The following is a 57,671-nucleotide window of genomic DNA, read 5'->3' as shown; positions in this document are numbered from 1 at the left end:
GAAAATTTTAAAAAAGTGGGGGGATTAAAAGATGAAACGCTTGAAGAAATTATGGATTATTTCATTTATCGCAATGCTAATGATTTCATTGTTGTCAGGATGTATCGTTCCAAGCTCTTCTCCAGAAGAAACAGAGGAAACAGACGAAGAATTTAAAGGAACGATTAAAATGTATGCCGGTACCTATAGTCCGAACCGGGTATTAAATGCAAACCAAAAGCCAGCAACTGTATTAAAAAAATTAGCTGAAGAGTATGAGAAGGAAACTGGCGTTAAAATTGAATTCATTAAAGGTCTACCAGCTGATCAGGATTATATGACATGGGTGCGAACAAAAGCTTCCGGTGGACAGCTTCCAGACATCATTTGGTCACAATGGTATGATGCAAATACAGCATTAGCAAAAGGTACACTTACAGATTTGTCAAAGTATTTAGATCAACCAAATCCTTATGTTGACAATAAACCATGGAATGAACTTTTAAATAAACAAATTATTTCTGATACGAAATCTGCAGATGGAAGTACGTATGTCATTAATGGTGATTATGTTGGTACAGCTACTTACTACAATGTTGAAGCATTTGAAAAAGCTGGTATTAAGGAGCTTCCAAAAACATGGTCTGAATTTATTGATGCATCACAAAAATTAAAGGATGCAGGTTATATTCCATTTGCTTGGAATCTAGCTTCTACACCTACTGGTACTGATCGAATTACATGGTTGACTCGATTATTCTTTACAAACTTCTTTGCAGATGAATATGACGACTTAAGATATACAGGAAATGAAGGGATTACTAATGAAGATCAGGTTATTGCCATTAAAAAGGGTGTGTATGGATCAGAAAATGAAAAGTGGATGGAAATTTGGCCAATCTTAAAGGACTTTTCACAATATTGGCAGCCTGACTTTACAGGTGGAGATTCAAATGGACAAGGAACAATGCTTGCCTTTTTAACAGGAGAGGTTGGAATGTATTTCGATGGCTCTTGGGCATCTCAGCAAATAAAATCAGCGAATCCTGATTTTGAATGGTCGTCTTTTAAAAATCCATATCCTGATAAGGGTGTTTCAGAATTCGCAACTGATTTTGATTCATCTGCAGCGATTGGTGGTCCAAGTGCCTCGTTCCAATATGCGGTTCCGTCTAAGCAAGCAAATAACTCATTAACTACAGCGAAGGAAAAAGCAATTGTTGATTGGTTAATGTATATTACAACACCTGAGCGTAATGAAGAAATCGTAAATGAATTAGGAGAAAATGTTCCTACTGTCGTTGGTGCAAAGCCAATAGACGAACTTAGTGGTTTATCTGATCTTGCAAATCAGCCGTTACAAAGTGTATTTGGAGGAATAAACCTTGAGAAGAAAGAATTGGATGCTATTTATCGTGCCTTCCAAAGCTATATTCTAGGAGAAACAACTTTAGAGGAATTTGCTAAAGTAGCAGATACAGAAATGGAAAAAACAGCAGATTCCCTAATTCAGCAAAATAACTGGGATTTATCAGAATACTTGGATGAATAAATAAACGAGAGCGGGTTATTAAAGGGATTTCTATAATAACCCGCTTTCCTAAATGAAAGGAGAGTTGAAAATGCCTGAAACAGTCCAACAGATCGAAAACAAGGAAATAGTAAAGATAAATAAAAAATCAGGAAAATTACGTTTCAATTGGAAATCTGGCTATGGAATGCTGATTCCTTCCTTCATACTTTTAATAACATTTATGTATTACCCTGCATTAATTGCTATCGGTTTTTCATTTACGAACTGGGATGGGTTCAATCAACCACAATTTACTGGGATTCAAAATTATATAAGCTTATTCAAAGACAAGATATTTTTGATTTCGATGAAAAATGTCGGGATATGGACAGTTGTAAAAGTACTTGTCGAATTATTAGTTCCATTAATTGTTGCTGTTATGATTTTTCATTTAAAAAGTAAGAGGATGCAATATATCTATCGAGTATTATTTGTTATACCGGTTGTTGTACCGGGAATCGTTATGTTTATGATTTGGAGTTTTATCTATGATCCAAACGTAGGTGTACTTAATACGTTATTGAAAACACTGGGCCTTGAAGGAATTATCCAAAACTGGCTTGGAGATCCAAATATTGCTCTATATGCATTGATGTTTGTCGGCTTCCCATTTGTCGTTCCATTTAATCTATTAATCTTTTTCGCAGGACTACAGTCTATTTCAGAAAGTGTTTATGAATCAGCGAAACTTGATGGAATTACTAAAGTAAGAAGATTTTTTCAAATTGAGATTCCATTAGTTATGGGACAAGTAAAATTAATCTTAATCTTAACAGTCATTCAATTGCTTCAAAACGTAACATTACCACTCGTAATGACAAATGGAGGACCAGGTTATTCATCTTATGTTCCAGGACTTTATATGTATTTCCTTGCTTTCCAAAACGGTGAATTTGGTTTAGGAATGGCGGTTTCGATGATTATATTTGTAATTGTTCTTATATTAACTTGGATTCAAATGAAATATATCAATCCTAGTACTGAATACAAAGCATAAATACCAGAAAGGAGATTACAATGCTGAAAACAATAAAGCAGGATTTATGGAGTCATCTATTGCTTATTTTGTTAGCCTTTGTCGCACTGTACCCGTTTTTTTATATGATTATTACCTCGTTTAAAACAAATGGACAATTTTATAGTAACTTTTTTGGGATAACCTTTCCGTTACATTTTGAAAATTATGCTACTGCATGGGAAGCAATCGGTGGATACATTTTTAACTCCGTATTTATTGGGGTTGCTAGTGTAATAATCATCATTGCAACTTCAGCTTTGGCTGGATATTCATTTGCTCGGTTACGGTATAAAGGGAAAAACTTTCTGTACATGTCAGTTGTTGCCTTATTAATGATTCCAGGCTTGCTAACGTTAATTCCTCTTTTCCTTTTAATAAAAAGTTTTGGATTGCTAGACTCTTATTTGGGATTGATTATCGCATTTGCTGCCGGTGGTCAAGCTTTTACAATTTTTGTATTCCGACAATCATTCGCATCATTACCTGAGGAATTGTTTGAGGCAGCACGTATAGATGGGTGCGGTGAACTTCGTGTATTTTGGCAAATTGTCCTTCCTTTATCTAAGCCAATTATTGGTACCATGGCCATTTGGAATCTACTTGCGATCTGGAATGAATATATGATGCCACTTGTATTAATGAGCAACCCTGATAAATTTCCAATAACAGTTGGATTAATCCAATTCGAAAGTCAATTTGTATCACAAACATTATATGGGCCGATGTTTGCTGGATACACCATTGCTTCATTGCCATTACTTATTCTGTTTTTATTTACGATGAGATTATTTATGAAAGGGTTAACCTCGGGTGCAGTGAAAATTTAGCTCATTCCAATATGAATCACATTATTTACTAATCTAAAATTAGAGGCATCATTATGTGTATAAATGATGCCTCTAATTATATGCCAATAACCATTATCTAAAAGCTAATAGGGGAAATATTCCATGTTGAAGTTTTTCATCTTTAGCTAAATTTAGAGGATCTGTAATGACATGAGGCTTATTATTATAAGTTGTTCCATCAGGCATGTAAATTATAACAAGTGCTCTTCGGGGCTTATTAGTTTTATTCGCATGAGCATGATGAAACGTTAATCCAGAATGGACGGTACAGCTACCGGCTTTCATTCTTACAATTACTGGTGTTTTGTCAGGTATACTAGAGCTTTTCGTGTACTCAAAAATATCTTCAGGATCAACAAGGTTAATTGGTTTTAATTGCCCAACCTCATGAGATTTAGGCAAAAACATCATACAGCCATTATTTTCATCTACATCATCCAATGCAATCCAAATAGAAAGTGTCTTTTTGCTTGTTTCTTTATTAAGTGGCCAATAAGGAAAATCTTGGTGCCAAGGAGTTGGTTTCGAATCACCAGGCATTTTTAATAGTGCATGGTCATGAAAAAGTCTGACCCCACTGACTCCACTTAATTGAAGGGCGATACTCGCAAGACGAGGATGTGACACATACCTTGCCATACCTGCATGATCACGCCACGTATTGACTCTTTGGTTAAGCACCTTATAGTAGGCACCACCTTTTGTATCTGTTTGAATCGATAACCCATTATTTTCATCCATCACTTCATCAAGATACGTTCTTAATTCTGAAATTTCTTCTAGATTTAAAACGTTATCAATTTGAACAAATCCATTTTCTCTGTAAAACATAACTTTTTCTTCTGTGAGTAGATTTTTACTCAGTAAATGTTTCATACTTACCTCCCATTTCAATAAATAGATTCTATAAAATTAATTGTATTGTGGAAAGTCCTATTAATCTTGGTAAATTTACTTAGATTCTTGGTTAATCTTCCAGGGAGTGGGGATATTTTTGATTTATTTACAATCAGCGGAGTTTTTTGAAAGTGAAGAGTTCTTATTTTATATCGCTCCATTTACAATCAGCAGTAACGAAATAATTGAACAGCATTCTCATGAATTTTTCGAATTAGTGTACGTCATAGAAGGAAGCGGATCCCATATTTATCAAGAGAAAGTCTTTACCATCAAAGAGGGTGACATATTTATTATTGAACCAGAAAAGATTCATGGATTTGAGGTTGGAAACCATGAACATCTAAAGGTATATAATTTATTATTTCAACCCAAATTCTTAAAACAAGAAATAGAATCACTATCACATTTGGAGTCTTTTTTATCTTTTTTCTATGTTGAACCTTTTTTAAGAGAGACTGTTCATTTCAAAGATCATTTGATTTTAACATACAAGCAACAATCAGAAATGATGATACTTCTACAAAAAATCGCGCAAGAATATAAACATAAGGAAAATGGCTATCAAATTCTGATAAAAACAAGAATGTTGGAGCTTTTTATTTTATTAAGTCGTTACTATGAAAATACTTCAACTCAAAAGATCATCATGGATTGTGAATATAAAGAAATAATAGATCAAATCTGCAAATTTATCACAATTCATTATAATCGCCCTTTAACACTTGAACAGGTGAGTAAATTATCAGGAATGAGTAAATCAAATTTCACGTCTAAATTCAAGGGAATTGTTGGTCATACTTTTATCGAATATCGGAACGAAATCCGAATAAATCAAGCAAAAAAAATGTTAGCACATACTAACGAAAAAATTATCTTCATTGCATCAGAAGTTGGTTTTGAAGATATAAGTCATTTTAATCGAACATTTAAAGAATATTCAAAAATGTCTCCATCTAAGTACCGAAATTGGTTTAGGTCTAAAACGTAAAATACATCTCTATTAAAATTGCATTGTAGAATCAAAGACAAAGTTTTAAAGGTTAGCAATATAGGGAATTTAGAAAATTGGCCGAATCCACCATTAAGGTGGCAGAATGGGCAATGATGATTTTAAAGGTTTTAGCTATTATTTAATTATACCAACTAGGAATTGACTGTTAAAAAATCTAATTACGAAAGCGATTACATTTAAATGAGATGGGGTATGTGAATTGATTGGAAAAAAAACTTGGATTATCCCAGATGGGTTTCTTCAACCGAAAAGCAGGGGTGAACAAGTTAGTCATGAGGCTGTTTGTGTCTTGAATCTAACGGAAAGTAACGCAGAAATACAACTAACCTTCTATTTTGAAGATCGAGAACCAATGGAAACATTCATCTCAGAATGTGGTTCAAAAAGAACTCATCATATTCGTTTAGATAAGTTGGAAGATCGTGATGGAAATAAAGTTCCAAGAAATGTGCCTTATGCAATAAAAGTTGATAGTACTGTGCCGATTATTGTACAACATAGCCGATTAGATACATCTCAAGAGGCACTAGCGCTATTTACGACAATGGGCTATCCAATAGAAAGCTAGATACTTATATAAGAACTATTCAATAAAAAACGCTAAGAAAAATAATGAAAAATGCGAGGGATGAAAAAATGACTTTAAAAGTAGCTATAGTAGGGGTCGGTAATATTGGTAGTATTCACGCTTCTGTATATAAAGACCATCCAAACACTGAAATTGTAGCTGTATGTGACATCATAAAGATCAAAGCTGAACAAGCAGCAACTAAGTATGGTGGAAAAGCATTTTACAGTGTTAGTGAAATGCTTGCAAGTGGTATTGAACTCGACCTTGTAAGTGTTTGTACAAAAGGAGAAGAAAACGGTGGTGAGCACTTTGCACCAACTATGGAATTATTAAAAGCAGGGATCCCGGTTCTAGGCGAAAAGCCGATTTCAAATAATGTTGAAGAAGGAAGGCAAATGGTTGAACTTGCCAGACAAAATGAAATTCCCTATGCGGTCAACCTCAATCATCGCTTTACACCTGCTGCAGAGAAAGCAAAGGGTTGGGTAGAAAATGGTCGTCTTGGCAAGCTTCACATGATTAATATGAGAATGTGGATTAACAATCCAGTTGAAAGTTCACCATGGTTCCACTTAAGAGCATTGCATCCACATTCCTTTGATGTCATTAGATATTTCTGTGGAGATGTAAAAAGAGTTGGAGCGTTTATGATGAAGGGTGAAGGACGGGAAATTTGGTCTAATACACAAATTATTCTTGAGTTTGAAAATGGTGCAATTGGAAATTTAGTGGGCAGCTATGATGCCGGGGCAAGTTATGGTCTTGAGCTTTGTGAAGTGGTCGGTTCTAAAGGTCGCTTTGTCCTTGAAGATGCATGTGAACAATTAACCTATTACCCACGAACAAGCATTGAGACAGAAAGCTACAGTTATCTTGGCGGAATGAGATCATTCCCTGAAACCTTCAAAAGCCGAATACATGCTTTTGTAGATCAACTGATTTCTGGAGTCTCATATGATCAAGTGGATGGATCTGGTGATGATGCCCTTAAGGCCCAACAAATTATCGAAGCAGCCATCAAGTCATTTGAAACAGGAACGATTGTCGATGTAAAGGATATAGAACTTATTTCAGGAGGGGTAAAATGATTAAACTTGGTGTAAACTCTGTTTTATTTAAGGATTTTGATTTTGCAACTGCGGCAAGACAAATTGCATTATGTGGATATGATGGTGTCGAAATATCAGCTATTAAGGGTATGTGTGAGCATCTAGAGTTAGACCGTTGGAAGGAACAAGCACCTGAATTAAGGGCAATAGTTGAGGAGAATGGTCTTGAATTTCTTTCAATGGAAGTAGCATCACTTGATGAAGAGAGGTTGACAAAGGCTTTTGAAGCAGGAGCAGAAATTGGAATTCCAATCATAAACGTAGGTCCCGGTGGAAAATCAGGAGATGATGGTGACCTTCAACAATCTATTGAAACCCTTTATCGTTTATCGAAAAAAGCAGAGACATATGGGGTCACACTTTGTGTAAAAGCTCATGTAGGAAATGCGATCTATAATACACCAACAACATTGCGAGCAATGAATGAGATTTCCTCGAAGGCTTTTGGGATTGATATGGATCCGAGCCATATTTATCGAGGGAATGAAAATCCAGAAGAAGAGCTAGCTAGAGTGATCGAACGAGTACAACATATTCATATCCGAGATTGCAAAGGACGGACGAAGGGTCCAGGTGACATTCAAAATCAAGCATGTGGACGTGGTGATATTGATCTTTTCGCTTATTGCAAAGCAATGGTTGATGCTAATTATTCAGGTCCAGTTTGTTTGGAGGTAATCGGAGCAAACCAACACACGTTAGCGGACGTTTCCATTGTTGCAGCTGAAAGCTATGGATATTTAAATGCTTGCTTAAAGTCATTAGGTGCAAGAGAAGCAAATTTAGCTCAGAAAGGATAGGGGATAATGGCAAAGAAAACAAATGTAATTCTTTTTGGTATTGATAGTCTTAGACGAGACCGGATGAGTGCGTATGGGTATAATCGTTTAACTACCCCACATATTGATAAATTTGCTGAAGCGGGTGTATTATTTGAAAATCATTTCAGTCCAAGTATCCCGACTACTCCTGGTTATGCTTCGATGCTTACAGGTATGGATTGCTTTGGTACAGATGTAGTAGCACTTAGACATAATGGTCCGTTAGGTGAACATGTAAAGACACTACCAGAAATCCTTTTAGAAAATGGCTATAACACAACATGTGTAGGGTTTACCGGAAACCCATCTGCACGTGGATTTCAAAAATACCTAGATTATGAAGCATGGCAGCCAGATGATTCCGGACGTTGTCCAAAGGCTCAAAATTTAAATGATGTAACAATTCCAGAATTAAAAAGACTTGCAGAAGAAGATCAACCATTTTTCTTATTCTTAAGACATATGGATCCACATTCACCGTACTTACCGCCAAAACCTTACGAAAGAATGTTTTATGATGGAAATGAATTTGATCCTACAAATGAATCGTTAAATGAGATGAAGAAATTTAAACCGTTTGCTGATTTCCTTACCTCATGGCTTCCAGAGGGCTTGACTGACTCTAATTATGTGGATGCACAGTATGATGGTGCGATTGCATATATGGATGCATGTATTCAAAACATCTTAACAACCGTTGAATCTCTTGGTATTGAGGAAGAGACGATGATTATTATAACTTCTGATCATGGTGAAACCTTGAATGAGCATCAATGTTGGTATGATCACCATAGTCTTTATGAACATAATTTAGTAGTTCCATTAATTTTAAAATTTCCTGGTAAACTACCAGAAGGAAAAAGGTTTTCAGATATCACTTTAATAAAAGATATTATGCCGACATTATTAGATCTTATCGACATTGAAACAGATATTTCGTTTGATGGACGAAATCTAACATCCCTAATAACAGGGGAAGTAGAAGGTTTTTTACAAGAGTCAGATTTTTATATTACAGAATGCACTTGGATGCGTAAGCATGGCTGGCGTACTCCTGAATGGAAGCTAATACGTGCACTTGAGCCTGATTTTCATTTTAAACCTGAAATTGAATTGTACAATATTATTAAAGATCCTGAAGAACTAAATAATATTGCAGATCAAGAACCGCAAATCGTTAATTTATTATTAGGTAGAATGGACGCTTATATAGCGAAACGTGAGCGTGAAACAGGTCGGACAAATCCAATGTACACGAATTTAAATTGGCATGGAATGGAACGAGGGCCATTCGAAACATCACAGGAAGCATATGATTCAATGTATATTGGATCAATAAATACTGCACAGCAACTACAGGAGAAGGAAAAAGAAGAACACGTAGAGAATAAATGAAGAGAGAGCATCTTCAGCTAAATAAATGCTTCGGGGGATCTGTTTTCTCCGAAGCATTTATATATTGAAAGGGTGAGTGTTTTGCTAAAAGCTGCTGTCGTAGGTGTAAATCATATCGGGAAAATCCATTGTCGCTATTATCAAGAACATAGGGATGTACAATTAGTAGCAGTTTGTGATCTTAATGAGTCATTAGTAAAAACTGTAGCTAACGAATGTAAAGTCAACGCTTATACGGATTTGAAAACGATGCTTAAAGATGAAGAGATTGATGTAATAAGTGTAGCTACTGGTGGAAAAGAAAATGGATCACAACATTATGAACCTGCTATGTTAGCAATAGAAGCTGGCATCGATGTATTAGTTGAGAAACCATTATCAAACTGCATAAAGGAAGCGAGGGAAATGGTCGAGTATGCTCGTTTACAAAATGTAAGGCTAGGATGCAATCTTAATCACCGTTTTGTACCTGCTGCTCATTTGGCGAAGGAGTGGATTGATAAAGGAGATCTTGGTACACTGCTTTTCGTAAATATGAAATTAACAATTGGTAACCCAAATGAATCAAGCCCTTGGATCCATTTAAGAGCACTTCATCCGCATTCGATTGACGTTATGCGTTATTTTGCTGGTGATATTCGCCGTGTTCAAGCGTTTATGACGAAAGCTCCTGGAAGAACTGTTTGGTCTACTGCTTCTATTAATCTAGAATTTGAATCAGGTGCTGTAGGTCACTTAACTGGTAGTTATGATATGGATAACAATCATCCGATTGAAAATTGTGAAGTGGCAGGAAATAATGGAAGATTGATTATTGATAACGTCTATGAAAATCTCACCTTTTATCCACATAAAAGTTCCGAAATGAAGGTTGTACGGAATTCAGTATTAAATGGAATGAGTGGCTTTAACGAAACATTTAAAAATAGAATTAATTCATTTATTAGTGATATTAAAAGATCAGTCGATCCAGAATATGTTGCTGGTTCAGGTTTGGATGCATTATCAGCTCAGGAAGTCATAGAGGCAGCGATTCGTTCTCAGAACGAAAACGGTGCTGTCATAGAAATACCAAAGTTATTGGGCAGAAAAGTAATGTAAGCACTTACAATTAACATTTGAGTTTTATCTAATTTTAATAGTGTGTACTACCCCCACTTAAAATTCAAACGAAGTAATGAAAAGCGGTGGGGGAATTAAATTCCGCCAAAGTAATGATGTTGGGGTATTATGAAGCATTTGGATGTAGAGTTTTAAAAGAGATTTATTTTCGACTACCTAGAGAAGTTTTACTCATATCTTTTATCTAGGGGAGGAACATAAATGACGGCTACAAAATATCAATCTTGTGACTATATGAAAACAAAAGAATTTCCATTTTGGATCCAACGCTTCCATCACGATTCTTTAAACATTCCACCAGTTCACTCACATGAATTTATTGAATTAGTATATGTAGTAAAAGGTCATGCAAAACATTTATTTGAAGGACAATCATATACGATTAAAACGAATGACGTGTTTATTATAAATCCTGGCGAAGCCCACACCTTTCTGATTGAGAAAGAGCAGTCGTTAGAAATCATAAATTGTTTATTCCTGCCCAATTTAATTCAAGATTCATGGTTAAAAGAGCTTGGAGTATCACAGTCAATGGATTATTTTTATATACATCCTTTTTTAGATAAAAATGAACGGTTTCATCACCTTTTAAACTTGGATGGGAACTATTCGATTAGATTTTTACATTTATTAGAAGGAATGATGTACGAATACAACAAGGAGAATTCGTGCTACTCAACCTTAATACGACTACAATTAGTAGAATTGTTGATTCTATTATCGCGGATTTATAACGAAAGAAATTCGAAAAGCAATACTTCTCATAATATCGTAAATGACACTAATATACTGATTCAACGTATTTGTGGTTACTTATCAAGAAACTATGATCAAAAAATTTCCATTCAGACCCTTTGTAATCTTTTTAATATAAGCCCACGCCATTTAAATAGACTGTTCAAGCAAGAAACAGGACAGACAGTTGTGGAAATGGTTCACAATATAAGAATTGAAAAGGCCAAACAATTTCTTATCGAGTCTGACGAAAAAGTAATTAATGTTGCTATGAAGGTCGGTTATGACGATCCCGCTTTTTTTAGTAGGTTATTTCGAAGAGTTGTAGGCTGTTCTCCAGGTAAATATAAAGCAGCAATGGGGTATTCAACGATTAATAGCTAATGAGTTTGAAGAGGTTTCTGACTATAGTATTAATATGGTAGAGCTGGAGGTTTTACTTTTGATCGTTAATGATTCACAGTTCACTCAGTATGCAGATGTTAATGAATTATTAGAAAAGATCTTATTTGATGTAAAAGGCATTTTAAAAAATACCTTTGTGGGAATGTATTTACATGGTTCACTTGCTCTTGGCGACTTTGATCCAAACAGGAGTGATATTGATTATCTAGTTGTGACATCAGAATCCCTTTCAAAAGAAAAAATATCTGAACTAGAGTCCTTACATACCCGTATATTATTGAGTGAATTGCTGTGGAAAACAAATTTTGAAGGCTCATATATAGATAAAACCGCACTACGTCGGTATGACCCAACAAATTCAATACATCCAGTCATTCGTTCAGATGGCTCATTTGGTTTAGACAGACATGGGGATGAATGGGTAATACAAAGATATATTATTAGAGAAAAAGGCATAGCGTTGGCTGGACCTAAACCGAAGATGCTGATTGACCCCATTTCTTCCAATGACTTACGAATTGCGCAAAAGAATACATTAAAACATTGGTGGGCACCACAGCTTGAAGATTCACATCGATTAAATACAAGTGTTTATCAAGCCTATGCAATTCTTACGATGTGTAGGGCTTTATATACGATGCAGTATGGTATTGTTGCAACAAAAAAAGATGCGGCATGTTGGACACAGGAAATGTTTCAAGTATGGAGTGGCTTGATAGAGGAAGCTAAAGCTTGGCAATATGGTGTCAATCTTGATCGCATTAAAGAATCACAGGATTTCATCAAGTTTACTATACATAAAGCTCAGTCATGTTAAAAAGACATACTTAATACAATATAGAATTTTTGAAAAAACTAGGGCCTAATTTAATCCTAGTTATTTTTTTTTGTGTTTTTTAGAATGCATGTAAGGAAATCTAACGAACGTTTTCTTTAATTTTTAGTAATTACCCCAATAAAATGGTTAATTTCAAAATATTTGAAAAATTAATTTGATTATAGAGGAAGATTATGTATAATATGAAGAGTAAGTGGTGTTAGTATTTCTTACATTAAAAGTTACTAATTGTAACAATCTTTTGTGGATGTATGAGATTCTAATACTGAAAATACATAAAGGGGTGTTGGAGATTGAGAATGAGAAAAGGGTTTTTAGTATCACTGATGATGGTGTTTTTCCTTGGAGCGTGTTCGTCACAGACAAATAAACCAGCTCAAGAAACAACCTCAGATTCAAGTTCAGGCACCGTAGAAGGAGATACAGTTTCTGTTGGTATTCTCCATTCATTAAGTGGCACAATGGCAATAAGTGAGGTTTCCTTACGTGACGCAGAATTGATGGCTATTGATGAGATCAATGCTGCTGGTGGAGTACTTGGTAAGCAAATTGAACCTATTATTGAAGATGGTGCATCAGATTGGCCTACTTTTGCTGAAAAGGCTAGAAAACTTCTTCAACAGGATAAAGTAGCAACTATTTTTGGAGGGTGGACATCAGCTAGCCGTAAAGCAATGCTTCCCGTCGTTGAACAAAACAATGGTTTGCTCTGGTATCCTGTGCAGTATGAAGGGATGGAACAATCTCCAAACATCTTTTATACCGGAGCTACCACAAATCAACAAATAGTACCTGCAGTTGATTGGATGTTAGAAACCGTAGGTGAAAATATATTTTTGATTGGCTCTGATTATGTGTTTCCTCGTACAGCAAATAAAATTGTAAACGCACAGTTAGAAGCAAATGGCGGGAAGGTCGTTGCAGAGGAATACACACCTCTAGGACACACTGACTACAATACGATTATTAATAAAATCAAATCGGCTAAACCAGATGTAATCTTTAATACCTTAAATGGTGATAGTAATGTTGCGTTTTTTAAACAACTACAAGATGCAGGAATAACTGCTAAGGATATTCCAGTTGTATCTGTAAGTGTTGCAGAAGAAGAGATTAGGGGAATAGGGGCTAAGGTATTAGAAGGTCATTATGCTGCATGGAACTACTATCAAACAACTGACACACCAGAGAATAAGACTTTTGTAGAAAACTATAAAGTAAAATATGGTGAAGACCGTGTAACAGGCGACCCAATAGAAGCAGCTTATATTGCCGTTTATTTATGGGCGGAAGCTGTTGAAAAAGCAGGCTCTTTCGATGTTGGAAAAGTGAAGGAAGCAGCTGATGGTGTTGAGTTTAAGGCTCCAGAGGGAGTCGTTAAAATTGATGGTGAAACACAACATATTTATAAAACAGTTCGCATCGGTGAGGTGCAAGCTGATGGACAATTTAAAGAGGTATGGAACTCGGGTGAGCAGGTCAAACCAGATCCATATTTAAAAACATATGATTGGGCAGAAGGGTTAAGTCAACAAGCTAATTAATGGATTTATAAATATTTGTGATATAACCCCTTTTCGTTCAGCAAGAGATTACTAGAATGCTAGAACGAAAAGGGAAACAATAGTTCCTAGAAGGATTCGCATTGAAAAGGAGGAAACATCCTTGTCGATAATCGTTACGCAACTATTTAATGGAGTTAGCCTCGGTTCCATCCTCTTGTTAATTGCTTTAGGTCTTGCAATTACATTTGGGCTTATGAATATTATCAACATGGCTCACGGAGAATTTATTATGATGGGAGCTTATACTACATATGTTCTTCAACAAGTATTTATTCAATATCTTCCTAAAGCAGCCTTTGGTTATTATTTTATCCTAGCAATTCCACTATCTTTTCTTGTAGCAGCATTATTTGGGTTATTAATGGAGAAGACAGTTGTTCGATTTTTATATGAACGCCCACTTGATAGCTTACTAGCAACATGGGGCGTGAGTTTAATCTTACAACAGGTTGCACGTTCGATCTTCGGTGCACCGAATGTTGCAGTTGTTGCTCCAGAATGGTTAAACGGCGGACTTACATTGGCAGGTATGACATTCCCTTACAAACGTCTTTTTATTGTTGCATTAGTGTTAATGTGTATTTTCTTATTATTTCTATATCTTTATAAAACTCCTTCGGGAAGACGGATGAAGGCTGTTACATTAAATCGTGATATGGCTTCTTGCTTAGGTGTCTCGACAAGAAGGGTTGATAGCACTGCATTCGCTATTGGTAGTGGCTTTGCAGGAATTGCAGGTTGTTCCTTAACATTGATCGGCTCTATCGGTCCTACATTAGGGACATCGTATATCGTTGATGCATTTATGATCGTTATATTAGGTGGTATCGGAAAATTAAAAGGAACTATTATTGCAGCACTAATGCTAGGAGTTTTAAGTACATTTGTTGAGTTATCTACAAGTGCAACATTTGCAAAGGTAATCGTTTTTGCATTTATTATCATTTTCTTACAATGGAAACCAACTGGCCTCGTAGGTGCAAAGGTGAGAGCTTTAGATTAACGGAGGTGCTGTCATTGTTTAAAAAATATAGCCAAGGAGCATTTTATGGAGTGTTTTTTCTCTTCCTGTTAATTGCCCCTTTGATGCTTTCGGATTTTCGAATTGGTTTGCTAGCTAAGTTTTTATGCTTTGCAATTATCGCTGTTGGGATCAGTCTAATATGGGGTTTTACTGGAATTATGAGTTTGGGGCATGGGGTCTTTTTTGGATTGGGTGCCTATTGTATGGCGATGTACTTAAAACTTGAGGCTTCTACTAGTGGAGTGCCAGATTTCATGGAGTGGAATGGAATTACAGAACTTCCTATTATATGGACTATGTTTAAAAATCCAATTTTCGCAATTGGTTCTGCTATTTTACTCCCATTTTTGATTGCGTGGATTATTGGTTACTTTACGTTTAAAAATCGAATTAAAGGAGTCTTCTTCTCCTTAATTTCACAAGCTGTTGTTGTCGTTACAGTCACATTATTTATTGGTAGCCAGCAAATTACAGGGGGAACTAGTGGTTTAACAAACTTTTTTACGGTATTTCATGTACCGTTAGCAGATCCAGGGACAAAAAGCTTTCTTTATTTCTTAACGGTAAGTTTATTAGCAATTGTTATGGGAATAGCTCTCATTTTAACAAAAACACGCTTTGGAAGATTGCTCATCGCGATTAGAGATGGGGAAAATCGTCTTCGATTTTTAGGCTATAACCCAGCCGTATTTAAAGTGTTTATATATGCATTATCAGCAGCCTTTGCCGGTATAGCTGGTGCACTGTTTGTATTGCAAGTTGGGATTATTACACCAGAAATGATGGGAATTATTCCTTCTATTGAAATGGTTTTATGGGTAGCGATTGGAGGAAGGCATTCAATCTTAGGTGCAGCAATTGGGGCGATCTTAACAAATAGCGCTAAAAGCTTTTTAAGCGAAACCTATCCTGAATTCTGGACGATCTTCTTGGGCGGATTATTTCTCTTAGTCGTTTTATATTTACCAAATGGTTTAGTTGGTATTGTTGAGAAGTTTAAGGTTCGCTTCTTCAAAAAAGAGAAAAAGGAGGAGGAAAAGGGTGCAACCGATTCTCTCGTGTCGTAATGTGATGGTTGATTTTTCTGGTTTTAAGGCACTCCAAGGCGTTGATTTACAAGTTGAAAGTGGAGAGATTTTATTTTTAATTGGACCTAATGGTGCAGGGAAAACAACACTCCTTGACGTCATATGTGGAAAAACAAGATCCACCGATGGTGAAGTGATTTTTGAAGGAAACATTTCACTAACAAAACTTCCTGAACAGAAAATTGTTCACAAAGGAATTGTGCGTAAATTTCAAGCTCCGAGTATTTTTTTACAATTAACACCTTTTGAAAATCTAGAAATTGCCATGAAGCAAAAAAAGAAATTGTTTTCAATCATATTTGCGAAAATGTCAGTTTCTCAAAAAGCGAAAATTGATGAGTTATTAAATAAAATTGGTTTATATGAAGTTCGTGATGAACTCGCACAATCGTTGTCACACGGTCAAAAACAATGGCTTGAAATTGGGATGCAGCTGATTCAAGAACCAAAACTCTTGCTTTTAGATGAGCCTATAGCGGGAATGTCAGGTGAAGAACGTAATAAAACAGGTGAATTGATCGAAGAAATTGCAAAAAAATGCTCGGTACTGATTGTGGAACATGATATGGATTTTGTAAGGAAGTTTTCGACAAAGGTTGTGGTGATGCATGAGGGGAAGGTGCTCTGTGAAGGAGCTATGCAGGATATTCAAGAAAACGAAGAAGTGAAGAACGTTTATTTAGGAAGGAGTGGATAATATGCTTCTAGTATCAAATCTCCAAGCTGGATACGATGAAACCATGATTTTGCAAAATGTACATCTTGAACTACCTAAAGGAAAAATCGTTGGTCTTTTAGGACGAAATGGTGTTGGGAAAACAACACTTGTTAAAGCGCTAATGGGGCTTTTACCTGTTACTAACGGTACCATTCGATTTGAAGAAAACGAATGGAAGAAGGAAAGGCCAGAGGCTAGGGCAAGGGCAGGAATGGCCTATGTTCCTCAGGGAAGGGAGATTTTTTCAGATCTTTCGATAAGAGAAAACCTTTTACTAGGAATGGAAGCTCTTCCTAAATCACTGCGTTCAACGTCCATTCCTCAGGAGATTTTTCAATGGTTTCCTGTTTTAGAGGAAATGATTGACCGCAAAGGTGGGGATTTGAGTGGTGGTCAACAGCAGCAACTTGCGATTGCACGAGCGATAATCTCTAATCCGAAGGTTTTATTACTTGATGAACCGATGGAGGGCATTCAACCTTCAATCGTACAGCTTATCCAGGATGTTTTAGTGAAAATATCCAGTGAGAAAGAAATGTCGATTTTATTGGTTGAACATAATCTGGACGCAGTGATAGCTTGTGCAGATCAGTTTTATATTCTTGATAAAGGTCAAATGGTGATGAATGGTAACTGTAATGAAATTAATGAGGATGATCTTCAAAGGCATTTAGCAGTATAGGGGGAGATTTGATGAAGCTGACAGCACGTGAGCAAGATAAGCTCATGATTGTCGTAGCGGCAGACTTAGCAAGAAGAAGACAGCAACGAGGACTTAAGTTAAATTATCCAGAAGCAATTGCAATTATTACCTATGAGGTAATGGAAGGAGCGAGAGATGGTAAATCTGTTTCTGAGCTGATGCAATATGGTAGAAGGATTTTATCACGAGAGGATGTAATGGAAGGAATACCTGAAATGATACATGATATCCAAGTTGAGGCAACCTTTCCAGATGGCACGAAGCTTGTGACGGTCCACGAACCCATTCAATAATGGAAAGAATGAATGAGAAGAGGGTAAAGTATGATACCAGGAGAATACAAGCTTAATAAAGAACCTATTTTATGTAATGTAGGGAAGCACTCAACCAAGATAGAGGTCATAAATAATGGTGATCGACCAGTTCAAATTGGTTCACATTTCCACTTTTATGAGATTAATAGCTTGCTAGCATTTGAAAGAACTAAAGCCTATGGGAAAAGATTGAATATTCCAGCTGGTACAGCCGTACGTTTTGAACCAGGTGATAGTAAGGTGGTTGAGCTTATACCGTTTTCTGGTGAAAGGAAGGTATTTGGTCTAAACAACCTAACAAATGCTGCACTAGATAAAGGAGTGTAACAATGAGTTTTCAAATGTCTCGACATCAATATGCAGATATGTTTGGTCCAACTGTTGGCGATCAGGTAAGACTTGGGGACACTGGGCTGTTTATTGAAGTCGAAAAGGATTATACAATATATGGTGATGAAGTAAAATTCGGTGGTGGTAAGGTTATTCGTGACGGCATGGGGCAGCATCCATTAGCGACGAGAAGTGAGACTGTCGATCTTGTTGTGACAAATGCGTTAATTGTTGATTATACAGGTATATATAAAGCGGATATCGGTGTAAAGGACGGTGTCATTGCTGCGATTGGTAAGGCTGGAAATCCATTATTAATGGATCAAGTTGATATAGTAATTGGGGCATCAACTGAAGTTATTGCTGGAGAAGGTATGATTGTTACAGCAGGTGGTATTGATGCACATATCCATTTTATTTGTCCTCAGCAAATTCAAACAGCGATTGAATCTGGTATCACAACAATGATAGGTGGCGGAACAGGTCCAGCTACAGGGACGAATGCAACTACCTGTACACCTGGCGAGTGGAATATCCATAACATGTTAAAAGCAGCTGAGGAATTTCCTATGAATATTGGATTTTTAGGGAAAGGGAATGCCTCTAGTGAAGAGGCACTCATTGAGCAAATTGAGGCAGGAGCAATTGGGCTAAAGCTACATGAGGATTGGGGTACGACAGCATCCAATATAGATAAGGCGTTAACGGTGGCCGACAAGTATGATGTTCAGGTTGCTATACATACAGATACTCTAAATGAAGGTGGCTTTGTAGAGGATACACTTCGGGCGATTGATGGGCGTGTGATACATACCTATCATACTGAAGGAGCTGGTGGTGGTCATGCACCAGATATAATAAAGGCTGCTTCTTATCCAAATATCCTTCCATCGTCAACGAACCCGACAAGACCATTTACAATTAATACGATTGCAGAGCATTTAGATATGTTAATGGTATGTCACCATTTAGATCCATCTGTTCCAGAGGATTTAGCATTTGCTGATTCAAGAATCCGTAAAGAAACAATTGCTGCTGAAGACATTCTTCATGACCTTGGCGTGTTTAGTATTATCAGCTCCGATTCACAAGCAATGGGAAGAGTTGGTGAGGTCATTTCACGGACATGGCAAACAGCAGACAAAATGAAGCGTCAGCGTGGAGAGCTGGTTGCGGGTGAAGAAAATGATAATGAAAGAGTAAAAAGATATATCGCCAAGTACACAATAAACCCAGCGATTACCCATGGCATTTCTGATTATGTTGGATCCATTGAGGTTGGTAAAGTTGCTGATTTTGTTGTTTGGGATCCAGGATTTTTTGGTGCTAAACCAGAATTAATCGTAAAAGGAGGCATGATTGCCTGGAGTGTAATGGGCGATCCAAATGCTTCCATTCCGACACCACAGCCAGCGATTTATCGTCCAATGTTTGCAAGCTTTGGAAAAGCAAAATACTCCACTTCACTAACATTTGTATCAAAAGTGGCATTTGAACAAGGTGTCCAAGAAAAGCTAGGTCTACAGAAAAAGATTTGTGTTGTAAAAAACATTCGTAAATTAACGAAAAAGGATATGATCTTTAATGGTGAAACACCTGAAATCGAGGTTGATCCACAGACATATGAAGTAAAGGTGAACGGTGAATTAATCACATGTGAACCAGATGAAAAGGTTTCTTTAGCACAACGATACTTTTTATTTTGAGGTGAAGGAAATGATTATTGAAAAAATTATTGGGAATGTAAAACAATTAGAAAAAACACCAGCTCATATTGAGCGCGTTTATTTAAGAAGTGATGATTTAGTAAAGAAAATTCAACGAGTTAAAACCGATCATGGAAAAGAGTTAGGTATCCGACTTACGGCTAATAAAGATCTAAAGGACGGTGACATTCTCTTTCAAGATGAGAAAAATTCAATTGTGATTAGTGTGATTGAAGACGATGTCATTGTGATTCAGCCTACGAGTCTTTTGCAAATGGGAGAAATCGCGCATCAATTAGGAAATCGTCATTTACCTGCACAATTTGAAAACAACGAAATGATTGTACAGTATGATTACTTAGTTGAAAAATTACTTCATGAACTAGCTGTTCCATTTACAAGAGAAAAAAGAATAATGAATGAGGCGTTCAAACATATCGGCCATTCTCATGACTAATCAATTGTTCCATTTACTCCAAATATGTGATTCAAATTTTCCTTCAGGTGCGTTTTCTCATTCCTTTGGACTTGAGACGTACATCCAGGAAGAAAGGGTGATAAATAAAGAAACCTTTTTAGTTGCTATTAAGCAATACTTGCATACGCAGTGTAAATATACGGATGGCTTAGCTTGTCGGATAGCGTTTAAAGCAATAGAGGAAAATAAAATTGAAACATGCTGGCAGCTTGATCAAGAATTATATGCTCTTGCAAATGCAAAAGAAACTCGTGAAGGTACTAAGAGAATCGGCCGTCAGTTAGTTAAAGTAATGAATGAATTATATCCTAATCGTCTGCTTAAAGAGTATGAATCTAGAATTAAAGCAAAAAAAAGCCATGGCCATAGCTCAATCGTTTTTGCGATTATTTGTCATGAATTAACCATTGATCTGCCAACAACTCTTTCAAGTTATCTATTCTCTACTACCTCTTCACTCATTCAAAATGGGGTAAGAGGGATACCTTTAGGTCAAACTGATGGTCAAAAACTTTTAATAGAAATTCAACCGTTTTTAGCAAATCTAGTTAAAGAGATATTAAACCTTTCAGAGGATGAATTTGGCGCAGGAGCACCAGGATTAGAAATTGCCCAAATGATACATGAACAGCTATCAGTACGTTTATTTATGTCGTAAACGTACTTAGTAATCTATTAATTAAGAAAGGATGATTCAAATGGGAGAGCCTATACGTATTGGAGTTGGAGGTCCTGTTGGAGCAGGGAAAACACTCTTAGTTGATAAACTAACCCGTGTATTAATGAAGGAATTCGAGCTTGCGGTTATTACAAATGATATTTATACGAAAGAGGATGCCCAATTTTTAATAAAAAGCGGAGCACTCCCAGAGGATCGAATTATAGGTGTTGAAACAGGAGGGTGTCCACATACTGCAATACGTGAGGATGCATCAATGAATTTCGCTGCAATTGAAGAATTAAATGACCGACATGCTAATCTTGATTTAATCTTTGTTGAAAGCGGTGGGGATAATCTAGCAGCAACGTTTAGTCCAGAGTTAGTAGATTTTTCAATCTATATTATCGATGTTGCCCAAGGTGAAAAAATACCGAGAAAGGGCGGTCAGGGTATGATTAAATCTGATTTATTTATCATTAATAAAATCGATTTAGCACCATATGTAGGTGCAAACCTTGAAGTAATGAGAAGGGATACACTTGTTTCACGTGGAGACAGACCTTATATCTTTACAAACCTTAAGGATGGGACGGGAGTTTCCGATGTTGTTGATTGGATTAAACGTGAAGCGTTTTTGGTTGGACTTGAAGCATGACTTACACAGGCTACCTTGAACTAGAGGTAGGAAAAAAACAGGATCGATCTGTCATTACAAACAGTTTTTTCGATGGAGTCTTAAAAATAACTCGACCTACCTATCTAACTGGAGGTCTTCCATTGCTTACCCTTATTCATGTTGGGGGTGGCTATGTTGATGGGGATACATATAAAACAGAGGTTATTATGCATGAATCCTCACGCCTAGCACTTACAACACAGGCATCAACAAAGGTATATAAATCACCTCGTTTTGGTGTAAACCAAGCGATGGAGTATGTTTTGAAACCCAATAGTGAACTGTATATAAAGCAAGATTCTTTAATTCCTTATAAAGACGCAAATTTCACTCAGAGTACAAATGTGTACATGAGTTCATCTGCGGTATTTTATTATACAGATATCATCACACCAGGCTGGTCTGAGGATGGAAAACATTTTCAATATAAAAAGGTTGCTTCTAAAATGAAAATTTATGTTGATGATCAATTAGCCGTTTTTGATCATCAACTATTACAGCCGTGTGAACAGCTTGATCAAATGATGTATTTAGAAGGATATACACATATTGGTACAATGTTTTTTCTCCATCCAGAATTAAATGAGCGCATTATTGAGGAATTAAGAGAAGAATTAATATGTGATGAAAAGTTTCGTTTTGGTATTAGTATACTTAGCGTAAAAGGTATTTCTGTCCGAATATTAGCCACTAGTACACCTATCATTGAATCCTTTTTTACTAAATGTGAAAGCTTAATAAGAGGATTCTTAAATAACGTGGAAATCATTGAGTGGAGAAAAGGATAAAAGTAATAATTATCATTAATTTATTGTGATTCGTAGATAAAAAGAAAATCATTGAACGGAGAGAAATTCATGGATCTAAATCTAGTAACGATATTAGGCATAGGCTTTGTTTTAGGCATCAAGCATTCAATTGAACCCGACCATGTGATTGCTGTTTCAACGATGGCAAGTAAAACAAAAAAACTGTGGAGTACGTCCCTAACAGGCATTTTTTGGGGGATCGGTCATACTGCCACATTATTTATTGTGGGACTACTACTAATTGGGTTTAAAGTTGCCCTATCAGAAAAGTGGGCATTAACATTAGAGATGCTTGTTGGTTTCATGTTAGTTTACTTAGGAATAAAAGCAATTTTATCTAGAACGACACCAATTCATGAACACCGTTCTGAAAAGCAAACATATTTCAAATCAGCGGTTATTGGATTTATCCATGGATTAGCAGGAAGCTCAGCAATGGTGCTGCTAACTATGAATACCATTGATACATTATGGCAAGGTGCAGTATATATTATCATCTTCGGTATTGGCACATGTATTGGTATGATGCTATTTACTAGTTTATTGGGAATCCCATTTAATGCAGCAAAAGATCGATTATTGATCCATAAAAACCTAGTCCAACTAACTGGTGGTATTAGTACTGTATTTGGTATTTTTTATATATACAATCTAGGATTTACTGAGGGTCTATTTGCATTATGGTTTTAACAAGTAACAAATTTTGTTAGGAAAAGTATAGGATGATTCTTTTGCTGATGACCAATTTTTTCATCACACTCAAAAGGAATCCTATAAGTTGGTTTTAGGATATGTATAAAAATCGTTAGAAGGGAAAATGAACTCATTTTCCTTTTTAGGCGATTTTACAAAACTGCCTCAATACTACCCCTCTAATTAAAACTGCTAACAAGTATTCATCAAATTAAATCGACCTCGATGATAAAAGTTGTTCCAAAGATAATTGTAAATAATAAATTCCCTATATGATTATCTTAAAATAAAGTCTATTTTTCTTCTCCAAATAATAAAGGATTAAAGAGGGTTTAATTAGAATATATAGTAATAAATTATTGGATAAAGGGGTTTTCTAATGACGACATTCACTTCAAGAAAAGAAGTACCAACCCATGAAAAATGGAACTTAGCAGATATTTATTCTGATCATAGCAAATGGGAAGAAGATTACAAACTTATTGAAGAAATCGCAGAAAAGTTAAAAAAATTTGATGGTGACATTCATAACGGACACTCCCTGTATCAATACCTTAAACAAAGTGAAGAGCTATCATTTTTGATGAACAAAATATATGCATTTGCCATGTTAAATGTGGATGAGGATACGAGGGAAACGCAAGCACAATCCTTGTTAGAACGTGCAAAACAACTTAATGTGAAAGCTAGTGCAGCGACTTCCTTCTTCATGCCTTATTTGCTTAGCTTAGATGAAGAGGTTTTAAAAGGATACATATCTGAAGACGAACGATTAACTTATTTTGAAGATGATTTATTAGAGTCATTTCGTTACAATAAACACGTTTTAAGTAAGGAGCAAGAAGAAGTTCTATCACAATTAGGGGAAGCAATGTCTGTTCCAGGCCATACATATGGCATGATGAATAACGCAGATATTAAATTTGGAGAAGTTACGAATGACAGTGGTGAACGGGTAGAGTTAACAAGGGGAATGTATGCGAAATTAATTGAAGACGAAGACCGAGAAAAGCGCAAAGAAGCGTATAAGGCTTATTATAAGCCTTACTTACAATTAAAGAATTCAATTGCAGCAACACTTTCAGCAGCAATTAAAAATAATGTTACTATAGCTAAAATTCGCCAATATCCTTCAGTGCTGGAAAAAGCGTTATTTGGTGATAATGTACCGAAAGACGTATATGAAAATCTTATTACTACAACCAAAAATAACCTTGCTCCATATCACCATTACACTAGAATTCGTAAGGAAAAGCTAAGCGTGGATGAACTTCGACAATATGATCTTAGTGTACCGCTAGTAAGTGGAGTAAAACAGGTGATTACTTTTGATGAAGCATATGAAACAATGTGTAAGGCCTTATCACCTTTAGGAGAAGAGTATATAAGTATACTAAAAGAGTTTAAAGACTCGAGATATATTGATGTAAGGGAAACGCCTGGTAAGCGATCAGGTGCTTACAACCTAGGTATCTACGGTGTTCATCCGTTTATTCTCCTTAATCATCAGGATGATTTAAACAGTTTATTTACGTTGGTTCATGAATGTGGCCATGGTGTTCACAGTAAGTTAAGTTCACAGCATCAACCACAAATTACCGCACGTTATAGTATTTTTGTTGCGGAAGTAGCTTCAACAGTTAATGAGGTACTATTAATTAATTATTTATTGAACAATGAAACAAATCCTGAAATTCGAAAATCCTTACTCAATCATTTTATTGATCAATTTAAGGGCACGTTTTTTACTCAAGTGATGTTTGCGGAGTTTGAGAAGAAAACACACGAAATGGTGGAGAAGGGGTTGCCATTAAATGTAGATGTTTTCAATCAAATCTATGAGACTTTATTCAGAGAATATAATGGTGAAGAAATTGTATTTGATGATGAAGTGAAATTTGGGTGGGCACGAATTCCTCACTTCTATCGTCCTTTTTACGTCTATAAATATGCTACTGGATTTGCATCAGCGATTCATCTTGCAACAAAGATTCTTGAAGGCGATCAAGACACATTGAACTCATATCTGGAATTTTTAAAGAGTGGAAGCTCTGATTACCCACTTGAGTTGTTGAAAAAGACTGGTGTTGACTTAACGACTCCTTACCCAATTGAAAATTCACTTAAGCGGTTTGGAGAATTGGTAGATGAGTTTTCTAGATTATAAAGTTAAATCAAAATTGGTATGAAGGTGCCTCAGTTGAGTCTAACCTCCTAACATAACTTGTTTATAGTTACTTTTTAAAGAAACTATAAAGTATGTTGGAGGGTCTGACCCTTTGTTATTTTTAGTTTCTGAGACTGTTTTAATAAGTAAATTAAAGGAAGAGGATTTATTGTTGCAGTGGTACGGAGAGTGATGATCAAATACTAAGGGGAATCGATTATTTGCAAGTTGGGCAGGGATTATCAATTGGCCGAGTAAAGAAATAAAAATGAAATTGAATGAAGGGATACCAAATTGTTTATTGCAGATGGTATCCTTTTTTATTTTTATTTTGGTAGTCCCTGACCCTGTTATACCTAGCTGAACAAAAAATTAAGGACAAGTATGCAAAATGGCTCATCTTAGTAATAAATTTATTCTTCAAAATGGCCTTTTTAGCTAACAGCCGAAAAGTTGAGAATAAACAAACACCAAACCTTTTTTAGTTATGTTTATGTAAACTTAATTTTGCATAGGATATAGATTGTTTTTGCTCTGCTTAGTTTGTACCTTTAAGACGTAGGTAGCAACTTAAAAGTTTATGGTTGTTGAGAACCAGGTGGGATGTAAAACGGTGGTACCTTAATCCATCCACGTTTACGCATTAAATGTTTTACTCTAGTTGCGAAAGCTAATTTTTCAGCTTGAAACTGAATAAACAATAAACCAACATCTGTACGAATCGACTCAGTAGTGGCACTAGCTGCTTTCATAATCAAACTAATGATTTTTAAAGATAATTCGTTTGCAATCACATCATCCGTTAATTTAACACCAAGAGGAATACTTTTAGAATCAGATATTGGCATATCTTCAGGGGAAGAAGGTAATGAAATTCCTTCCTTTATCATGAAATCATGGAGTCGTTTCCTTTGACTGGTCCCGAGTTTCATATCTTCTTCAAGAATTTCCTTTAGTTCATCATCATCCGTGGTATTTATAGCTGATTGAACTGATACTTTGGCTAATTCAAGACCTGCCAAGTAAATCCAACATGCCATCACTTCTCCGACATGAAGAGGTTGATCTTCATCTTGAACAGTCATTGATTTCATGGCATCCATAACTGTTTCCCATACATTTACCATGTGATTCCCTCCTGATTTTGTAACTTAACTATATATATTGTTTGTCCCATAGGAATTTTTATTCAAAAGTAGATAATACAAATTAGGGAATGTTGTCATTAAATAGTTTTATCTATAAACGGGAAATTATTACAATAAAGCATCTTTAATTTACAATATGGGAGAATTATGATTTATAGGAGAAAGTTTTATATTGTAAAAAGCGAGTATGTCGAGAATTTTAACAATCATCTACAAACCTTTTTTTGTCGTAATCTTTTTTAAGAAATTAATTTATTATTCTAATTTAAGGATAAATTAAATGACTGTTGTTCATATGGATATAATAGTTTTAAAAAGAACTTTGAAAAAAGGATGATCCTATGATTTATATTTACAATGACTTTGGTGGAACACATACAACATCACTAGCTGCTGCCTACCATTTAAAACTTCTAAAACCACCTTCAAGAATGCTAACAAAGGAAGAAATATTAGCAGTTCCTTTCTTTAATAAATTAACAAAAAAGGATGCAGGAAAAATAATTTTTCATGGAGTAGATGATGAAGGCCATTCTGTCTATACACTCGGTAGAAGATCTTCCAAGTTGGTTGTACCAGCTTTAAAAAACATATGTTTATTATTACAGAATAGAGATCAACTTGAAGAAAGGATTATTTTTTCAAATACTTCTCCAACAGTACCGCTTGCTATGACATTAGGAGGTTTTTTCTCAAGAGGATTAGGAATCGATTTCATTGGTGTGCCATTACTAGTAAAAGGTGCACAGCAATGTTGTGATCACATTTATCAGTTAGTTGAAAATACAAAACAAATTGCTAAAGATACGACTGAAGAAAAAATCATCACGCTTGAGAATGAAAATTTTCAAGCGTGATGATTTTTAATTTTTAACGATGTTAAAGATCTATATGGATAATTTTTACGAATAAAATGAAAGGTTCACTTCTACATGTCGAACGATTTATTTGTAGTTCATTATTTTTAGAAAGTATTTTATTTGTATTTAATTTGGTATTACTTAGGTAAGATAAAGTAACTGTCTCGTTATTTGATATTTTGAAATAATATACTTTCTTTATTAGGACGACCAATTTTTACACGATTTTCCCAATATACTATATAAAATATTAGCTATAGCTCCATTTAGGAGGAACTATAAACTACTTATGTTACCAGTCTCTAAGGGTGACTTTGAGTTGTTACTACAACTACTAATGGTCAAGCAATAATCATTCCTATTTTGCCCTCTCACTTTCCAATTAACGTTTAATCCAATCTACGTAATTTATCAACAAGGCATCCAAGCAAGCTTTACTCTATTTTACATTAAGGCATATAAAATTCTTACAGGGATTTCCATCTTGTATAAGGAAAACCTTATTTTCACCTATTAAAATGATAATAGACTTTACTTTCCAACATTTTAGTATTATTCATTTTATTCACTTTTATAAACCGTCTTTTCGTTAGTAAACACCTTATATTCTTCTATTAATAAACATGTGATGTTCGTCTGTATATAATTTTTTTCATCATGCGAACACACTGTATATAAAAGCTACTAAAGGGGGATAAAATATGTCTGATTTAGTGAAAATTGGTCTAATTCAAGCATCAAATGATGTGGATGGTCATGAACCGATTCAGGTTCATAAAGAAAAAGCGATAGAAAAGCATGTAAAGCTTGTGAGAGAAGCTGCCGAAAGTGGTGCACAAATCATCTGTTTACAGGAAGTATTTTATGGACCATATTTCTGTGCTGAGCAAAATACAAAGTGGTATGACTCTGCTGAGGAAATTCCGAATGGTACAACTACAAGATTATTTCAAGAACTTGCAAAAGAATTAAGTGTTGTCATAGTTCTACCAATCTATGAAAGAGAAGGTATTGCTACATACTATAACACGGCTGCTGTCATTGATGCAGATGGAACATATCTTGGGAAATATAGAAAACAACATATCCCACATGTAGGAGTGGGGAACGAAGGATATGGATTCTGGGAAAAGTATTACTTTAAACCAGGTAATCTTGGTTACCCTGTTTTTGATACAGCCTTTGCGAAGGTTGGCGTTTATATATGCTATGATCGTCATTTTCCAGAAGGTGCGAGATTACTAGGTTTACATGGGGCAGAGGTTGTATTTAATCCATCAGCAACAGTTGCAGGTTTATCTGAATACCTTTGGAAACTAGAACAACCTGCACATGCAGTTGCCAATGGGTATTATTTAGGAGCAATTAATCGCGTTGGGTATGAAGGACCATGGAATATGGGTGAGTTTTACGGTCAATCGTATTTAGTAGATCCTCGAGGAGACTTTGTGGTAATGGGAAGTCGTGATAAGGATGAAGTGATTATTGGTGAAATGAATAAAAAGTTAATTCGAGAAGTCCGTGATGTCTGGCAATTCTATCGTGATCGTCGCCCAGAAACATATAATGAAATGACTTCATTATTACCTTAAGTGAATCATTTCACATTCGAATAATTAGCGAGGCTGATATAAAATAATAGGTCAGGCTACTGTTGATGAAGCTCATTTCCTTATGTTCAGCCTCCCTGTACAGTTCTACCATTGTTTGCTTAAAGAAAAGGAGGCATTGTGTTGACCAAAATCAAAGGCTCTCATATTTCTTTAACCGACTTATCAAAAAACTTTCAAGAATTTCATCAAGGACTTACAAGCAGAGAGGCAATCGAAGAAGCAAATCGTTGTTTATATTGCTATGATGCTCCCTGTATTAAAGCTTGTCCAACTGGAATAGATATTCCATCGTTTATAAAAAAAATTGCATCGGATAATTTAAAAGGATCGGCAAAGACAATCATGAGTGCAAATCCAATTGGAGCTAGCTGTTCGCGAGTTTGTCCTACAGAAGAGCTTTGTGAAGGTGCTTGCGTTCTTAATGATTCTACCAAGCCCATTATGATTGGAAACCTTCAACGTTATGCGACAGATTGGGCGATTCAAAATGAACAAATGCTATTTCAAGCAGGTGAAAGGAATGGCAAAACAGTAGCAGTTATTGGCGGAGGTCCAGCAGGGTTATCAACGGCACGAGAGCTTGCTCTATATGGTTTTAATGTTACCATTTTTGAAGCGGAAGAAGCGGCTGGAGGGTTAAATACTTACGGAATTGTTTCATTTCGATTACCACAAGCTATTTCGTTTTGGGAAGTCAAGCAAGTAGAAGCTTTAGATGTAGAAATCCGTACTAACACATGTGTAGGAAAAGATATTACAGCAAATGAGATCTTAGATAGTTTTGACTTCGTTGTTTTAGCAGTTGGAATGGCAAATGTACCAAATATAGGCATTCCAGGGGAAAACAATGAATCCGTCTATGACGCCATTCAGTTTGTAAAAGAGACCAAAACAAAAGAAATAACCAAGGAATTAGTAGGTAAAAGAGTAGCTGTCATTGGTGCCGGAAATACGGCGATTGATGCTGCAACTTGTTCAATTCGGCTAGGGGCAGAAAATGTCAAAATTTTATATAGACGATCCCAAGAAGAAATGACAGCTTACAATTTTGAGTATGATTTTGCTAAACAAGATGGTGTGGAATTTCGCTGGTTAACGGCTCCTAAAAGAATTGTCTTAGCAAATGGCAAGGTGTCAGGAATTGAATGCATAAAGATGGAGCTAGGTGAATTAGGTAATGATGGTCGCCGCCGACCAATTCCAGTAAAAGATTCAGAGTTTCTTATAGAAGTAGATGCTGTTATTAAGGCAATCGGTCAATCAAGACATTTATCCTTAATTGAGCAATTTGGATTAGAGCACGCGGGTGGTGTTGTAAAGGTTGATAAAGCTTCCTATCAAACATCAAATCCAAAAGTATTTGCATGTGGTGATGTTGTTTTCGGAAAAGGCCACGGAGATGCAATGGTTGTAACAGCGGCCCAGCAAGGTAAACTAACAGCCCTTTCCATTCATAAACAGACAGGTCAAGTAAAAACAGTCTAAACATATGGTAATTGAAAGGAGAGAGTGAAAATGGCTGACTTATCGCATAATCTTGCAGGAATTAAGTCTCCTAATCCATTTTGGCTAGCATCAGCACCACCGACGAACTCAGGCTATCAAGTGCAACGTGCATTTGAGGCAGGCTGGGGAGGTGCTGTTTGGAAAACCTTGGGTGATCCTATTTTAAATGTTTCCTCACGTTTTGCAGCAGTTAGCTTTAACGGACAACGTGTGGCAGGATTTAATAATATTGAACTGATTACAGATCGTCCGTTGGAAGTGAATTTAAAGGAAATCTATGAAACAAAGAAGCGATTTCCTCATCATGCAATTGTGGTTTCATTAATGGTTGAACCAAAGCAAGAAAAATGGCATGAAATTGTTAAACGTGTAGAAGATGTTGGGGTAGATGGACTTGAGTTAAACTTTGGTTGCCCACATGGAATGGCTGAACGTGGAATGGGATCAGCTTCAGGGCAAGTGCCAGAGCTTGTTGAAAAACAAACGTATTGGGCAAAGGAAGTAGCTAATACTCCTGTTATCGTAAAGCTGACACCAAATATTACTGATATTACTGTGACAGCTGAAGCTGCGGTTCGCGGTGGGGCTGATGCTGTGAGTATGATCAACACGATTAATAGTTTAGCTGGAGTAGATTTAGATTCTTGGAATACAATTCCACACGTTGCTGGAAAAGGTGCTCATGGAGGTTATTGTGGACCTGCTGTAAAGCCGATAGCTTTAAATATGGTGGCAGAATGCGCAAGAAATCCACATATAAATGTGCCGATTTCCGGTATGGGCGGAGTCTCAAATTGGCAGGATGCAGTAGAATTTATGTTGATGGGGGCTAGAGGGGTACAAGTTTGTACAGCAGCTATGCATCATGGTTTTAGAATTGTAGAGGATATGATTGATGGATTGAATAATTATTTAGATGCAAAAGGAATTGCATCTGTTTCTGATCTTGTTGGAAAGGCTGTTCCAAAATTCTCAGACTGGGGAAATTTAGACCTTAATTATAAGGTCGTAGCCAGCATTAATACCGACGTTTGTATTAACTGTAACAAATGCCATATTGCTTGTGAAGATACATCACATCAATGTATTGATATGGTGAAAAATCCAAATGGCAAGGATTATTTAAAGGTTCGAGAAGAGGATTGTGTAGGCTGTAATTTATGCTCGATTGTTTGTCCTGTAGATGGAGCAATTGACATGATTGAGATTGCAAATGAACTTCCACCAATGACATGGAATGAGCGGCAAGCTGTCCTTCAATCAACTGGATGCGAAGTTACTATCGTGAAAAAGTAACAGGGGGTAAAGTATGTTAAAACTGATAAAAAATGGAACAATCGTGACTGCAACTGATATTTATAAGGCAGAAATTTTAATTGAAGATGGAAAAATTACTGCGATCGGAACGAACTTACCTGCCCATGGTGCAGAAATAGTTGATGCTAAGGGGTGCTACGTATTTCCAGGAGGAATTGATCCACATACACATCTTGATATGCCATTTGGCGGAACAATTACAAAGGATGACTTTGAATCTGGAACAATTGCTGCTGCTTTTGGTGGAACAACAACTGTTATTGATTTTTGTTTAACAAATAAAGGGATTCCATTAAGTCAATCAATTCAAACATGGCATGATAAAGCAAAAGACAAAGCAGTGATTGATTATGGCTTTCACTTAATGATCGGTGAAATGAACAATGATGTATTAAAACAACTAGATGGTGTTATTAATGGAGAAGGAATCACTTCCTTTAAAGTATTTATGGCCTATAAAAATGTTTTACAAGCAGATGACGAGACGCTTTTTAGAACCTTAATTGCTGCAAAAGAGCTAGGTGCTTTGGTAATGGTTCATGGAGAAAATGGCGATGTCATTGATTATTTAACGAAAAAAGCATTAGAGGATGGGAATACAGACCCAATATATCATGCCTTGACTAGGCCTCCAGAAGTGGAGGGTGAAGCGACTGGAAGAGCAGCTACTCTAACAGGGCTTGCTGGTTCTCAATTATATGTCGTCCACGTTTCATGTGCAGAAGCCGTTAAGAAAATTACAGAGGCGAGAAATAAAGGATTTAATGTATGGGGAGAAACATGTCCACAATATTTAGTGCTTGATCAAACCTATCTAGAAAAACCAAACTTCGAAGGGGCAAAATATGTTTGGTCACCACCTTTACGTGAAAAGTGGAATCAGGATGTGCTATGGAATGCCCTAAAAACAGGACAATTACAAACAATAGGATCTGATCAATGTTCTTTTGATTTTAAAGGGCAAAAAGATCTTGGTCGTGGTGACTTCACAAAAATTCCTAATGGTGGACCAATAATTGAAGATCGTCTTTCCATTTTATTCTCTGAAGGTGTGAAAAAAGGAAGAATTACGTTAAATCAATTTGTTGATATTACTTCAACAAGAATAGCGAAATTGTTTGGATTATTCCCTAAAAAAGGAACAATCACAGTTGGAGCAGATGCAGATCTGGTCATTTTTGATCCAAACGTTAAGCGTACCTTGTCAGTTGAAGCCCATCATATGGCTGTTGATTATTCTGCATTTGAAGGAATGGAAGTGACAGGAGAACCAATATCTGTATTAGTACGAGGCGAGTTTGTTGTCCATAATAAGAAATTCGTGGGAACCCCTGGCTCTGGTCAATATTTAAAACGTGCAAAGTACGGTATGTTACGTTCTTCAGATCAAGATGAAAGACAAACCATTTAACAACAAGTAATCTCGACTAATTTTAATAAAAGTTATCCCACAGAATGTGTACTCATCGATCTGAACAACTCCTAAAATTGCTTGCTCTTTTAAGGCAAGCAATTGTTTTATCTAAATCACCCATTTTTAAAACGAAAAAGGGAGTGTTCACATGAGTAAGAGACAATCTTATTTAAAATCACCAGATCTATTGCCAATTTCAGAGAAAGATAGAAAGATTACTCCAATAGGTTATTCTTTTATGTGGATAGGGATGGTTGTTGTATTAGCAACGTTTGCAATCGGTGGTGCAGGTGTTATTTCATTACCCTTGCCCCTTGTATTATTAGCAACAATCATTGGTTCGTTGGCAATAGGTTTTTTCATCTCTTTAACAGGTGATATTGGGATTGAACATGGGCTATCTTTTCCTGTTTATATGAGGGCACCGTTCGGAACTGTCGGGACCCATATACCATCTGTTGTCCGTGGCTTGGCAGCATCTATGTGGTTTGGGATAAATACGTACTTTGGAGCTACTGCTATGAATGGAATCTTATCGATTATAGCTGGCTTTGATAATTGGTTTGTTTGTTTCTTGCTATTTGCAATTTTACAGTTATTTAACACAGCACTTGGAATTAAAGCAGTTGAGAGATTTGCAGATTTAGCAGCACCAATCATTATCTTAATTTCTTGCTGGATGTATGTATCATTATCAGATACGGCAGCTGCAGGTGGAAGAGAAGTCTGGAGCTGGGTTGAGAATCCAGTGACAGGTGGAGCAGCTTTTACAGCCTTTTTAGTTGTAATTTTTAGTAACATGGGATTTTGGGCTACTCTTTCAGCAGATATTCCTTCTATATCTCGCTTTATAAAAGCACCTAAAAACGAGAAAAACTGGTTTAAGCGTAATAAACACGCATTAATTGGTAATTTAATAGCTTTACCGTTAACCCAAGCATTTATGGTAGTTATTGGTGGAGTCGCATATATTGCTGTGATGAACTATGATCCTGTTATTGCTTTACAAGAAGCAGCAAGTGGATTTGTATTAGGTATTCTTCTGCTTATGATCGTGTTAGCGCAATGGTCAACAAATATTTCAGCCAATATTGTTCCAGCAGCTACTATTTTCTCAAACGTTGGTGGACCAAGATTTCCATTCTGGGCGGGAGTTGTGACCGCTGGGATTGTGGGAACAATTGTTCAACCCTGGAACTTGTTCGGGGTTATCATTCCCGTTTTGTTATTTATTGGAGGAATTCTATCTGCCATTGTTGGGATTCTTGTAGCAGATTACTACTTTATTCGTAAACGCAGAGTAAATGTACCCGATCTTTACGAATCAAACGGTCAATATAAATATATGTATGGCGTTAATGTAGCAGGGTTTATTGCATGGATCGCTGGAGCAGTCTCATCCTATTTTGTTCCAAGCTATTCGTTCTTAGTTGGATTCGTCGTAGGGGCAGTTTGTTATTATTTACTAGCAAAATATTGGTGGTTTGTGAAATACAAGCAAGCTGAAATTGAAGATCCAAGTGATGAAAAGTATTTAGGACTTTCAGTTGGGCGTGATTGGGTGATTGATGATGTTGCGGTAGATTCATCATTAGATACTCCAGTTACTGATGATCCTTCTGTTACAACTTAATAAATAGCAAAGGAACTAGTACGTAAGGAGTAGGGGGAGAAAACGGTGTCTGACTATCAACAATATTTAGCAGAGAGAGAGAGAATAGATTATTTAATACAAAAGGGCTACTGCATAAAAGGGGTTTTAGAAAATTTGAGTGGTGCTTATTTACAATTTGAAAAAGGGGAACATGAAGAAAAGGAGACAGAAACCCTACACATATTGACCGCTGAAGCAAGAAAGTATTTTTCAGTTATCATGTTAACGCAAAAGCTCTGAATGTAAAGCTCTAGCATAGGATGGGTCTTTTTAAGGCCGATCCTTTTTCCTAAGCCTTACAATAAGAAAAAATGTTTGAAGAAGTACCTCCATTCAAGAAGATTAATAGAAGAATAGAACAACTTTAAGGGGGAATTAAGGTGTCTCTTACAAAAAAAACACATCTCTTTTGAAAAATTATATCGGTGGCCAGATGGTTGATTCCATTGGTGAAAAGTCAAAACAAGTTTTAAATCCCGCAACAAATGAAACTCTTGTAAATGTCCCAATTTCAACAAAAGATGATGTAGCCAGTGCTGTAAGAGCTGCAAAAGAGGCATTTCACTCGTGGAAGAATACCCCAGTACCGAAGAGAGCTAGAATTATGTTTACCTTTCATCATTTATTAACTAAAAACCATGAGAAACTAGCAAAATTAATAGTTCAAGAGAATGGAAAGGCGTATAAAGAAGCATATGGTGAGGTACAACGTGGAATTGAATGTGTTGAATTCGCAGCTGGTGCACCATCCCTAATGATGGGGGAAACACTTTCAGGAATAGCTGAGGAGATTGATTCAGAAATGTTTCGATATCCATTAGGTGTTGTTGGAGGTATTACCCCGTTTAACTTCCCGATGATGGTGCCTCTATGGATGTTTCCTCTTGCCGTTGCTTGTGGTAACACTTTTGTACTGAAACCATCTGAGCGCACCCCTATCTTAGCAAATAGACTGGCGGAACTGTTTTCAGAAGCAGGTGCGCCAGCTGGTGTTCTAAATGTCGTACATGGGGCACATGATGTAGTGAATGGGTTGCTTGAACATGAAGATATTGCAGCCATATCGTTTGTTGGGTCTCAGCCTGTTGCCAAATATGTATACGAAAGAGCTGCTGCTGAAGGGAAACGAGTTCAAGCATTGTCTGGCGCGAAAAATCATCACTTTGTTATGCCAGATGCGGATATTGAAAAAGCAGCTCAACATATCATTGCGTCAGCGTTTGGAAGTGCTGGACAGCGCTGCATGGCATGTAGTGCTGTAGTGATCATAGGTGAAAATGATGAATTTATTAGAGTATTACGTCAAAAGGCAAATGAATTGATTATTGGAAGTGGAATGGATGAAGATGTTCTTTTAACACCGGTTATTCGTCAAGAACATATGGAGAAAGTCGTTGGTTACATTGAAAAAGGAATCCATGAAGGTGCTACGCTTATTCGAGATGGTCGGAAAGAAATGGATGAAATGCCTAAAGGGAATTTTATTGGCCCGACGATTTTTGATCATGTTACCCCAGAGATGACGATTGCCAAAGATGAAATTTTTGCACCTGTCTTAAGTCTTCTTCGTGCGAAAGATTTAGCAGAAGGATTAGAGAATCTTCGAAAATCTCGTTTTGGGAATGGGGCAACGATTTATACGAAGGATGCAAAAGCAATTAGACAATTCCGTGAGGATGCAGATGCTGGAATGCTTGGTATAAACGTTGGTGTTCCAGCCACAATGGCCTTCTTCCCATTTTCAGGATGGAAAAACTCCTTCTATGGTGATTTACATGTAAATGGGAAAGATGGGATTAACTTTTTTACACGTAAGAAAATGATCACATCGCGTTTTGATTTTTAAGAGAACAAAGGAGGGATAAAAATGGCACGTACAGATCAGCAGGAAATGCTATTATCTAAAGATGAAAAACATGTATGGCATTCAATGAAGCCATATAGCCCAACAAACACAATGATAGTAACAAAGGCTGAGGGCTCATGGGTAACAGATTATGATGGAAAAAGATATATTGATGCTATGGCGGGTTTGTGGTGTGTAAATGTGGGATATGGAAGAAAAGAATTAGCAGATGCAGCATATGAACAATTAAAAGAGATGGCATATTTCCCATTAACACAAAGCCATGTAAAAGCTATTCAATTAGCGGAAAAGCTAAACGAAATGCTCGGTGAAGATTATGTTATCTTTTTCTCCAATAGTGGGTCAGAAGCAAATGAAGCAGCCTTTAAAATAGCTCGACAATACAATCAACAGCGAGGTGACCATCATCGCTATAAAATTGTCGCTAGATACCGTGGCTATCACGGAAGTTCAATGGGCGCCCTAGCTGCAACTGGTCAAGCTGAACGTAAATATAAATATGAGCCTTTATCACCAGGATTTCTTCATGTGACACCACCTGATGTTTATCGTGATGAAGATGAACATATAACAAATCCACAAGAGTTAAGCTCAGTAAAAGAAGTGGATCGAATCATGACTTGGGAGCAAAGTGAAACAATAGCCGCCATGATTATGGAACCAATTATTACAGGAGGAGGAATCTTAGTACCGAATGATCATTATATGAAGGGTGTTAAAAACGTGTGTGAAAAGCACGGGGCACTTCTCATTGTTGATGAAGTTATCTGCGGATTTGGTCGTACTGGGAAACCTTTTGGCTTTATGAATTATGGGGTAAAGCCAGACATTATAACGATGGCAAAAGGCTTAACAAGTGCGTACCTGCCATTATCCGCAACAGCAGTTCGTAGAGAAATATATGAAGCATTTAATGGAGCCGAGCAATATGAATTTTTTCGTCATATTAATACATTTGGAGGAAATCCTGCTGCATGTGCATTGGCTTTAAAAAATATTGAGATTATGGAAAAAGAAAATCTCTTTGAACGATCACAAAAACTTGGTGACAAGCTATTAACTACATTAAAAGGTCGATTGAAAAACCACCCATACGTTGGTCATGTCCGTGGGAAAGGCTTGTTAATTGGCATAGAACTAGTGAAGGATAAGCAAACAAAAGAACCACTTGATGTATGTAAAGTAAACGAAGTGATTAATAGCTGTAAAGCAAAGAATGTGATAATAGGTAAGAATGGCATGACCGTTGCTGGGTTTAACAATGTATTGACGCTTTCACCACCATTGACTATTGAAGAGAATGACTTAAACTATGTCATTGAAACATTAATCAATTCACTTGATCAAATAAAATAAAGTGATACCCGATCGAGTAAACAGCTTTGGTAAGTAAAATAATGAAGATTAAAAGTAAGCAGCATTTTCCCGGACAGCACAGCTGTACCGGGAAAATACGTATTATACTGTTTTAGAAACAAAACCACATTGTTTTTTTATCTCTTCATTAAATAAAGCTTGAAGCTTTTTGGTTACTGGACCTGGTTCACCCTTCTCTATTTTTTGTTTATCAATTTCGATGATTGGCATAATCTCTGTTGTCGTTCCTGATAAGAATATCTCATCTGCCTGTAACATTTCATCAACCGAAAATTCTTCCTCTATTATTTCTAATCCGTTTTTAAGGCAAATATCTACTATTACCTGGCGTGTAATGCCATTTAAAATTAGATTTGTCGCTGGATGTGTCTTAATTTTGCCATCTACAACAATTGAAACATTTGAAGAACTACCTTCAGTAACTATGCCATTTCTATGTTGAAGTGCCTCAAAGCAACCTGCTTCAGATGCCTTTTGCTTTGCAAGCAGGTTAGGCAATAAGTTTAGGCTTTTGATGTCACATCGAAGCCAGCGAATATCTTCCACAGTAATAGCTGTTACGCCTTTTTCCATCGCTTCAGTAGGGCTTTGTAATTCACGGGTGTAAGCAACAAAAGATGGTTCTACATCTGCACTCGGGAACAAATGAGTTCGTTGTGACACACCTCTAGTAATTTGTAGATAAATAATTCCTAAGAAGAGATTATTTTCTTCTATAAGCTTCAAAAGCAGATTTTTCATTTCAGCAATCGTGTAAGGAATTTTAATCTGAATACTTTCAGCACTATCAATAAGTCTTTGCAAGTGCTCCTCTCCAGTAAACAATGATCTATTATAAACACGTATTACTTCATAAACACCGTCTCCAAATTGATAGCCACGATCTTCTATGTCAATATTTAGTTGCGATCTTTCTGTAATGCTACCATTAAAGATTACCTTTTCCATCTAAATCAACTCCCATTTTTTGTTTCAAAATTCTTTTTTTACTCTAAGAGTCAGTTACCAATTTCTATATTTTAACATAAAGACAATTTTATAGCTTTAGTGGATTATTGTTTAATTGATTTTATTGAAGAAATTTTATTATAGAATAATGTAGGTTTTTCTTAAACAGGGGAATATGTATATTAATAAGTGAAAAGAAAGGAATTGAGTGAATAGATAATGAAGATTCGTAATTTGAGTGAGTCTGATGCACAGTTGTACCAAAACTTACGATTGAGTGCATTCAAAATCAATCCAAGAGCATTTGGTTCAACATATGAGAGAGAAGTGAGGTTCTCAATAAAAACGATTGAAGAGCGATTAAAACCAACAAAGGACAAATTTGTATTAGGTGCTTTTGATGAAAATGGTTCATTAGTTGGCATGGTGACATTTATTCGTGAAAATAACCTAAAAACTAATCACAAAGGGAATGTATTTGGTATGTTTGTAGCACAAGAAAGTCGCTTACAAGGAATAGGGAAATCACTTGTACTTGAATTAATAAGAAAGGCAAGAAATTGTGATGGTTTAGAACAAATTAACTTAACAGTTGTATCGGACAACGATTCTGCAAAAAAATTATATGAATCTGTGGGTTTTGAGGTTTATGGGTTAGAACGAAATGCCCTAAAATATAACGGGAGGTATTTTGACGAGGATTTGATGGTACTAAAGGTCAAATAAATAACCTCAGGTGTGTAGACTAAAAACAAGGGAAAGGACATATAAATGGTCTTTTCCCTTGTTTAAATCTTTTACTTATTTTTAACGTAATTGTTTAACACACTGTCAACTCATATAAACAATTGTTATGTTTATTTAAAGAAAATGTTAAAAAAATTAGGCTTAAAAAAACATTGAATCTATAGGTGAATTGTCACACCTAATCGAAATTAATAGATTTTTTGTGTATTTACTATATAATATCCATCCAACCTTCTTTTCCTGATTAAAAAGAAACGTTACATATTACTCAAGTATCGTTAGTACATTTCTTAACTCCTTTACATTTCTTTATAATTCATTAACAAAGTGAACCTATAATAAATGTCGAATCATGAATTTATTTGAGAGGGGAAATTGATAATGACTGAACGACCGATTGATGAATTGATAAAGAAGTTGACCAATGATAGTTTTGAAAAGAAGGAATTTAATCGTCGTAATTTTCTTCAAGGGGCTGGGAAAATTGCAGGACTTTCGTTAGGACTTACAATTGCTCAGTCAATAGGGTTAGGTGAATCAATGGTTAATGCTGCACCGAAATTCCAAAGCTATCCTTTTACACTTGGTGTAGCTTCAGGTGATCCACTTTCAGACAGTGTTGTTTTATGGACGAGGCTTGCACCAGACCCACTTAATGGTGGAGGAATGCAACACCAATCAGTACCTGTTAAATGGGAAATTGCAAAAGATGAGCACTTTCGGCATATTATCAAACGAGGAACGGAAATAGCGAGACCAGAACTAGCCCATTCAGTACATGCGGAGGTTGATGGACTTAAACCAAACACGATCTATTATTATCGATTTAAAACTGGCCATGAATTAAGTCCAGTAGGAAAAACAAAAACCCTCCCAACAGCAGGTGAGAGCATTGCAAGCATGACATTTGCATTTGCTTCCTGTCAACAATATGAACATGGCTACTATACAGCTTATGAGCATATGGCAAAAGAAGAACTCGACCTTGTTTTTCATCTTGGAGACTATATTTATGAGTACGGCCCAAATGAATATGTTGCAGGAACAGGAAATGTACGTACACACAGCGGTCCAGAAATTATCACCCTTGAAGATTACCGAAACCGTCATGCCCAATACCGTTCTGATGCGAATTTAAAGGCAGCCCATGCTGCATTTCCATGGGTTGTAACTTGGGACGACCATGAGGTAGAAAACAATTACGCAAATGTCATCCCAGAAAAAGGTCAATCGGTTGAAGAGTTTATTAAACGTCGTGCAGCAGCATATCAAGCTTATTATGAGCACATGCCACTCCGTAAAACATCTTTACCAAACGGAGCTGATATGCAATTATACCGAGATTTTACATATGGCAATTTAGCAGCTTTCTTTGTACTTGATACGCGACAATACCGTGATGATCAAGCAAACGGAGATGGAACAAAAGCACATACAGAAGAATCATTAGATCCAAACCGCAGCAGTTTAGGTAATAAACAAGAAAAATGGCTGCTAGGAAACCTAGGAAATTCAAAGTCTCATTGGAATGTTTTAGCACAACAAATTTTCTTTGCGCAAAGAAAGTTTGGCACCGATACAACGCCAACATTTAGTATGGATTCATGGGACGGCTATCCAGCAACACGCCAGCGCATTACAGACTATGTTAACAATAAGAATCTGAATAATTTGATTGTCCTAACAGGGGATGTGCATGCAAGTTGGGCATCTAATTTAATGACCGATTATAACAATCAAAGCTCTAAAATAATTGGGGCAGAGTTTGTTGGGACTTCTATTACTTCTGGTGGTAACGGTGCTGATAAAAGAGCCGATACTGACCGCATCTTAGCAAGAAATCCTAATATCAAATTCTTTAACGATTATCGTGGCTATGTTCGCTGCACAGTTACTCCGGAAAAATGGCAAGCTGATTACCGTGTTGTTCCGTTCGTAACAGAACCGGGTGCAAACATTTCAACAAGAGCTTCTTTTGTTTATGAAAGAGATGGCAAGGGATTAAAAGAAGTGGAAGCAAATACAGTACCACAAGGTATAAAAGTTTCTAAGGAAGTGGAAGAAGACCGTAACAAAGCGCATGGACGTGCACATGAAAAACAAATGGAGAAAAAACGATAGTAGGTAAACAATTAATTGGATTTGTATCCAGTTTTCATGCATTACATAAATTAAATTTTAGGAGATGATATCTTTGATTTCAAACATTGGAATTCCTGGCTTAATTTTAGTCCTTGTAATAGCGTTGATTATTTTTGGGCCTTCTAAGCTTCCAGAGATTGGCCGGGCATTTGGACGTACCCTAACAGAATTCAAAAGCGCGACAAAGGGATTAGTTTCAGAAGATAAAGAAGAGAAAAAGCCTGAGTTAAAAACGATAGCAAAGAATGAAGATAAATCAGCAGTTTCCTAATAAATCGTAGACGGGGCAACCCGTCTATTTTTTATGAGAAATAGTTTAAACTAAGAGAATAAGTAGTAAATTTAACAAACATTTTTATTTAATATTGAATTTTTATTCATCGTGTTGTATAAATATAGTTATAGATAAAAAAACAATTTCTTAAAAGGTGATAATAATGAATGCCAATATATCAGATAAACTTCCATCATTTGAACAATTTGTAAACCTTCATGAAGCAAGTGGGTTAATAAAAAATAAAAAGGGAAGCTATACTAGAGAACAATTATATCAAGCAGCGAATAACAGCTGGTATCACATTTCAATCTACGATCAGAACGAACTTATAGCTTTTGGTAGAATGATTTCTGATGGTGTCTATCAAGCATTAATATGTGATGTGATGGTTAATCCATCTTATCAAAAGCAAGGATTAGGTAAACAAATTATTGAAGAACTATTAAAGAAATGCAAAGAAAGTGGAATTCAATCGATCCAACTTTTTTCAGCAAAAGGAAAACAGCATTTCTATAAAAAATTAGGTTTTGAGGAAAGAGAACTTGATGCCCCAGGTATGACACTCGTTATATGATAAGCTCAGTGGAGAAACTAATTCACTGAGCTTTTTGTTTTCTTATTTACAAATAGAAGCTACTTTAAATAGCATAAAACAAAACATTTGAGGAAATACAAATAACGAGGTGATAATATGGACCGTTTCAAGCAAGCTTATGATCAGTATCAAAATCAAACAAATGTAGACGAGATAAACGAAGAAAATGAAACCAACAGTAATCCAAATCAGGAAAAAATAATCGCAGTTCGAAAGAATGATGATGGTGATTTAATTGGCTTTCAAACAGAATCGGGGAGAGAGTTAGATTATTTAGAAGCTCTAACTGAAGCAAAGGCAGGTAAACTAGCGCATGTAGATGTTTTTCATAAATATGGTCGTGATATACTGCGCAGTGAACCAGATGGAATTAAGGAAAATAACTTGAATTCGTTACCAGAGTTTTAATAAATACAGAGCTACTCCTTTTGTATTAAAAATTTACTATAGAAGCAGTTCATAGATTTCGTGTGAACTGCTTTTAAAAGTCTAACATCTGACTTAATATATGTTTTGTAAAAGAATCGTTGTAATCTTGGTAAAAAATGCTATACTATCCACGTTAATAGAAAATTTAAAAACCAGACCACGGAGGCAAAAAAATGTATACTTCTATAACTGAATTTATCGAAGAATGGAATCATGAGGCTGCTTCAACGCAAAAGGTATTGGATGCATTAACTGATCCTGCTCTTCAACAAGAGGTTTCCCCTGAAGACCGTACTTTAGGTTCAATTGCTTGGCATATTGTAACAAGTACACCAGGAATGCTTATTGAGTTTGGTATTACAGTTGAAGGAATAAAAGAGTCAAACACGATCCCAACTTCAGCAAGGGAAATCACTGAAACATTTCGCAGAGTAAGTGCAGACACTAGTGAAGCTGTAAAGCAGCAGTGGTCAGACCAATCATTAAGTGAAATGAAAAATGTGTTTGGGAGAGAAATGCCTAAGGCTGTCACACTTTCATTACTTATCAAACATATCATTCATCATCGTGGTCAAATAACAGTTCTTATGCGACAAGCTGGCTTGAAGGTTCCGGGAGTGTATGGACCATCAAGAGAAGAATGGAGCCAAATGGGAATGGAAGCGCCTAGTGTATAATAATTTCAATGAGCAAGCATGAATCAGACTGTAACTTTTTTTGGAAAGTTCAGTTGAAAGATTGAATGGACTATAATTCAACAAAATGAATAATTATGAATTAGCCGGCTTTGGTAAATACATACCTTGACGGCTATTTATTTCTTTTCATCTTGGTTAATCCCTATAGTTAGTTTTCCAAATAAACCTTTTCGCATACTGTTAAAGTTAAGTTGAAGCACAAACATTCGGTATTATTTTTAAGGGAAATCATTCCGTTTTATGAGTAAAATTACTTATAAATTAATTTAAGAAGAAAAGTATTTTTTAGTTATATTGGACATTATATAAGTCGAGGTGATTGAATGGCCATTGCAAAAATTGGCGATGTAATTTCCTTTAAAAGGGAAGGTAAGTCGATAGAAGGTGTTGTTTCTGGTATTAGGGAAAATTCCGTTATGGTTCAGTACGGTACTTCAGCAAAAGATGAACCACTTAAAACCATTGTAAATCATAAAAATTACAAAATAAAGAGTTAGAAATTTAATAAAATTGGACAAAAAACCTCTGATTTAACGATTAGAGATTTTTTGTCGGTTTATTTTTAGTACCTTTTCTTTAGGTATAAAATAGTAGGAGAGAGGTATAAACTTTAAAAAACAACAAAAAAACCCACCAAAAGCCTTAAATTACTTGACTTTTGGCAGGTTGCATTTTAAATTAAATTTTCATTACTCCACCAGTGTTTGCGGATGTAACTAACTTAGAGTAGCGTGCTAAATAACCTTTTTTAACTTTTGGTTCAAAGCCTTTCCAGTTAGCTCTGCGTTTTTCAAATTCTTCATCTGAAATTTCTAGTTGAATTGAACGATTATTTAAGTCCAGTTCAATAATATCACCATTTTCAACAAATGCGATCGGGCCGCCTTCTGCTGCTTCTGGAGAAATATGACCGATTGAAATACCTCTAGATGCACCTGAGAAACGTCCGTCGGTAATTAAACCTACCTTAGCTCCTAAGCCTCTTCCAACAATTTGGGAAGTAGGGGCAAGCATTTCTGGCATACCTGGTCCACCTTTAGGACCTTCATAGCGGATAACCACAACATCGCCTTCTTTAACTTCACCAGTTATAATTCCAGAAAGTGCTTCCTCTTGAGAGTCGAAACAAATCGCAGGACCTCTATGGTAGCCACCAACTGCTGGGTCAACTGCACCAACTTTTATAACCGCACCATCTGGCGCTAAGTTACCAAATAATACAGCAAGTCCACCTCGCTCAGAATGTGGGTTGTCTAAAGGACGAATGACATTCTTGTCAAGAATATCTGCTCCTGCCACATTTTCTCGTAATGTTTTTCCTGTTACAGTTAGACAATCTCCATTAATAGCACCTGGCTTTTTAAGAACCTCATTAATGATGGCACTTACGCCTCCCGCATTATGAACATCCTCAATATGATAATCTGATGCTGGAGCAATTTTTGCAAGATGTGGAACACGACTTGCAATTTCATTTATACGTTCCAATGAATATTCAATTTCTGCTTCATGTGCCAATGCTAATGTGTGGAGAACAGTGTTCGTTGAACCACCCATAGCCATGTCTAAAGCAAATGCGTTATCAATCGCATCGATTGTTACGATATCACGAGGCTTAATATCCTTTTTAATAAGCTCCATTAATTGTTTAGCAGAGCGTTTAACAAATTCCTTACGTTCTGGAGCTACCGCTAAAATTGTACCATTTCCAGGAAGAGCAAGTCCTAAACCTTCTGCTAAGCAGTTCATAGAGTTTGCTGTAAACATTCCTGAACATGATCCACATGTAGGGCATGCAACTGACTCAATCTCTTTTAATCTTGCTTCATCAATTTGACCAGATTGGTATGCTCCTACACCTTCAAAAACAGAGTTTAAGTTAAGTGCATTACCAGCACTGTCTGTACCAGCTTTCATCGGTCCGCCACTTACAAAAATTGATGGAATATTCACGCGAAGTGTCGCCATCAACATTCCTGGTGTAATTTTGTCACAGTTTCCAATACAAACCATTCCATCAAACCAGTGTGCTGAAACAACTGTTTCTACAGAATCAGCAATGATTTCACGACTTGGTAACGAATATCTCATTCCGATATGTCCCATTGCGATACCATCATCAACACCAATTGTGTTCATTTCAAAAGGAACACCGCCAGCTTCACGGATTGCGTCTTTAACAATTTTACCGAACTCTTGTAAATGTACATGTCCTGGAACAATATCAATATATGAATTTACAACCGCAATAAACGGTTTGTCAAAATCGTCTTCTTTTACACCTGCAGCACGAAGTAAGCTTCTATGTGGAGCACGGTCAATTCCTTGTTTAATCATATTACTACGTTGTTCAGCCAAAATAAATCCCTCCAGTTAACAGTTACATTAAAATTCTTCAGAAAATTTTAATATTTCTTATTGTAACATTATTTCAAATATTATCATAGATGAAAGACGATATCTTTTCTAACAAAAATTAATATAGCTGAAACTCTCGAAGCTATATAAAAAAACAGTGTTTTCCAACAAAAATTAAACGATAATAGAGAATTTAATTATATTAAAATTGTTTTTGAATTTAACTATTAATCTTTTTGGTGAGGGGTTAATTATTAAGAGTAATGGAAAGTTTTTAAATCAACAATAGAAACTTGTTTATAGGAGTAATAAAATAAAAAGAGGTAGTGTTAAAAAAGAAATTCCCCAAGATAGTTTCTGGGGAATTTCCTAGTAAAGAGTAGTTTAAAACATACTTAGCTTATAATTTTTTGATAATAATTCTAACAATTTTATACCTGCAATACTGTTTCCTTTCTCATCTAAGGACGGACCAAAAATCCCAATACCAAATTTTCCGGGAACTGCCCCCATTATTCCACCTGAAACTCCACTTTTTGAAGGTATGCCAATTTTGATGGCAAATTCTCCAGAGGCATTATACATCCCACATGTAACCATAAACGTTTTACAAATTCGAGCGACATCTGGAGGCATTATTTGTTTGCCGCTAAGAGGATCAACTCCATCCAACGCAAAAACTAGTCCGATTCTCGCCAAATCTAATACGTTCATTTGAATAGCACACTGTTTTGTGTATAACTCCATTAATTGTTCAACATCTTCTTCAATAATATTATGTTGCTTTAAAAAATAGCATAAAGCCCGGTTCAAATGTGCTGTCTCAAATTCAGAGCGTGCTACTTCCTCACAATAGTTAATTGTTGAATCGTTTGTCAATTCGTGAATAAAGGATAAAAGACGTTGAAATCTCTCTTCAACAGAATTCCCCTTAATCAAATGAGTAACAACTAGTGCTCCTGCATTGATCATAGGATTTAAAGGTTTTGAAGGAGACATCGTTTCTAATTTTGCAATCGAATTGAAGGGGTCTCCTGTGGGCTCCATACCAACATGTTCAAATACATAATTAGAGCCTCTGTCTATCAAAACGAGGGCCAAGCAGATTACTTTTGAGATACTTTGTAGGGTAAAACGTTTTTCAATACATCCAGCTGAGATACATCGTCCGTCAGGATAATGTATGGCAATCGACAAATCATCTTGGTTAGCTTTTCCGAGTGCAGGAATATAGTCTGCAACTTTTCCGCTTTTTGCGCACTTTTTTGCTTTTGCTACTAATGTGTTTAATTCATCGCTTGATCGACAAGGCATTATCATCACCGATTATAGTATGTGCCTAAATAGTATGTTTCATTTCAAAATGATAATGATTAGGAGTAGGTGTAAAAAGGAATGATAGGTTTGTAGGTCCTAAATATACTTAATTAAATAATTTATCGAAATGGTCTTTAGTTGAATATACTTTAGGTAAAGCTAAAAATTCTTTGACGAAGGTGTAGCATCCATTTAAGTCTTTAAACAATAGAATTTTCAAGAGGTGGAAAAATGGTACTAAAAATATGTGAAGTGTGTGGCAAGATGGAAGAGCATACAGAAGAGAAATTTGATGTCTATGGTATATGTGAAGATTGTATAATCGATCGTGATCTAGAGAATTTTGTATAATGTTCTCATTGGAATTTTCTCTGTAGAATAAAGAGGAACCAACTAATAACTAGAAGAGCACCGTAAGCTAAGTTTAAGATCTAGGTGATCCTTTTTATTATCTTGAATAACATTTTAACCATACAAGATCATTGCCCGATGTTATGTAATAAAAAGGCGACCCATATGAGTCGCCTTTTTGTTTAAGAATTTATGAAGCAAGTGTTTTTGTTTCTTTACGCATTTCATCCTCTTCTGGTACACGAATGAATTTAACAATTACGGCACTAGCTAAATAAAGAGCTCCAAAGATCCAGACAACACCTTCAGCTCCGACGATACCGATAAATGCCCAAGCAATAGCTGGTGCAACAAATGAAGATAAACCTGCAGAAAAATTTAAAATCGACATAGCCGCTCCTTTGTCCTTACCTGCAACAGTTGGGACTAATGCACCAATTGGAACGTAACCAGCTAACAAACCGCCCCAAATAAATCCAACAATGCTAGTTACAACAATGTTTCCATTTGCGATAATTGGTGTGTAATATAGAAGGACTGTGAATATTGCACAACCAACTCCACCAAACCAGATGATTGTATTTTTCCAACCAAATTTGTCTCCAACAAAACCAAAAACTAAATTAAAAAGAATGTTCCCTAAGAAAATTGTTCCCCATAATTGTAACCAGACAGTTGTTTCAATTCCGTGTTCTGCCATATGCATCGGTAGAAACACTGGGAATCCATATGTTCCTAAACTATTGATAATTCTGACAACCCCTCCAGCAGCAACTCGAGGGTTCGACTTCACAATGGTAATTCCCTTTAAAAGCTCATTGAGTGTTTCTTTTTTGCTCGAAGTTTGTTTCTTATCAAATTTGTCTTTCGTAAGAACTAAAGCAAAAAACGCACCTAGACATACCCAGAAAATAGATGTCCATAATGTATTGATGTAACCAAATGATTTAATCGCATAACTTGAATACCAAGCGCCAAGTACCATCATTCCTGCACAATACGCAATCCAGAACCAACCCACAGCTGTACTTAATCTATTTTTAGGTGTACGGTAAATAACCCATGTTAAAAAAGAATAAGCAAAAAGAGGGTAGCCAAAACCTTTTATAAAATATGAAAATAGCATAACTGAATAATTCATTGATTCAAAACCAAATACGATAAACCCAGCTGTACCGATGATATAGAATAATAATCCCATCGACATTGTACGCTTAGCACCAAATGCTTCTAAACAAACACCCGAAAACCAAGAAGAAAGTGCTAAAGATATACCGTATACAGTAAATATTGATGCCGATTGCTGAACAGTCAAGCCGTTTTCAATTAAGAAAGGACTAAGCCAACCAGCTTCGAGGCCATCTCCCATCATAAAGAGCATGACGCCAAGAAAGCCAAAGCTTAATTTTTTAGGTATTCCAATTTTATCTAACATTCGTTTCTCTCCAAACCTTGTTTTTAGTAATGTAACTTTATTTGTTATAGGTTACATTCATTTTAGAAAAAAAATGTTGTGCTTTTTTCCACTCTTCATACATAACGTCATTGTGTTGAATATCAGGCTTAATTATATTGATTTCATCTGATAGTTTGTCAGTTAATCCTAATGTCTTGTTGCAAATAACAGTGGCACCAACAGCAGATGCTTGACTGTATCCTTGACGAATATATACGTCTTTTTGTAAGAGATTGGCTACAAATTTTGCTAAAGTTCTACTTTGAAAACCGCCGCCACATGCCCACACATATGGTAAATCGAAAGAACTTACTTCACATAATTGATCATAATGCCACCTGATTGTGCAAGCAATTTCCCATAAAGCAGAAGCGACAAAATGAGCGCGAGTTAAGTCATGTGCTAATGGAGTATTGAAAATAAATCCGCCTTTCTTTGAAGCATTCTTCTCATCAGTAAGATACATACCTAACGCTGATACACAATCAATGTTCTCGAGCTTACTCATTTCATCTTCCATTTGTTGATAACTTTCATTAGGATAGAAAATAGCTTTTAATTTTTGATAATTTAGTCCGGTAATCCCTGGATTCGTTTCAAGTAGCCATGTATTTTTTTGTGTATAAGCATTCGTCCAAGCTCTTTTTTCATGATCCACTCGATATTCATTTGTCATTTTGCAAATAGGGGTGGTTGTACCTGATACAATGACGACATCTCGATTTTCGGCAAATGTACTTTCAATTGCGAGTTGAGTATCTCCGCCACCGACAATAATCAAAACATCCTGCTTTAACCCTAACTCATTTGCGATTGTTGGTGTTATTTCACCAAGTATTGTGCCAGATGCTTTAATTTCTGGTAAAAACTTTCTAGAAATCCCAAATTGTTCACACATCACATCAGACCAATCTGTTTTTTGAACATCATATAGCAGTGATTCTGTTGCCTGGGATGGCTCATAGACTAAGACACCACTTAATTTATAAGTAATCCAGTCACTAATACTAGTAAATGTATCGATTTTATCCCATAACATAGGCTGTCGGTTCTTAAGGGCAACAAGCTTTAAAGCCGAAAACAATGCAGAAGGTAACCTACCAGTTGTTTTAAAGATAATTTCTGGATCTGGCAATGTGCGTTCCCATTCACGACCACGATTATCAATGTTTGGTAAGCCGATAAATGAGTTTCCATCCCGGTCCTGTAAGACAATCCCTTGGCGCTGACTTGTCGAGGTAATAGCCTTGATTGAAATATAAGGTGCACGAGTAATTACATTTTTCGCCAAAAAAATAAGTTGTTTCCAAAGTAAATCAGGTGAAAAGTAACGACTATCTGGATAAAGAGATTCGGTTTCATACTGAATATCCTCTCTTTCGACAGCTATAACCTCACCTGTAGTCGCAACAATTGCTACTCTAGCATTTCCTGTGCCAATATCAAATACTAAATAACCTTGTTTTAATGTCACTTTATTCACTTCTTTCTATGACTTTACATTTAGACTTTTTTGATTATAGATTGTCGGAACGTCAAGAGTACGTTTTATATACCACTTCGTTAACGCTTGATTCATAATCGATACGTGATGATCCTCAACCTCATAACTTGCACCAGCAAGGTGGGGGGTAGCTAAAACATTTGGCAATTTGATGATTTCATAATCACTTTTATCTGGTGGTTCATGATAAAATACATCTAAAATAGCCCCACGAATTTTACCTTCTTTTAAGACATGAACAAGTGCATCTCGCTTAACGACAACTGCTCTTGACGTATTTACTAAGATTGCTTCTTCCTTCATAAGTCCTAAATAATGTTCATCTATCATTCCGATTGTTTCTTCGGTACGAGGTAGGTGAATAGATACGACATCACTAGTTGAAAAAACCTCATCCAAGGATACACGAGTATGGTTGGGATTTTGGCTTTCAACATATGGATCATAGTATTGAATGCTGCATTGAAAACTTTCAAGAACAGAAGCAATTCTCTGACCAACGGCACCGAATCCTACCATTCCAATAGTTTTTCCTGTAATCTCATTTCCTTTGAACTTTAAATATGCTTGCAAGTAGTCTCCATCCCATTTTTCCTGCTTCAACCATTCAGAGGAGGCGATTGTATGTCTATAGAAAGTAATGAGATTGCCAATGAACAATTCAGCAACTGCTTGTGCATTTCGAGCGGGGGTATAAAATACCGGAATTCCTCTTTTGGTTGCAGCTTCAACATCAACATTGGAAGGCATGCCACGACACACACCAACAAATTTCAATTCAGGTACTTCTGCAAATACATTTTCAGTCACTTTATCTAACTCAGCTATTAATCCCTCGGCCTTTGATTCTTTTAATAGAGCGATTAACTCAGCTTCGTTATAGGCTCTACCATTCTCTTTCCAACAGCGATAGGTACAATCGCCAAAAAGTTCCTTTAATTTGACTAGACCTTCGTCGTTATACGGTGCTGTTACTAAGACATTCATTTTCTTCATCTCCTCTTTTTGCTTTGAAAACAACCCTTTAATTCAAAAAAATAAAAAAATCTCTTCCCAAAATGTTGGAAAGAGATGGTTATTTATTATCGTTCTCACAATAAACTATAAGGGCAGCTCTTTCTATCTTTCAAGCAATGCTTGCTGGAATTGGCACATTATGTTGCCGAGGTTTCGACGGGCCAGTCCCTCCACCTCTCTTAATAGAAATAACAAAATATTTAATTGATTAAATTGTTTATATATTTAGACAATGTATTAAATATTAAATAAAAATTATAGGTAAGTCAATCTATTTTCTAAACTTTCTAAAGATTGGTTCGATATGTTATAATTTATAAAGCAATTTTTTCATGAAAGGATACTAGTTATGCAGGAATATATAAATATAGAAGATGGTGTTGTGCCTTCAGTTTGTTCACTTGACTGTCCAGATCAGTGCGGATTACTGATACACAAAAAAGAAGGAAAAATCGTTAAAATCGAAGGTGATCCTGAACATCCTGTTACGAAAGGGAATATTTGCAATAAAGTGCGGAACATGGGTGAACGCATCTATGATCAAAAGAGAATTAAAACACCTTTGAAACGTATTGGCGAAAAGGGAGAGGGCAAATTTCACCCAATTAGCTGGCAAGAGGCAATCGAAACGATTACAAATCATTGGAAAAAACTAATCTCAAATGAAGGATCAGAATCAATTCTTCCATACAGTTTTTACGGCAATATGGGAAATATTAATGCAGAAGGAATGGATCGCCGCTTCTTTCATCGTTTAGGGTCAAGTCAACTTGACCGGTCTATTTGTTCAGTTGCTGGTTCGAAAGGTTATAGCTACACAATGGGGGGAAGTTACGGCACTGATCCAGAGGAAATGACGGAAACTAAGCTATTTATAATGTGGGGAATAAACGCTGTTAGTACAAATATGCACCAAATGACGATCGCACAAAGGGCTAAAAAAAATGGCGCAAAAATTGTTGTCATAGATGTCCATAAAAATCAAACTGGAAGAATGGCAGATTGGTTTATTCCGATTCTCCCTGGTACGGATGGAGCGCTCGCATTAGGGATTATGCATGTTTTATATAAAGAAAAGCTTGTTAATCGATCATTTTTAAAAGAGTATACAGTTGGTTATGAAGAACTAGAAGAACATGTTAAGAACTATGATCCACAAATGGTTTCAGATATTACAGGAGTTTCTGTAGAAGACATTTATACGTTAGCTCGGATGTACGGAGAGACCTCTCCTTCGATGATAAGAATTGGAAATGGACTTCAGCATCATGATAATGGTGGAATGATTGTTAGGACAATTGCGTGTTTACCTGCACTAACAGGACAGTGGGCTCTGAAGGGTGGGGGAGCTCTGAAATCAAACTCTGCCTATTTAGCCCATAATACAAAAGCGCTGCAACGACCAGATCTTATGAAAAAGCAAACTCGAACAATAAATATGAACCAATTAGGTAAAGCGTTACTTGAAACAGAAGAGCCCATTCGCTCATTGTTCATATATGGAAGCAACCCAGCTGTTGTGACTCCAGATGCTAATAAGGTACGTGAGGGTCTTGCTCGTGAAGATTTATTCACTGTCGTTCATGACTTGTTTTTAACGGAAACAGCTATGTTTGCAGACATTGTTTTACCTGCTACTTCAGCTTTTGAAAATACTGATTTTTATACGTCTTACTGGCATAACTATATCCATCTGCAGGAACCTGTCATTTCATCATTTGGAGAAAGTAAATCTAATACAGAGGTATTCAGACTTCTTGCTCATGCAATGGGATACGATGAACAAGCATTTAAGGATTCAGATGAAGAATTAATTCAACAAGCTCTAAGCAATTTATCGAACCCTTATTTACCAGACAAATGCCATGAAAAATTAAAAATAGATCGCTATCTGAAAGCAAGTACAAGTGATTTATTGAAAAATTTAAACACACCAAGTGGTAAGATTGAGTTGTTTTCTAAAAAAATGGAATTAGATGGTTACCCCGGACTCCCAACCTATATTCCTTTATTAGAAGAGACAGATTTTCCTTTTCAATATGTACCTGGACCAAATCATAATTTTTTAAATTCAACCTTTTCAAATAATGAGAAACATATCAAACTTGAAAAAGCACCAAAATTATTTATGAATCAACATGATGCGGATAAACGAGGTATTGAAGATGGAACAGTTGTCCGAATTTGGAATGATCGTGGAGAATGTGAGCTCTCAGTTTCTGTAGGCAATCAAGTTTTACCAGGAGTAGTCGTAAGTCAAGGCCTTTGGTCAGACCTCACGGGTAAAAAACATTTGGTCAATTCCTTAACTCCAGATCGAGTTTCCGATATGGGCGGGGGTGCTACATTTTTTTCAGGCCGGGTAAATGTAGAAGTAATTAATCAGAAGGAAATGGTTTAAAACCTGTTTTTTCTATATATTACCGTTTTTTTCATAAAGAATGTCTTTAGTTGGCTAACTCTAACAAGTGGTCAACTAAAGACATTATAACAATAACTTTTCCAAGTCTTAATTCAAACTGATTTACGTTCGTCAAAAGGAAAATCTTTATTTAGAGAACGGATTGATAACGGGTCAAAGAAGTTTGCGATTTCTCGTTCTGCACTTAAAAGAGAATCAGAGCCATGAATCACATTTTCCGCTTTGGAACATGCAAAATCACCACGAATTGTACCAGGTAGTGCTTCTAAAGGACTTGTTTTTCCAATCATGCTTCGAGAAACTTCAATAATATTTTCGCCTTCCCAAACCATTGCAAAAACAGAGTCTGATGTAATAAATTCTACCAACTCACCAAAAAATGGTTTATCTTGAAGCTCCATATAATGATATTCAGCTTTTTCACGACTAATAGTCATAAGTTCTGCATTTAACAATGTGAACCCCTTTTGCTCAAAACGTTTAATAATTTCACCAATTAATCCTCGCTTTACACCATCAGGCTTCACCATAATAAACGTACGCTGTATCGGCATAATCATCACCTGTTAATAATGAAATAAATTAGTATACTAGTGTAGTTTTTAAATCTTATAGTATACATTATGTCAATTTTTCTCATTTATATAACAGGTTGCTAGAAAAAAGTAGTTATGCTTAAATTGATTCAATAAGTGTATGAGTAAGTGGAGAGGGGATAATCGTAAAATAGTATTAAACTAGAGGATAGTTTAAATTGCAGAAAAAGGCTATTCATATTACATGAAAAATTAAAAGCTAGGAGGACATGTCCTCCTAGCTTACTTAAGATTTCTAATTATATCCGTTGAAAAAATAAACAAATTCTTAGAGAAATTAAATAATTCCTTGAGCAATCATAGCATCTGCGACTTTAACAAAACCAGCAATATTAGCACCAACGACAAGATTTCCAGGTGCACCATACTCTTGAGCTGCTTTCATGCTTTCGTTGTAAATGTTTTTCATGATATCATGTAATTTGGCGTCGACTTCCTCAAACGTCCAAGCTAATCTTGCACTGTTCTGAGCCATTTCTAATGCTGAAACTGAAACGCCACCTGCATTTGCTGCTTTTGCTGGTGCAAATAAAACCTTATTTTTCAAGAAAATCTCGACTGCTTCTAGTGTAGAAGGCATGTTTGCACCTTCACCGATCGCTTTCACACCATTAGAAACTAATAGCTCAGCTGAATGTGCATCTATTTCATTTTGTGTTGCACAAGGTAGGGCGATATCACATGGAATCGTCCAGATCCCCGAACATCCTTCAACATAATGCGCTTCTGGATGTTCGTTTACATATTCACTTATTCTTTTGTTTTCTACTTCTTTCAAGCGTTTTACTGTTGAAAGGTCTATGCCATTCTTGTCATATACATAACCAGTTGAGTCACTACATGCTAATACCTTAGCACCTAATTGCATCGCTTTTTCAATAGCATAAATGGAAACATTACCTGAACCTGATACAACTACCGTACTTCCTTTGAAGCTTAAGTTTTGATCCTTTAACATTTCTTCTACAAAGTAGACTGTTCCATATCCAGTTGCTTCTGTTCGTGCTAAGCTTCCGCCGTAACCAAGGCCTTTACCTGTTAATACGCCAGCTTCGAAGCCGCCACGCATTTTTTTATATTGTCCAAACATATAGCCAATTTCTCTAGCTCCTACACCGATATCACCAGCTGGAACATCGATATCAGGACCGATATACTTGCTAAGTTCAGACATGAAGCTTTGTGTAAAGCGCATGATTTCCGCATCTGATTTTCCCTTAGGATCAAAATCAGCTCCGCCTTTTCCGCCGCCAATTGGTTGACCAGTTAAAGAGTTTTTATAAATTTGCTCAAAGCCTAAAAATTTAATAATACTTGCATTTACGGAAGGGTGAAATCTTAAACCGCCCTTATATGGACCGATAGCACTGTTAAATTGGACACGGAATCCTCGGTTAACCTGCACATTTCCTTGATCATCAACCCATGGAACTCTAAATGAGATGACTCTTTCAGGCTCAACAATTCTTTCAAGAATAGCTTGCTTGATGTAGTGAGGATTTTTAGCGAGAACAGGAACTAAAGAATCAAAAACTTCTTTAACCGCTTGATGAAACTCACTTTCATGTGGATTACGCTTTTTTACAGTTGAGTAAACTTGTTCGACATACTCTTTCACATTATCTGTAAATGATTGTTCTATTTTTTCGATTGTTTTCATCCTTCTCATTCTCCTATATGTCAATATAAAATAAAATGATCATATTGACTGAAATATTTTAATTTTTATTAGATTTACTGTTAAGCTGTATTTTATAATCAAATAATAATCCAATCAATATTAAGAAACGATAAAGTTAATGCGTTTAACGCATGAATTAAATTTGGGGGAACAACTGTGGAAATTAGACAAATAAGATATTTTATGGAAGTTGCAATGCGAGAACATGTAACAGAAGCAGCAGACGCTCTGCATGTGGCACAATCCTCTGTGAGTAGACAGATATTTAATTTAGAAAGCGAATTAGGCGTTGACCTGTTTATTAGAGAAGGAAGAAGAGTAAAATTAACTCCAATTGGAAAAGTATTCTTAGAGCGGATGAAACATGCAATGAATGTTATTGATGATGCGACACGTGAAGTAGAAGAGTATTTAGATCCAGAAAAAGGGACGATTCGAATAGCTTTTCCGATTAGTTTGGCAGCACATACGTTACCAACTGTGATTTATGCTTTTCGTATGCACTATCCAGAAGCGAAATTTAAACTGAAGCAAGCTCTGTACCAAGACTTAATAGATGGAGTGGTGAAAGGGGATTTTAACCTTGCATTAATTGGTCCATTGCCAATGGATGAGAAGAAGATTAAACGGAAAATATTATTCACGGAAAATATTGTTGCTCTTTTGCCAATTCATCATCCACTTGCAAACAGGTCGACTATAAAGTTGCGCGAACTTAAGGATGACCCTTTTTGTTTACTCCAAAACGGCACTGTTTTTCGTGAAATCGTTATTAATGCATGTGCCGAACTAGGCTTCTCACCACATGTTGCTTTTGAAGGGGACGATATTGATGCGTTAAAAGGATTAGTCTCTGCGGGACTTGGGGTAGCACTAATGCCAGAAGTCACTTTAGTTGATAACATTCCACGCTCAACCGTAAAAATTCCATTGATCGAACCAAATGTAACGAGAAGTGTGGGAGTCATCACTCCTAAACAACGTGTATTACTTCCTACAGAAGAATTATTTTACAATTTTGTACAAGAATTTTTTGCTAGATTAGATCATTTTAAAAATTAATTCATTATTTTAGAATAATTAATTTATTTTTTGGATTCCTTCAAGGCTTTTTGAAGT

General features: G+C 36.1%; 53 protein-coding genes and 1 riboswitch. Of the genes, 43 read left to right on the top strand and 10 right to left on the bottom strand.

Annotated features, from left to right (window positions below; all coding sequences use genetic code 11):
- The first annotated feature begins 31 nt into the window (after positions 1-31).
- The 3 genes from HUW50_RS24165 to HUW50_RS24155 all read left to right on the top strand — a co-directional run bounded on the left by HUW50_RS24165 (position 32) and on the right by HUW50_RS24155 (position 3,397).
- On the top strand, positions 32-1,531 hold the full coding sequence (locus HUW50_RS24165) for an ABC transporter substrate-binding protein (RefSeq protein ID WP_066339469.1): 1,500 nt from the start codon (positions 32-34) through the stop codon (positions 1,529-1,531).
- A 70-nt stretch (positions 1,532-1,601) separates the two neighbouring features.
- On the top strand, positions 1,602-2,549 hold the full coding sequence (locus tag HUW50_RS24160; protein ID WP_185653425.1) for a carbohydrate ABC transporter permease: 948 nt from the start codon (positions 1,602-1,604) through the stop codon (positions 2,547-2,549).
- 20 nt (positions 2,550-2,569) lie between these two features.
- A complete protein-coding gene (locus tag HUW50_RS24155) occupies positions 2,570-3,397 on the top strand; it encodes a carbohydrate ABC transporter permease (protein WP_066339459.1) in 828 nt (275 codons plus the stop codon).
- Positions 3,398-3,490: 93 nt separating this feature from the next.
- Here the strand turns inward: HUW50_RS24155 and HUW50_RS24150 are convergent, their stop codons facing one another.
- Positions 3,491-4,294: a phytanoyl-CoA dioxygenase family protein gene (locus tag HUW50_RS24150; protein WP_083964793.1), complete on the bottom strand. Its 804-nt coding sequence runs from the start codon at positions 4,292-4,294 to the stop codon at positions 3,491-3,493.
- Between the two features lie 118 nt (positions 4,295-4,412).
- Between HUW50_RS24150 and HUW50_RS24145 the strand changes: the two genes are divergently transcribed.
- The 22 genes from HUW50_RS24145 (at position 4,413) to pepF (ending at position 25,258) form a co-directional block, all read left to right on the top strand.
- On the top strand, positions 4,413-5,306 hold the full coding sequence (locus HUW50_RS24145) for a helix-turn-helix transcriptional regulator (protein ID WP_066339457.1): 894 nt from the start codon (positions 4,413-4,415) through the stop codon (positions 5,304-5,306).
- A gap of 223 nt (positions 5,307-5,529) precedes the next feature.
- The gene (locus HUW50_RS24140; RefSeq protein ID WP_066339455.1) at positions 5,530-5,898 is read left to right on the top strand and encodes a sensory rhodopsin transducer; all 369 of its coding nucleotides are present in this window, start codon (positions 5,530-5,532) and stop codon (positions 5,896-5,898) included.
- Between the two features lie 68 nt (positions 5,899-5,966).
- Positions 5,967-6,989, top strand: a complete 1,023-nt coding sequence (locus HUW50_RS24135; protein WP_066339450.1) for a Gfo/Idh/MocA family protein — start codon at positions 5,967-5,969, stop codon at positions 6,987-6,989.
- Positions 6,986-7,810, top strand: a complete 825-nt coding sequence (locus HUW50_RS24130) for a sugar phosphate isomerase/epimerase family protein (protein ID WP_066339447.1) — start codon at positions 6,986-6,988, stop codon at positions 7,808-7,810. Before HUW50_RS24135 ends, HUW50_RS24130 begins: the two co-directional genes overlap by 4 nt.
- A 6-nt stretch (positions 7,811-7,816) precedes the next feature.
- The gene (locus HUW50_RS24125; protein WP_066339444.1) at positions 7,817-9,226 is read left to right on the top strand and encodes a sulfatase family protein; all 1,410 of its coding nucleotides are present in this window, start codon (positions 7,817-7,819) and stop codon (positions 9,224-9,226) included.
- A gap of 81 nt (positions 9,227-9,307) precedes the next feature.
- Positions 9,308-10,327 carry a Gfo/Idh/MocA family protein gene (locus tag HUW50_RS24120; protein ID WP_066339441.1) on the top strand — a complete coding sequence of 340 codons (1,020 nt, stop codon included), beginning with the start codon at positions 9,308-9,310 and terminating at the stop codon, positions 10,325-10,327.
- A gap of 222 nt (positions 10,328-10,549) precedes the next feature.
- Positions 10,550-11,467 (top strand): AraC family transcriptional regulator, encoded by a 918-nt coding sequence (locus tag HUW50_RS24115; protein WP_066339435.1) that lies wholly within the window; start codon positions 10,550-10,552, stop codon positions 11,465-11,467.
- Positions 11,468-11,525: 58 nt separating this feature from the next.
- Positions 11,526-12,305, top strand: a complete 780-nt coding sequence (locus HUW50_RS24110) for an aminoglycoside adenylyltransferase domain-containing protein (RefSeq protein WP_066339433.1) — start codon at positions 11,526-11,528, stop codon at positions 12,303-12,305.
- A 320-nt stretch (positions 12,306-12,625) separates the two neighbouring features.
- On the top strand, positions 12,626-13,870 hold the full coding sequence (urtA, locus tag HUW50_RS24105; RefSeq protein ID WP_066339430.1) for an urea ABC transporter substrate-binding protein: 1,245 nt from the start codon (positions 12,626-12,628) through the stop codon (positions 13,868-13,870).
- Between the two features lie 121 nt (positions 13,871-13,991).
- Positions 13,992-14,894 (top strand): urea ABC transporter permease subunit UrtB, encoded by a 903-nt coding sequence (gene urtB, locus HUW50_RS24100; protein WP_066339427.1) that lies wholly within the window; start codon positions 13,992-13,994, stop codon positions 14,892-14,894.
- 83 nt (positions 14,895-14,977) lie between these two features.
- On the top strand, positions 14,978-15,982 hold the full coding sequence (gene urtC, locus HUW50_RS24095) for an urea ABC transporter permease subunit UrtC (RefSeq protein ID WP_066339665.1): 1,005 nt from the start codon (positions 14,978-14,980) through the stop codon (positions 15,980-15,982).
- Positions 15,957-16,700, top strand: a complete 744-nt coding sequence (urtD, locus tag HUW50_RS24090) for an urea ABC transporter ATP-binding protein UrtD (protein ID WP_185653424.1) — start codon at positions 15,957-15,959, stop codon at positions 16,698-16,700. The genes urtC and urtD overlap by 26 nt, the downstream gene beginning before the upstream one ends.
- A gap of 1 nt (position 16,701) precedes the next feature.
- The gene (gene urtE, locus HUW50_RS24085; RefSeq protein WP_066339417.1) at positions 16,702-17,403 is read left to right on the top strand and encodes an urea ABC transporter ATP-binding subunit UrtE; all 702 of its coding nucleotides are present in this window, start codon (positions 16,702-16,704) and stop codon (positions 17,401-17,403) included.
- Positions 17,404-17,414: 11 nt separating this feature from the next.
- Positions 17,415-17,717: an urease subunit gamma gene (locus HUW50_RS24080; RefSeq protein WP_066339416.1), complete on the top strand. Its 303-nt coding sequence runs from the start codon at positions 17,415-17,417 to the stop codon at positions 17,715-17,717.
- A gap of 30 nt (positions 17,718-17,747) precedes the next feature.
- Positions 17,748-18,065 (top strand): urease subunit beta, encoded by a 318-nt coding sequence (locus tag HUW50_RS24075; protein ID WP_066339414.1) that lies wholly within the window; start codon positions 17,748-17,750, stop codon positions 18,063-18,065.
- Positions 18,066-18,067: 2 nt separating this feature from the next.
- Entirely contained in the window at positions 18,068-19,774 is a 1,707-nt protein-coding gene (gene ureC / locus HUW50_RS24070) for an urease subunit alpha (RefSeq protein WP_066339411.1), read from the top strand.
- 10 nt (positions 19,775-19,784) lie between these two features.
- Positions 19,785-20,231, top strand: a complete 447-nt coding sequence (ureE, locus tag HUW50_RS24065; protein WP_066339409.1) for an urease accessory protein UreE — start codon at positions 19,785-19,787, stop codon at positions 20,229-20,231.
- Positions 20,224-20,910, top strand: a complete 687-nt coding sequence (locus tag HUW50_RS24060; protein WP_066339406.1) for an urease accessory protein UreF — start codon at positions 20,224-20,226, stop codon at positions 20,908-20,910. The genes ureE and HUW50_RS24060 overlap by 8 nt, the downstream gene beginning before the upstream one ends.
- A 40-nt stretch (positions 20,911-20,950) precedes the next feature.
- Complete coding sequence (ureG, locus tag HUW50_RS24055; protein ID WP_066339403.1) at positions 20,951-21,568, top strand: urease accessory protein UreG; 618 nt, start codon at positions 20,951-20,953, stop codon at positions 21,566-21,568.
- On the top strand, positions 21,565-22,377 hold the full coding sequence (locus HUW50_RS24050) for an urease accessory protein UreD (RefSeq protein ID WP_066339398.1): 813 nt from the start codon (positions 21,565-21,567) through the stop codon (positions 22,375-22,377). Before ureG ends, HUW50_RS24050 begins: the two co-directional genes overlap by 4 nt.
- 69 nt (positions 22,378-22,446) lie before the next feature.
- Positions 22,447-23,088, top strand: a complete 642-nt coding sequence (locus HUW50_RS24045; protein ID WP_066339395.1) for a HoxN/HupN/NixA family nickel/cobalt transporter — start codon at positions 22,447-22,449, stop codon at positions 23,086-23,088.
- A 382-nt stretch (positions 23,089-23,470) separates the two neighbouring features.
- On the top strand, positions 23,471-25,258 hold the full coding sequence (pepF, locus tag HUW50_RS24040) for an oligoendopeptidase F (protein ID WP_185653423.1): 1,788 nt from the start codon (positions 23,471-23,473) through the stop codon (positions 25,256-25,258).
- Between the two features lie 578 nt (positions 25,259-25,836).
- Here the strand turns inward: pepF and HUW50_RS24035 are convergent.
- Positions 25,837-26,385 carry a DUF3231 family protein gene (locus HUW50_RS24035; protein ID WP_066339391.1) on the bottom strand — a complete coding sequence of 183 codons (549 nt, stop codon included), beginning with the start codon at positions 26,383-26,385 and terminating at the stop codon, positions 25,837-25,839.
- Between the two features lie 362 nt (positions 26,386-26,747).
- Here HUW50_RS24035 and HUW50_RS24030 point away from each other — a divergent pair, with 362 nt between their 5' ends.
- The 9 genes from HUW50_RS24030 (at position 26,748) to HUW50_RS23990 (ending at position 37,993) form a co-directional block, all read left to right on the top strand.
- Positions 26,748-27,263 carry a DUF3189 family protein gene (locus tag HUW50_RS24030; protein WP_066339387.1) on the top strand — a complete coding sequence of 172 codons (516 nt, stop codon included), beginning with the start codon at positions 26,748-26,750 and terminating at the stop codon, positions 27,261-27,263.
- A gap of 704 nt (positions 27,264-27,967) precedes the next feature.
- Entirely contained in the window at positions 27,968-28,858 is an 891-nt protein-coding gene (locus tag HUW50_RS24025; RefSeq protein ID WP_066339384.1) for a nitrilase-related carbon-nitrogen hydrolase, read from the top strand.
- Between the two features lie 141 nt (positions 28,859-28,999).
- Entirely contained in the window at positions 29,000-30,364 is a 1,365-nt protein-coding gene (locus HUW50_RS24020; RefSeq protein WP_396652559.1) for an NAD(P)-dependent oxidoreductase, read from the top strand.
- 30 nt (positions 30,365-30,394) lie between these two features.
- Positions 30,395-31,681, top strand: coding sequence for an NAD-dependent dihydropyrimidine dehydrogenase subunit PreA (gene preA, locus HUW50_RS24015; protein WP_185653422.1), 1,287 nt, complete (start codon positions 30,395-30,397; stop codon positions 31,679-31,681).
- 13 nt (positions 31,682-31,694) lie between these two features.
- Positions 31,695-33,113 carry a dihydropyrimidinase gene (hydA, locus tag HUW50_RS24010; protein ID WP_066339375.1) on the top strand — a complete coding sequence of 473 codons (1,419 nt, stop codon included), beginning with the start codon at positions 31,695-31,697 and terminating at the stop codon, positions 33,111-33,113.
- Between the two features lie 151 nt (positions 33,114-33,264).
- Positions 33,265-34,749: an NCS1 family transporter gene (locus tag HUW50_RS24005; protein WP_066339373.1), complete on the top strand. Its 1,485-nt coding sequence runs from the start codon at positions 33,265-33,267 to the stop codon at positions 34,747-34,749.
- A 45-nt stretch (positions 34,750-34,794) separates the two neighbouring features.
- Entirely contained in the window at positions 34,795-35,010 is a 216-nt protein-coding gene (locus tag HUW50_RS24000) for a hypothetical protein (protein WP_066339370.1), read from the top strand.
- Positions 35,011-35,179: 169 nt separating this feature from the next.
- Positions 35,180-36,616, top strand: coding sequence for a CoA-acylating methylmalonate-semialdehyde dehydrogenase (locus HUW50_RS23995; RefSeq protein ID WP_260445598.1), 1,437 nt, complete (start codon positions 35,180-35,182; stop codon positions 36,614-36,616).
- Between the two features lie 21 nt (positions 36,617-36,637).
- Complete coding sequence (locus tag HUW50_RS23990; protein ID WP_066339366.1) at positions 36,638-37,993, top strand: aspartate aminotransferase family protein; 1,356 nt, start codon at positions 36,638-36,640, stop codon at positions 37,991-37,993.
- A 102-nt stretch (positions 37,994-38,095) separates the two neighbouring features.
- Here the strand turns inward: HUW50_RS23990 and dat are convergent, their stop codons facing one another.
- The gene (gene dat / locus HUW50_RS23985) at positions 38,096-38,962 is read right to left on the bottom strand and encodes a D-amino-acid transaminase (protein ID WP_066339364.1); all 867 of its coding nucleotides are present in this window, start codon (positions 38,960-38,962) and stop codon (positions 38,096-38,098) included.
- Between the two features lie 219 nt (positions 38,963-39,181).
- Here dat and HUW50_RS23980 point away from each other — a divergent pair, with 219 nt between their 5' ends.
- The 7 genes from HUW50_RS23980 (at position 39,182) to HUW50_RS23950 (ending at position 44,347) form a co-directional block, all read left to right on the top strand.
- Positions 39,182-39,688: a GNAT family N-acetyltransferase gene (locus HUW50_RS23980; RefSeq protein ID WP_185653420.1), complete on the top strand. Its 507-nt coding sequence runs from the start codon at positions 39,182-39,184 to the stop codon at positions 39,686-39,688.
- A gap of 399 nt (positions 39,689-40,087) precedes the next feature.
- Positions 40,088-41,830: an alkaline phosphatase D family protein gene (locus HUW50_RS23975; protein WP_396652656.1), complete on the top strand. Its 1,743-nt coding sequence runs from the start codon at positions 40,088-40,090 to the stop codon at positions 41,828-41,830.
- A gap of 73 nt (positions 41,831-41,903) precedes the next feature.
- Entirely contained in the window at positions 41,904-42,122 is a 219-nt protein-coding gene (locus HUW50_RS23970; protein WP_066339357.1) for a twin-arginine translocase TatA/TatE family subunit, read from the top strand.
- 166 nt (positions 42,123-42,288) lie between these two features.
- Positions 42,289-42,702: a GNAT family N-acetyltransferase gene (locus tag HUW50_RS23965; protein WP_066339353.1), complete on the top strand. Its 414-nt coding sequence runs from the start codon at positions 42,289-42,291 to the stop codon at positions 42,700-42,702.
- A 117-nt stretch (positions 42,703-42,819) separates the two neighbouring features.
- Entirely contained in the window at positions 42,820-43,131 is a 312-nt protein-coding gene (locus tag HUW50_RS23960) for a DUF3892 domain-containing protein (RefSeq protein WP_066339351.1), read from the top strand.
- 194 nt (positions 43,132-43,325) lie between these two features.
- Positions 43,326-43,829, top strand: a complete 504-nt coding sequence (locus tag HUW50_RS23955) for a DinB family protein (protein ID WP_066339348.1) — start codon at positions 43,326-43,328, stop codon at positions 43,827-43,829.
- 344 nt (positions 43,830-44,173) lie between these two features.
- Positions 44,174-44,347 carry a DUF2187 family protein gene (locus HUW50_RS23950; protein WP_066339346.1) on the top strand — a complete coding sequence of 58 codons (174 nt, stop codon included), beginning with the start codon at positions 44,174-44,176 and terminating at the stop codon, positions 44,345-44,347.
- A gap of 181 nt (positions 44,348-44,528) precedes the next feature.
- Here HUW50_RS23950 and ilvD read toward each other — a convergent pair whose 3' ends face one another.
- From ilvD to HUW50_RS23925, 5 genes are all read right to left on the bottom strand, one after another.
- Positions 44,529-46,211: a dihydroxy-acid dehydratase gene (gene ilvD, locus HUW50_RS23945; protein ID WP_260445723.1), complete on the bottom strand. Its 1,683-nt coding sequence runs from the start codon at positions 46,209-46,211 to the stop codon at positions 44,529-44,531.
- A 381-nt stretch (positions 46,212-46,592) separates the two neighbouring features.
- Positions 46,593-47,522 (bottom strand): glutaminase A, encoded by a 930-nt coding sequence (gene glsA, locus HUW50_RS23940; RefSeq protein ID WP_066339343.1) that lies wholly within the window; start codon positions 47,520-47,522, stop codon positions 46,593-46,595.
- Positions 47,523-48,066: 544 nt separating this feature from the next.
- Positions 48,067-49,311 (bottom strand): RbtT/DalT/CsbX family MFS transporter, encoded by a 1,245-nt coding sequence (locus HUW50_RS23935; RefSeq protein ID WP_185653419.1) that lies wholly within the window; start codon positions 49,309-49,311, stop codon positions 48,067-48,069.
- Positions 49,312-49,348: 37 nt separating this feature from the next.
- Positions 49,349-50,806 (bottom strand): FGGY-family carbohydrate kinase, encoded by a 1,458-nt coding sequence (locus tag HUW50_RS23930; protein ID WP_185653418.1) that lies wholly within the window; start codon positions 50,804-50,806, stop codon positions 49,349-49,351.
- A 15-nt stretch (positions 50,807-50,821) separates the two neighbouring features.
- Entirely contained in the window at positions 50,822-51,823 is a 1,002-nt protein-coding gene (locus HUW50_RS23925) for a 2-hydroxyacid dehydrogenase (RefSeq protein ID WP_066339332.1), read from the bottom strand.
- Positions 51,824-51,952: 129 nt separating this feature from the next.
- Positions 51,953-52,042, bottom strand: a riboswitch (SAM riboswitch).
- 160 nt (positions 52,043-52,202) lie between these two features.
- Between HUW50_RS23925 and HUW50_RS23920 the strand changes: the two genes are divergently transcribed.
- Positions 52,203-54,254 carry a molybdopterin-containing oxidoreductase family protein gene (locus HUW50_RS23920; protein ID WP_066339326.1) on the top strand — a complete coding sequence of 684 codons (2,052 nt, stop codon included), beginning with the start codon at positions 52,203-52,205 and terminating at the stop codon, positions 54,252-54,254.
- Positions 54,255-54,367: 113 nt separating this feature from the next.
- Here HUW50_RS23920 and ndk read toward each other — a convergent pair whose 3' ends face one another.
- A complete protein-coding gene (ndk, locus tag HUW50_RS23915; protein ID WP_066339323.1) occupies positions 54,368-54,829 on the bottom strand; it encodes a nucleoside-diphosphate kinase in 462 nt (153 codons plus the stop codon).
- Between the two features lie 319 nt (positions 54,830-55,148).
- The gene (gene gdhA, locus HUW50_RS23910; protein ID WP_066339319.1) at positions 55,149-56,531 is read right to left on the bottom strand and encodes an NADP-specific glutamate dehydrogenase; all 1,383 of its coding nucleotides are present in this window, start codon (positions 56,529-56,531) and stop codon (positions 55,149-55,151) included.
- A gap of 177 nt (positions 56,532-56,708) precedes the next feature.
- Between gdhA and HUW50_RS23905 the strand changes: the two genes are divergently transcribed.
- Positions 56,709-57,614 (top strand): glutamate biosynthesis transcriptional regulator GltC, encoded by a 906-nt coding sequence (locus HUW50_RS23905; protein WP_066339314.1) that lies wholly within the window; start codon positions 56,709-56,711, stop codon positions 57,612-57,614.
- The last annotated feature ends 57 nt before the right edge of the window (positions 57,615-57,671 follow it).

Source organism: Metabacillus sp. KUDC1714, from assembly GCF_014217835.1.
GTDB classification, from domain to species: domain Bacteria; phylum Bacillota; class Bacilli; order Bacillales; family Bacillaceae; genus Metabacillus; species Metabacillus rhizosphaerae.
This window is presented reverse-complemented; position numbering and strand designations above follow the sequence as displayed.

Bases quoted from the DNA above. Each gene is read 5' to 3' on its own strand.
- HUW50_RS24165 (WP_066339469.1), top strand. From the start codon at position 32: ATGAAACGCTTGAAGAAATTATGGATTATTTCATTTATCGCAATGCTA.
- HUW50_RS24160 (WP_185653425.1), top strand. From the start codon at position 1,602: ATGCCTGAAACAGTCCAACAGATCGAAAACAAGGAAATAGTAAAGATA.
- HUW50_RS24155 (WP_066339459.1), top strand. From the start codon at position 2,570: ATGCTGAAAACAATAAAGCAGGATTTATGGAGTCATCTATTGCTTATT.
- HUW50_RS24150 (WP_083964793.1), bottom strand. From the start codon at position 4,294: ATGAAACATTTACTGAGTAAAAATCTACTCACAGAAGAAAAAGTTATG.
- HUW50_RS24135 (WP_066339450.1), top strand. From the start codon at position 5,967: ATGACTTTAAAAGTAGCTATAGTAGGGGTCGGTAATATTGGTAGTATT.
- HUW50_RS24130 (WP_066339447.1), top strand. From the start codon at position 6,986: ATGATTAAACTTGGTGTAAACTCTGTTTTATTTAAGGATTTTGATTTT.
- HUW50_RS24125 (WP_066339444.1), top strand. From the start codon at position 7,817: ATGGCAAAGAAAACAAATGTAATTCTTTTTGGTATTGATAGTCTTAGA.
- HUW50_RS24115 (WP_066339435.1), top strand. From the start codon at position 10,550: ATGACGGCTACAAAATATCAATCTTGTGACTATATGAAAACAAAAGAA.
- urtA (WP_066339430.1), top strand. From the start codon at position 12,626: ATGAGAAAAGGGTTTTTAGTATCACTGATGATGGTGTTTTTCCTTGGA.
- urtC (WP_066339665.1), top strand. From the start codon at position 14,978: ATGCTTTCGGATTTTCGAATTGGTTTGCTAGCTAAGTTTTTATGCTTT.
- urtE (WP_066339417.1), top strand. From the start codon at position 16,702: ATGCTTCTAGTATCAAATCTCCAAGCTGGATACGATGAAACCATGATT.
- HUW50_RS24080 (WP_066339416.1), top strand. From the start codon at position 17,415: ATGAAGCTGACAGCACGTGAGCAAGATAAGCTCATGATTGTCGTAGCG.
- HUW50_RS24075 (WP_066339414.1), top strand. From the start codon at position 17,748: ATGATACCAGGAGAATACAAGCTTAATAAAGAACCTATTTTATGTAAT.
- ureC (WP_066339411.1), top strand. From the start codon at position 18,068: ATGAGTTTTCAAATGTCTCGACATCAATATGCAGATATGTTTGGTCCA.
- ureE (WP_066339409.1), top strand. From the start codon at position 19,785: ATGATTATTGAAAAAATTATTGGGAATGTAAAACAATTAGAAAAAACA.
- HUW50_RS24060 (WP_066339406.1), top strand. From the start codon at position 20,224: ATGACTAATCAATTGTTCCATTTACTCCAAATATGTGATTCAAATTTT.
- ureG (WP_066339403.1), top strand. From the start codon at position 20,951: ATGGGAGAGCCTATACGTATTGGAGTTGGAGGTCCTGTTGGAGCAGGG.
- HUW50_RS24050 (WP_066339398.1), top strand. From the start codon at position 21,565: ATGACTTACACAGGCTACCTTGAACTAGAGGTAGGAAAAAAACAGGAT.
- HUW50_RS24045 (WP_066339395.1), top strand. From the start codon at position 22,447: ATGGATCTAAATCTAGTAACGATATTAGGCATAGGCTTTGTTTTAGGC.
- pepF (WP_185653423.1), top strand. From the start codon at position 23,471: ATGACGACATTCACTTCAAGAAAAGAAGTACCAACCCATGAAAAATGG.
- HUW50_RS24035 (WP_066339391.1), bottom strand. From the start codon at position 26,385: ATGGTAAATGTATGGGAAACAGTTATGGATGCCATGAAATCAATGACT.
- HUW50_RS24030 (WP_066339387.1), top strand. From the start codon at position 26,748: ATGATTTATATTTACAATGACTTTGGTGGAACACATACAACATCACTA.
- HUW50_RS24025 (WP_066339384.1), top strand. From the start codon at position 27,968: ATGTCTGATTTAGTGAAAATTGGTCTAATTCAAGCATCAAATGATGTG.
- preA (WP_185653422.1), top strand. From the start codon at position 30,395: ATGGCTGACTTATCGCATAATCTTGCAGGAATTAAGTCTCCTAATCCA.
- hydA (WP_066339375.1), top strand. From the start codon at position 31,695: ATGTTAAAACTGATAAAAAATGGAACAATCGTGACTGCAACTGATATT.
- HUW50_RS24005 (WP_066339373.1), top strand. From the start codon at position 33,265: ATGAGTAAGAGACAATCTTATTTAAAATCACCAGATCTATTGCCAATT.
- HUW50_RS23990 (WP_066339366.1), top strand. From the start codon at position 36,638: ATGGCACGTACAGATCAGCAGGAAATGCTATTATCTAAAGATGAAAAA.
- dat (WP_066339364.1), bottom strand. From the start codon at position 38,962: ATGGAAAAGGTAATCTTTAATGGTAGCATTACAGAAAGATCGCAACTA.
- HUW50_RS23980 (WP_185653420.1), top strand. From the start codon at position 39,182: ATGAAGATTCGTAATTTGAGTGAGTCTGATGCACAGTTGTACCAAAAC.
- HUW50_RS23965 (WP_066339353.1), top strand. From the start codon at position 42,289: ATGAATGCCAATATATCAGATAAACTTCCATCATTTGAACAATTTGTA.
- HUW50_RS23960 (WP_066339351.1), top strand. From the start codon at position 42,820: ATGGACCGTTTCAAGCAAGCTTATGATCAGTATCAAAATCAAACAAAT.
- HUW50_RS23955 (WP_066339348.1), top strand. From the start codon at position 43,326: ATGTATACTTCTATAACTGAATTTATCGAAGAATGGAATCATGAGGCT.
- HUW50_RS23950 (WP_066339346.1), top strand. From the start codon at position 44,174: ATGGCCATTGCAAAAATTGGCGATGTAATTTCCTTTAAAAGGGAAGGT.
- glsA (WP_066339343.1), bottom strand. From the start codon at position 47,522: ATGCCTTGTCGATCAAGCGATGAATTAAACACATTAGTAGCAAAAGCA.
- HUW50_RS23935 (WP_185653419.1), bottom strand. From the start codon at position 49,311: ATGTTAGATAAAATTGGAATACCTAAAAAATTAAGCTTTGGCTTTCTT.
- HUW50_RS23925 (WP_066339332.1), bottom strand. From the start codon at position 51,823: ATGAATGTCTTAGTAACAGCACCGTATAACGACGAAGGTCTAGTCAAA.
- HUW50_RS23920 (WP_066339326.1), top strand. From the start codon at position 52,203: ATGCAGGAATATATAAATATAGAAGATGGTGTTGTGCCTTCAGTTTGT.
- ndk (WP_066339323.1), bottom strand. From the start codon at position 54,829: ATGCCGATACAGCGTACGTTTATTATGGTGAAGCCTGATGGTGTAAAG.
- gdhA (WP_066339319.1), bottom strand. From the start codon at position 56,531: ATGAAAACAATCGAAAAAATAGAACAATCATTTACAGATAATGTGAAA.